The organism is Streptomyces sp. NPDC029041, from assembly GCF_040637515.1.
Taxonomy (GTDB): domain Bacteria; phylum Actinomycetota; class Actinomycetes; order Streptomycetales; family Streptomycetaceae; genus Streptomyces.
Window position 1 is genome coordinate 1 of record NZ_JBEZWO010000022.1, and the last position, 56246, is coordinate 56246.

Consider the following 56246-nt stretch of genomic DNA (forward strand, 5'->3'; position numbering starts at 1 on the left):
ATCATGTGCGCCGGATCCAGCCACGCACCACCATCGGCATCAGCATTCAGAGGATATTCGAAGTAGAACCGCATGACCGGACAGTATCAAGCAACCTGATACAGGGCAACGGTTCGTCGTAGAGAAAAACACCTCTGCTTGTGGCAGCCAGAAAGAGGACCACACGCGCGTCGTGAACACACTGACGCTCCGTCGGCGCAGGTTCATCGGATCGATGGTGGCTGCCATAAAAGCCTCCCCCACTCGAAGGAGACCGGCGCCGTCGCATGCGAATTAGCGCCTCAGTGACGCCCGCGCTCACGCCGCCACCAGTAACTCATCGGCTTACCGGGCCGCTCGCGACCGCGCCGCCCTCAAACGGCCGCCGCAAGGGCCCGGTGCACGGACGGCTACTCTTGCACGCCTTGCCAGGAACCGACGATCTGAAGAGCGGTCCTGGTGGCAGTCGCGTCCGCCTCGGGCGCGAAGTCGGCCGTCAGCACCAGTGCCGTGCGCGCCAGATGCCGGGCCAACTGCTTGGCTGCGGCCGCCGGTTGTCTCGCGATGATCGCCTCGGCGATCATGTCGTGCTCGGCGTTCACGGATGCCCATACCCGAGGTCGCGAGGACAGCACGGAGACGCGCCGGTACCGTTCGGCGCGATCCGCGAGGCTCGCGATCAACTGCACCTGCGACGGGCTCGTGAGCGCAACGATCCGGCGATGAAACTCGGCATGGACGACATCCCAGGCCGGCAGGTCGTCGTTCTCGACGGCCTCGGCGAGCCGGGCCACGTTGTCCGCCAAGGCCTCGTGGTCCGTACTCGTCATGCGTTGGGTCGTCAGAGCGACCGCCACGGATTCCAGCATCACCCGGCTGCTGTAGACGGCGTCCAGGTCCTGGACATCGAGCGGTGGGACGCGCGCACGGCGGTTCCGCTCGGTGATCAGCAGCCCCTCCGCCTCCAACAACCGAATGGCCTCCCGGACGGGCGTGGTACTGACGCCCAGCTGACGGGCGATCGCCACCTGCGACAGTACCGAGCCGGGGGGAAGTGCGCCATTGAGCACCATCATGCGGAGCCGGTCCCCGACGTCCGACGTCGCCGCCCTGTCGGTGGCCCCTTTCGACGCCGGCCCCCCGGACGCCACGTCACGATGCGCGGTCCGCTCGGCCGCGTCACCGACTCCGCCCTCTGCCGCACTCATTCAACCCGTCCCGTCACGTCGTTTCGCCGCCCCGTGGTGGAGGCACCTGTCGGCACCCGCCGCTGCTCACGACGAGGGAGCGAGAGGCAGGCGATCGATGAACACCTGCAGACTGCTGATGACATGCGCATCGTGCCGGATGACCGCCATGGTGGGCATGACCTCGACCCGGCCGTCCGGGAAGGTGAACCGCGCTTCGAACTGGATCATCACGTGGCCGTGGGCGTCCCAGACGTGGCGGAAGGTGTGCTGCATCGCGTACCTGTCGTGCCCGGCGCGCAGGGCCTTGAGCACCGCGGCCTTGCCATGAACAGAGGGAAGCGCGCCGAAGGTCAGTGTCACGTCGTCGGCGAAGTGCTTGCCGTAGCCCTCAAGATCGGCAGCGTCAACCAAGGCGTAGTGGTCGACGAGCCAGCCAGGGACCTCCGGGCGAAGGGTGAGGGACTCGGCGACATCGGGGGTGAAGACCATGGATTCTCCCAGTGTGCAGGGCTCCGACTCGACTGCTCTGCCGCGCTCTTGGCATTTCCGCAGCATCGAAGCTCCCCAACAAGTCTATAGAACCCAGTCTCGCATGACATCAACTTTTTGGCCATGCATGCTTGTTTGTGGTGCTGCGCCTTGTGCGTCCCACCGGACTCTATAGACTCTATGCCTCGAGAGACTGTACGTGTCGACCCCATGGCGGGTGGGTCGACAAGGCGCTCCGCAGAAAGGGGCTCAGACGGTGAACCCGGTGAAGCAGTCATGAAGGCGCTGGTCATCCGATCCTTCGGCGGGCCGGAGGTACTCGAGTACCGCGACTGGCCGGACCCGGAGGTCGGACCGCATGACGTGCTGATCGCCGTACGGGCGGTCAGCGTCGGCCGGACGCTCGACGTCGAGGTTCGCCAGCGGGGTGCCGACTTCGCGGTCACCCTGCCTCGTGTGCTGGGCTCCGACCCGGCCGGCGTGGTGGCGGCAGTCGGCAGCGAGGTCACGGCCTTCTCGGTCGGCGACCGAGTCGCCGCCACCAGCACGCTTTTCTGCGGCAAGTGCGAGATGTGTCTCGCCGGCCAAACCAACGCGTGCGACCATCACCGGGTGCTCGGTGTGCACACCGACGGTGGCGCAGCGCAGTTGTGTGCCGTCCCTGAGACCAGTGTCGTGGGCATCCCGGACCATATCGGTTTCGATCAGGCCGCAGCGATGGCCGTGAACTACCCGATGGCATGGAACCTGCTCACCCAGGCGGGCCGACTGCGCCCCGGCGACACCGTCCTGGTGATGGCTGCCGGAGGCGGACTCGGCATCGCCGGCATCCACATCGCGTCGGCACTGGGCGCCCGCGTCATCGCCGCGGCCGGCTCGCCCCGGAAACTGCAGCTGTGCCGGGAGCTGTTGCCCGTGTCCGAGACCGTCGACTACTCCCGTCCCGGTTGGGCCGACGAGGTCGTCGCGCATACCCGCGACGGCCGCGGCGTCGACATCGTCTTCGAGAACATCTCCTCACCCGAGTTGTTCGGCGACGCCCTGGGCACGCTCCGACCCTACGGCCGACTCGTCACTTGTGGCGCGCACGGGGGCGGCGTGGTCGGACTCGACATCCGGCTGCTGTATCGACGCCACCTCTCGATCCTCGGCGATCGGGGCGCGACCGCGCAGATGACTCGGGACGTGTGGCAGGCGGTCTCCGACCGACGCATCGAACCGGCTGCCGTGCTCCACCGCTACCCGCTCTCCCAGGCCGCGGCGGCTCACGCCGCGGCAGTGAGCAGGGACACTTTCGGTCGGGTGATCCTGGAGGTCGAGCAGTAAGCCGACGTCAGGCCACGGCAGTGTGCAGACGGCGCGGCTCGGATACCGCCGTTTCGGCGCCATCGATCAGATGTCAGTCCCGTCGCGCGAGCCTGACCGCGTCGAGGGGCGAGGCAGGCTGAGAACGACAGATGACGACCTTGTGCAGCGCTGCCAACGAACGACGGGGTAGTGCCAGCCAACCGAGCGACGCCCTTGACAGGAACGTACAGGCGCCCTCTTCTCGGAAGTCCGGCCGACAGTTCTTCCAGGACTCACCCAGCTCGGTGGCCTCGTGTCCGTGGCCGACCGTCACTGCCGGCGTGCAACCGACGATGAATCATCACGCCTGGGCCGCGGTGCTTGAGTCAGCGATGCCCTGGTCGAGCACGTGCCTCGTTGAACTTCACGCCGAACTGCACCCGGTGGCCGGGCAGCTGCTTGTCGTACCGCTTCCGCCGGACGTACGTCTTCGGGCCTTTTACCCCCCGAAGTACGGCCAGGACATTGCCACTTTCCCGGTGACCTCTTCTACGTGGCGGATGACGGCCAGGCGCCGCTTGAACTCACGGTCAAGCGGCGGGGTGGTGGAGGGGCGGCATCCGGATCTCCGCAGCGATCGGAGACCCAGGTGTCAACGGTGTACGTCGGTTTCAGTGGCCGAAACGAAGCCTCCGGACGTGCCGATGGGTGATCAGGCAGACAGCGAGTCCGAGGAAGGCCTCATGAATGTCGTCGCGTCCTTCCCACCGGATCCACAGGCGCCGGAAGCCGTGCCGCCGGCCAGCGACACTGCGAGCGGGATGCCCTGGCCGTCGGTGACGATGTGGTGCTTGCTGCCCGGCCGTGCGCGGTCGACCGGCTGGGCCCGTTCTTGGGCCCCTGCGGGCGGCCCGGACGTGGGAGGAGTCGATCACCGCCCGCGAACAGTCCAGCCGGTTCTTCAACCGCACCTTGTTCAGCAGGAGCTGGTGCAGCTGGTCCCAGACGCCTGCCTCGTTCCAGGCCGCGAGGCGTCGCCAGCAGGTCATTCCTGACCCGAAGCCGAGCTTTTGGGGCAGGTACTCCCACTGGATGCCGGTGTGCAGCACGAACATGATCCCGCACAAGGCCTGTCGGTCGGGCACCCGCGGCCGTCCCTCGACCAGCTTCGGCGGCGGCTCGGGGAGCAACGGCTCGATCGGTGACCACAGTTCGTCCGGCACGATCCAACAGAAGCGGTTTGATCACGTGACTATCGGCTTGATCGCTCGTTAGCCAGTTGGACCGACACCAGCAGATCGCGCATGGTGCCCAGGCCAACGAGTGCGTGCCCCAGGTCCACGGGCGAACTCAACCGACGGCGCTCACATGTTCGCGCTCGATCCGGTTGCGCAAGGTCCCGATGCCCTCGACCTCGGCCGCCATCTCGTCTCCGGGCTGCAGGTAACGGGAGTTCTTGTCACCCGCGCCCACCCCTGCCGGTGTCCCGGTCGCGATGACGTCACCCGGGAGAAGTTCCACGACGCGGCTGAGGAACGCGATCTGCGCCTTGAGATCGAAGATCATCTCGGCCGTGGAGGAGTTCTGCTTGACCACGTCATTGACGCGAAGGGTCATTCTCAGGGCGCCAGGGTCCGCGCAGAACTGCGACGGCACCAGCCACGGTCCCATCGGGCACGTCGTTGCCCACCCCTTCTGGCTGAACCAGTCGAAGGTCATAGGGGGCTCGGGTGCTGGCTCGCGCTTGAACCGGTCGCGTGCGGACACGTCGTTGATCACGGTGTAGCCCGCCACACAGTCCAGCGCGCTCTCCTCGGACATGTTGCGCGCCGGCGTACCGATGATCGCGGCGAGCTCGACCTCCCAGTCCAGCCGATCGATACCGTTGGGCAGTACGACCGCGCTGTCCGGGCCCACGACGGTCGAGGTCGGCTTCAGGAAGAAGAAGGGTCCCTGGACCGGAGGCGTGATCGGGGCGTCACGAGGGAGCCCACGCATCTCGCGGGCATGGTCGGCGTAGTTCGCGCCGGCCATGTAGAGGTTGCGGGGCTCCGGAAGCGGCGCCGCGAACCGCACTTCCGCCACCGGGACACCCCGTCCCAGACGTCCGCTGGAGATCGCACTCTCGATCTGCTCCGTCCAGCCCTGCCAGTCGTCCAGCACGGCCCTCATCGAGGGGCCGCCCGGAAGTTCGTACACGGTGTCGTCGTGGACGATCACCGACACCGGATCGCCTTCCGACTCGATACTGGCCAGCACATAGCGAGGGGTGGTCATGGGGCGCCTCCGTTGAACATGATTGCGGGCTTGGTGCATGGAGTGGGGATCGGGCATGCTGCTCCGGATGCCCGTGAGTCCGACAGTCGCCGAGGAGCACGTGGCGGCGAGACGCGCGTGACGGATCCCGGCGCGGTGACGCGCCCGCAGACCCAGCCGTTCACCCCTCGGCGCTTTCAAGCTCGGCGGAGTCCTCGAGGTACTGGACCAGCACCTCGTCCTTCGCGTCCTCGGCGGTCCCTGTCCACACCACACGACCCTGGCGAAGGATCACAGCCGAGTCCCCCAGCTCCAGGGCGCGGTGCACGAACTGCTCGATGAGAACGACGGTCGTGCCGTCGTTGCGACTCTTGTCCAGGACGTCGAAGACGAGGTCGACCATCTTCGGGCTGAGGCCCAGTGACAACTCGTCGGCTATGAGGAGCTGCGGACGCACGGCCAGCGAGCGACCGAGAGCGAGCATCTGCTGCTCGCCGCCCGACATCGACCCCGCCAGCTGGGTGCGCCGTTCCGCCAACCGCGGAAAGAGGTCGAAGCAGTAAGCGATCGCTTCCTGCCGGTCGGCCTTGGTCGGCAACCAGCGAACCCCCATCCGGAGGTTGTCGATGACGGAGAGGTCCCAGAAGACACCCCGTTCCTCGGGCAGATAGGCCAGACCACGACGCCGTCGCACATGGGCAGGGAGCTTGGTGATGTCCTGTCCGGCGTAGTGAATGGAGCCGGCCGATGCCGGGACTACCCCCGAGATCGCTCGCGCCAGCGAGCTCTTCCCCGCACCGTTGGCACCCAGCAGAGCGACGAAGCCGCCCTGCTCCACCTCGATAGAAATGTCGTCGAGCGCCGTCGCCACACCGTAGCGAACGCCCAGCCCCGCTACCCGCAGCAGGGGCGATTGCGAGACGGTCATCAGAACGCACCCCCCTCAGCCGCTTCGGCGTGCCCGAAGTACGCGGCGTGAACAGCTTCACTGTGGCGAATCTCCTCCGGTGGTCCGGCGGCGATCCCGACTCCGAAGTCCAGGACATGGATCCGTTGGCACAGGTCCAGGACCATGCCGACGTTGTGCTCGACGAGCAGCAGCCCGATGTCGCGCTCCCCGGACAACATCGTGAGCATCCGCGAGAACTGCGCCGTCTCCGTCGGGTCCAGGCCCGAGCTGGGTTCATCCAGCAAGATGGCCTTGGGCGCCATGACGATCGCACGCGCCATCTCGACGCGTCGCGCGTGGCCGAGGGGCAGTCCGGCCGCCCGTGCGTGCTCCACCGACTTCAGGCCGACCAGCGTGATGGCCTCGCTGACCGCCCGCTCCTCCTCAGCGCCGGCTGCTCGGCTACGAGCGGGCAGCAAGAGGTCACGCCACAACCTCGAACGCGCATGGCGCATCCGGTAGGCCAGGGTGATGTTCTCCCGGACCGTCAGCGACACGAACATCTCCGGACGCTGGAACGTGCGGCCGATACCCAGGCGGGCGCGCGTCTGGACCGACGAGTCGGTGATGTCGGCGCCCTCCAGGAGGATCTGACCGGCATCGGGCCGCACGAGCCCGGAAATCACGTTGAACAAGGTGGATTTGCCGGCGCCGTTGGGTCCTACCAGCCCGACGATGCTTCCCCGCGGCACGGAGATGCTGATGTCGGACAGGGCGACCAGGCCACCGAATCGTACGGTGACGTTCTGCGCACTGATCAGATCCTGACGACCCGACCCATTGTCCGGCGTACTGTGAGGGATCGCCGTAACGCTGTCGCCGTCGGATGCGGCGGACTTCTCTCGATCGGTCACGGTCACCTGCTCGCCTCCTTGGCCGGAATGCGTACGTCCGGATCGACGACGCCACTCACCACAGGCTCGTGACGCTCAACCTTCGATGCGATCCGTCGCCCGAGGTCTCGGAGCTGCCTGGCGTTCTGCACTATGACGCCCTCGGGGTTGCGCGCCACGAGGACGGCCGCGACTCCGAAGAGCACCGTCGGGATCTGCACCACGGACGGCGGGAAGTAGATCGCGAAGACCGCGGGCATGATCGCGAATGTGACACCGCCCACCGCGGCGGCGACGAGTGACCTCAGCCCCAGGCTGACGATCACAGCCACCCAGGTCAGTCCGATGGTCGTGACGAACTGCACGGGATTCGCCACGCCCTCGCCCAGGGCGATCATCCCGCCGGAGATGCCGGCGACGAAGGCTCCGGACCCCATCGCCAAGGCCTTCATGGTGACGACGCTGATGCCGAGCGAGAGTGAGCCCACCTCGCTCGAGCGGACGGCTCCGAGCGCCAGTCCGGCCGTGGAGCGGCGGAGGTTGCGCACCAGCAGTGCGAGTCCCACGAACACCAGGAGCGCGAGATAGAGAAACGCCCTGTCGTCGAGCAGGAAGCCCGGCCTCGGCGCGACCACGCCCGCCTGGTAGTTGGAGAACACGTTCTGGGTGAAGACGAGGTTGTCGACGAGGACACCGAACATCAAGGTGACCAACACGATGTACAGGTCACCGAGGCGTGCCGTCACCAGGGCCAGGACGATGCCGATGGGGACAGCGATGATCCCGCCGCACAGGACTGCCAGGAGGATCGGCCAGTGGTAGTTGGTGGCCAGTTGAGCGGTGGTCACGGCGCCGACACCGGCCAGCGTGATCTGTGAGAGCGAGAGGATTCCGCCCTCGCCGGTGACCACGGTGTAGGAGAGGAGTGCGGTGGACAGGGCGAGGCCGGCTGCGATCAGGCCGATCCAGTACGGATCGAGCACGAGGGAACAGACGACGACGAGCGCGACGACGGCCCACAGCCCGCGGGTGTCCAACGGTACGAAGGCCAGAGGCTTGCGCAGGGCCGCGCTCCGGGTGGACGTAGTGGATGACGCCTCCGATCCGCGTGCGTTCTGGGGCTCGCCGTCCCCTGCTACCGGCATCTGTGCGTTGGCGGGCAGTTCCTGGACGGCGATGGCCCGGTCGAACGGCCCGCCCATCGTGCCCGACTCCCGGGCCTGCCCCCGGCTCATGTGGTAGATCAGTGCGACCAGCGCGACCGCGAACGGAATGCTGTCGGCCGTCGCCGTCGCCCACAGACCGTCGGAGGGGAGATACGCCTGCACGACACTGGCGATCACACCCAGCAGGATGCCGACCGCGGCGGCGATGCCGATGGACTGGAGTCGAGCGGCGACGACCGCCGCGAACGCCGCGGCCATCAGCAGGGTGAACCCGGATGCCGCCGGGCCGATGACGGGCGCAACCAGCACTCCGCTGACACCCGCGAGGACGGTGGTGACCACCCACACCCCGATCGACGTCATCCTCGGGTTCGTTCCGGACGCGCTCGTGAGGGCCTCGGAACTGACGATCGCCCGCAGCACCAGGCCCGAGTCGGTGAAGCGGAGCAGGGCCCAACCACCGACCGTGATGACCAGCACGGCGCCGAGCACGATCGCCTGGTTGAGCGTGACGGCCGCGCCGAACACCTTGTAGACCGCGACGGGAGTCGGTGCCAGGCCCGGCGCCAGTCCGACGGGTTCGTCACCGAACAGCACGGCCGCCAGCGCGGTGAGCGCCACCGACAGTCCGATCGTGCAGGCGATCTTGACGATGGTCTGGCACCGCTGGAGGATCCGGAACACGACCGCCCACAGGAACAGTCCCAGCAGCGGGCTGACGACCGCCAGACAGAGCACCGCCGACGGGACGATGCCCCAGCCGTGCACGACGTGGAGGTAGTAGTAGAGCCGGGCGATGAAGTACGCCTCGGCACCGTACGCGAAGTTCAGGATCCCCGACGACCTGTAAGTGATCACGCTGGTCGACGCGGCAATCGCGTAGATTCCGCCGGTCACCAAGCCGGCAATGATGTACTCAATCATTGTTCACACGTCATCCGTTGATCGTTTCCGCCGAGTCTTCAAGTCAGGTGAGAGGACATCGGATCCACGACCCACTGCTGTGCCCACTGCGTGGATCCGATGCCGGGCGCGCTAGTCGCCGGACGATGACACGCACACGGGCTTGTCGGACAGCATCCGGTACTGCCCCTTCTCGACCTTGAGCGCGTATCCGCAGTTTCCGGTCGACACCAGCTCGTAGGTTCCCTGCTTGTCGACGGCCAGGTCGACCGGCCCGGCGTTCAGGCCACCCGCGGTGTAGTCCTTGGTCGCGTGCAGCTTGTCCAGCATGTTGGCGCGCGTCAGGTCCTTGCCGGCGGCGAGCAGGCCCGTGATCGTCGCATCGGCTCCGACCCACCCGGTGTAGGCCGCCAGACCAGGCGTGCCGATCGAGGGCGCGTACTTCTTGATCGCTGCGGCGAAGGTCTTGGTCGCCGGGGTGTTGAGGAGCACCGGAGCCCAGGGGAAGGTGGTGACCTGACCCTCCAGCGCCGCTCGGTTGTTGGCGTCGGAGAGAAACGCCGGGTTGTAACCCGCGGGGCTGAAGTTGACGGTCTTCACGCCCTGAGCCTTGAGCGCAGCGAAGAGCTTGGGATAGTCGGCGAGGGTCGCGGACACACCATCGGCGCCGGAGCGTTGGATGGAGACGGCGACCGAACTGAGCGCGGTAGCGGGCACCGTCTGCGATTCATTGACGTACACCACCTTGATGCCCAGAGCCTTGGCGGCTTTCGCAATGGCCTTCTCGGTCGCGATACCGGGCCCCTGACCCGCGGCGGCAACCGTCGCGAGCTTGGTGACGCCCGCTTCCTTCAGCACCTTGGCGTGGTAGGCGGCCGGCGCGTCGACCTTCTCGGCTCCGTTGGCGGCGATCATGTTGGTCGTCGAGCGCTCGGCCCACTCATAACCGTCACACGGGAACCCGGTGACCACGGGGACCTTCTGCTGGGCCAGGTAAGGGGCCGCGCTGGAGAACACGCAGCTGCCCTGGATGACGCTGAAGACACGGTCGCGGGTGACCAGGGTCTTGACGCCGGTCAGGACGTTGGTCGGTGAGGACTGGGTGTCCTGGACCTTGAGCACGATCTTTCGCCCGTTGATGCCACCCTTGGCGTTCTGGAGGTCGACGCGTGCCTGGGCGGCTTTGACACCGTCTCCGTTCAGGGCAGCGAGCGGACCCGAGTTGTCGCCGATGTATCCCACCGTGATGGTCTTCTCCGCCACCCCCGGGTCACCGCCGGCCGCGCTCGACCCGTTCGGCGCGCAGGCCGCGAGGGTGAACAGCGTGCCTACCGCCGTAACACCGGCGACGGCTCGAAACCGGGGTCTACGTTGTATGGCAACAAGGTTGATAGACATCATTGTCTCTCCAACGGGTAGCGCTTGCTAAGGAAGCCTTGGACGAACCGGCCCGGCGGGCCCCGAGATCCCGGCACTCAAGATCATGTTCGCGCTTGCCGGATACCACTCGTGAATGTCAGGGATCAGAAAACCTGGCGAGGGCATACCAATCAGAATGCACCTCTGGCCCGATCGCCAGGCAGGTGGTCGGATCGACCGCGAAACCGCCATCCCGAGAGGGAACGGCTTCACATCGCAGTCGGCCTCTCGGCACGATCGCCATCACGTGTCCGCCAGGATCGCGGATCGCAACCGATGGCGAAACTCTATGGACTTTGGGTTGGGGGGTCAATAGTGCGTGCGGAACCTTTGGTTATCCAGACCGGACCCGATACCGCGGAAAGGATGACGCCGACAGGGATCATTCTGTGGGAGCACTGAACGCGGCGCGCAGTGCTTCCGCGGTGCACACGATGACGTCCAGGGCGTCGGGAAAGGATCCGGGAAGGTGGAAGAATCCGTGGACTTGGCCGGCGTAATGGCTGACCGCCACCTGCACGCCGTCGCTTTCCAGACGGGCAACATAGTCGAAGCCCTCCTGACGCAGTATGTCGTGCTCCGCGAGAACGACGAGCGCCGGAGCCACTCCTCTTAGCGACCGGGCCCGTAACGGAGAAGCGTACGGCTGGTACCGGTGTCCCACTTCCGGTACGTAGGACTCCCAGATGTGCTGGATCAGTTCCGCGGTCGTTCGACCGAAGTCAACAACGCCGGCGAAGCGTCGATAGCGTTTCGCGAAGGCGGCGTAGCTCGGCGACTCGGGACGATAGTCGAGCACTGGGTAGATCAGAATGTGCAGTGCCAGGGCGACATCATGATCGCGTGCCCTGAGAGCCGTGGCCGCCGCCAGGTTGCCGCCGGCGCTGTCGCCTCCGACCGCCACGTTGTCGAACCTTGCTGTCGCCCAGTTCAGAGCCGTCCAGCAGTCATCCAGGCCCGCCGGGTAGGGATGCTCGGGTGCGAGACGGTAGTTCACGGACAGCACCGAACAACCCGCACGGTTGACGAGTGCACGCATAGCCGTGTCGTAGACGTCGGCGTCGCCGGCCATCCAGCCTCCGCCGTGCATCCACACCAGGACATCACGCGACGTGTCGTCCGCGTGATACAACCGCGCCGTGAAGTGATCGATGTCGATCTCCTCGACCGCGTGGACCGGTTCCGGAGGACCGGCGAGTTCCTTTGCCTCCGCTCGCATCAGGAGCCGCGCGGTTCGAGGATCATCCTGTTCGGGCTCGATGCCGTCACCACGGTACTGACGAGTCCATTCGAAATAACGTGTCGCCTGGCTGTTCGGCAGCGGCTCCCCCGGTGCGGGAATTCCGCGCATGTGAAGCCCCTTCGATCGAAATTCCGTCAGGGGGTGCGTTCGACGCGCGAAAAGGGAATCCGTGCCTGCGCGAGATACACGTAGTTTCCGACAGCCACGTGCTGGGAGGCGGCGTTGATGTCGCGGAAGAGCCGTTCGGCCTCGTTGGGCACGTACAGTGCCTGCGCACCGGAGTACCGGAACAGTGCTGCGCAGATGTCGGCGGCGACTTCGGTGACGAGGCAGGCGCTGGTCTGCGCCGTCGTCGCGACCACCGCCGGGTCCAGCTGGGCGCCGGATTCGAGGTCGCCGAGGATGCCGTCGTGCAGGGTCGCCACCCATGTCCCTGCCGCGGCCAGGCGAGCGCCGAGCCGGCCGATCTCGCCGAGTACGTCGTCGCGGCTCGACAGGTTCGGGTGGCCCGTCTCCGGATGGGTCGCCTTCTGCAACAGGGCCAGCGCGCGACGGCCCAGTCCGTAGGCGATTCCGGCATGCTCGTATGTCACGCCCGACAGCCGCGGCATCGCGAAGAGCGCACCACCTCGCTTGCGGCTCGTGGGGTCGTCCGGGCGGCGCACGAAGGTGCGGCGGTGCGGGACGAAGTAGTCCTCCAGCCTGAAGTCACAGCTGCCGGTACCACGCAGCCCGACCACGTGCCAGGTGTCCTCGATGGTCACGTCGGCGGTGGGAACCGCGAAGCTGACGACTTCGCGTTCCGGGGTGGCGGCGACCGCGTTGACCTGGAGCCAGTCGGAGTGTCGGATTCCGCTGGCGAACCGCCAGCGGCCGCTGATGCGGTGGCCGCCGTCGACCGGAGTCGCCGTTCCGGTCGGGGCGGCGACGCCGGCGGCCTTCGGCACGGTCGAACCGCCGAAAACCTCGGCGCATCCCTCATCGCTCAGGTATGCGCCCAGCAACGCGGCACCGGTATTGCCGACCATGGTGCACCACGCTGCCGACGAGCTGATCTCGGCCAGCGCCGCGAGCACATGGAACTCCACCGAGGGGAGCGCTTCGAAGCCGCCGAGCTCCCGGGGGACCTTCAGGGAAAACAGCTCGGACTTCGCGAGAGCCGCCACCGCCTCCGCCGGCAGCGTCCGCTCCAGCTCTCCGTCCTGGACACAACCTTCGAGGACCAGGCGCACCTGGCTCACCCGCTCGAGGAGCTCGCCGAGCGACACTTCACGGCTCTGCTGCGTCTTCAACTTCCTCATCCCGATCTCACTGTCGTAGCTCACTGGCCGTTGGCACTCTCAGCGGTGTTGACCGCCCGGGGCAGTCCGAGCAACGCGGCCGCAGTGTGATCGAGAACGGCGGACTTCTCCGCCTCGCTCAGGAAGGGCGCCGACCGGACGTAGGACACGGCTCCCTCGGAGGTGATCGTGGGGCGTCCGAAGTCGCTTCCCAGCACGAGGCGCGAGGCCCCGAACCGGTCCGCAGCCGCTTCGAGTACGCCGGGCTCTTCGAGAATGCTGGTGTCGTAGTAAAGCTTTCTGAGGTGCACGCCCACCCCACCGAGAGCCTCGGCGATCTCGGGATTGCTCTGGCGCAGCCCGTGCTCGTACCGCTCCAGCAGCTGCGGCAACGCCCCGCCGGTCATTGCCGCGATGATGCGCACATTCGGGTAACGGGTGGTGTGACCGGCGATGACAAGCCTGGCGAGGGTCACCGCCAGTTCGGCCGGGGCGCCGAAATCCGGCGCGAGATGGTATTCCTGGCTCCCGATGAGCACCTGGTCCTCCGTGCCCGGGTGGAGGAACACCACGGCGTGACGGCGGTCGAGTTCGGCCCAGACCTCGTCGAAATGCGGGTCGTCAATGGGCCGTCCGTCGGCGGAGCAACCGAGGTTGATACCCGTGCAGTGCAGCACGTCGAGGCAGCGCGCGAGCTCTGCGAGGGATTCTTCGACATGCGGCAGAGGAAGACACGCGAACAAACCGAAACGATCGGGGTGCCGCTGCACCAGGGAATTGTGCATGTCGTTGGTCAGGTGCGCGGCTTTGGCAGCGGTGACCGCTTCGGAGAAATACGGCTGATACGCGCCGATGCTCAGCATCTGCATGTCGACGCCCGCCGCGTCCATGTCCGCAAGCCGCGCCACCACGTGCTCATGGTCTGGAATGACACCGACGAGTGGTCGGATCTGGGAACGGAGAATCCGGTAGGCCGTAATCTTCTCGAACGCCCCGAGATCCTCCATCGCTCGGAGGTAGTCGGGAGTCCGATAGTGGGTATGGACGTCGATCCGCACGACTACTGGCTCCTTAGATTGGCCTTGCGTGTCTTATGGACGATGGAACCGGCACAAGAATGGTGGGCTCCGGCACATCAGGATGGTGTGAGTGCGCGCTCAGTACATCGCAAGCCCGGACGGGCGTTCCAGACCGAGGCGGGTCCGCCCCCAGTGCTGGAAGTTCTGCTCGGGACTGAGACTGACGTGGCTCGCCGCCAGGTGCAGGTCCCGCCACACCCGCTGGATCGACTGGTCGACGGCAAAGCCGCTGGAACCGCTCATCCCCATGAGCAGGTCGACGGAGGCCAGAACCAGTTGCGCGGCGCGGGAGTAGTCGCGGGTGCACCGGGCGCGCAGTTCGAGGCTGATCTCCGCGCCGGATCCGGAGAGTTCCAGTGCGCGCCGGATCAGCAGCTCCGCCGCATCGAGATTCGAGGCCGCCTGCGCCAGCTTGAACTGCCCGCCTGCGAAATCCGCCACCCGGCCGCCCTGCGCGGACGCGCGCCGCGCCGTCGAGTTCAGGTACCGGTCCAGCGCGCCCTGGGCGGCCCCGAGTATGGGCGCCGCGAAGGTGGCCGGCGCATAGGTCACCCACGGGGTGCGGTAGTACGACGGCGCATGGAGCTCGCCGCCCGGCGCCTTGCCCTCGCGGATGTCGGACAGCTTCAGCGCACGAGCCGTGGGGACGAAAGTGTCCTCCACGACGATCGTGTCGCTGCCGGTCCCCCGCATGCCGACGGTGTCCCAGGTCTGTTCGACCGTGTAGTCGGAGGCGGGGACCAGGAAGAAGGTGTGCTCCGGCGGGTGCGTGCCGGGGAGCATCCCGGCGACGATGGACCAGTCGGCGTGGTTGACGCCGCTCGCCCAGGCGGTCCGGCCGGACAGCCGGTAACCGCCGTCGGCCTCGGTCACCGCGATCACGGGTGCGATGGCGGTGGCGATGGCCACGTCCGGGCCGTTCGCCCACACTTCCTTCTGTGCCGCCTCGGGAAACTGGGCGACGTAGTGCGGGTGGTGGACGAGCAGGCTCGCGCACCAGCCGTGCGAGGCGTCGACGGCCGAGATCTCCCGCACGAGGTCCAGCCAGGTGGTCAGGGGCAGTTCGTATCCGCCGAACCTGCGGGGGGCCAGCACCCGAGCCAGGCCGGCATCGATCATCGCCCTCGCCGAACTCGCGGGAAGCCTGCGATCGGCTTCCGCCTGGTCGACGTTGCTGCTCAGCGTCGGCAGGATCGCACGGACCTGCTTGAGGACGTCGTCCGCGGCGGCCGCGGTCGGCGGCACTGCTGTGGTTGTCATTGTTGGCTCTTCCGTGAGGGGCTCACCGACAAAAGCAAAGCTGAGATACTAGTATCTGTCAGAACCAGGCGTGCGGCAACCCATGCCAGACCACCGGGGCGTCCGCGTCTGCTCCCAGTTCGCGGTAGCGGCCGCCGTGGAAAATCAGCGGCTCTCCCTGCTGCTCGTCGGCGAACTCCATCACCTCGCCGACGTAGAGCAGATGGTCGCCCGCCGGGTGTATCGCCACGATGCGGGCCGCGATGCGAGTGATCGCGTCGGCCACGACCGGAACACCGGCGAGTTCGACGAAGTCGGCGGGCGGCTCGGCCGCACGGCGACCCGCGAAGTGGTCGGAGGCCAGCCTGTGCTCGCGGGAGAGCACGCTCACTCCATAGGTCCCGCTGCGTTGGAGCAGCGCCCGGATGCGGGCCTCCTCGCGCACGGAGACCAGCACCAGGCGCGGACTGAGCGACACCGACATGAAGCCGTTGGCGGTCATGCCGTGCACCTCACCGTCGACCGCCACCGACACGATCGTGACCCCGGTCGCGAACCGGCCCATCGCGTTGCGGAACTTCCGGTCTGCGTCCACTCCGCTCCCAGGCATCTCGTTCCACCTACCTTCCACTGCGGTATTGTTCTAGTATCTCAGTTGTTCCTACCCTTCACCAAGCAAACCGTCAAGCTGTTCGCCCCACCTCCGACCACAGTGGACACCCCCAATGACTCTCCTGCAGCCCTCCACTCCCCGCGTCTCGAAGGCCGACCTGGTCTTCGAGGAACTGCGTCGACAACTGCTCGCCGGAGAGCGGAAGGCCGGCGAAGTCCTGTCCACCTACACCCTGGCCGAGGAATTCGGGGTCAGCAGGCGCCCCGTGATGGACGCCGTGGCCCGCCTCCAGGGTGCCGGCTTCCTCGAGGTCGTCAGCCAGGTCGGCTGCCGGGTCATCGTCCCCAGCGTCCGAGACGTCCACAACCACATCGACATCATGATCGCCCTCAACGCCTTCGCCGCGAAGGTGGCCGCCGAACGGATCACGCCCGCCGGCCTGGACCGGCTGCAGGACATCTGCGATGAACTTGACACGCACGTCGCCAACGCCGACCTTCAAGCGTTCGACCGCGTGAACGTCACCTTCCACCGTGCCGTCGTCGCGGCGGCCGAGAACCCGCGTCTTGAGGTGCTGACGGAACAGGCCTGGGACCTCGCCGTCTTCTTCCGCTACCCGCGGCCGCTGGACATGCTTCCCCAGCTGCAGCAAGAGCACCGGGACATCCTGGCCGCCATCCGGACCGGTGACGGGGAGGCGGCCTATCGATTCGCCGAGTGCCACCAGACGCACTCCAAGGAATGGGCCGGCGACCCGGACAAGGAACGCTGATGCGCCGATGGTGTCGGTTGTACGCATCCGGGCGTCTCAGCTCGTTACGCCGTGTCTGCCTTCCCCGGCTCGCCGCCGGGCTCCGCGCCGACGCATGCACTGCACACGACTGAAGCGGGCCGGGTGACTCGCGCGGGGTCGGATTCACCAATCCGAATCCCGCGAGTCACCCCCACTGCCGGAGCGTTCGAGAGCCGGGCAGGCCACTCCTCGGAGCCCTGAAGGCAAGACCTCGTAAGCCACCCGGCCCTCCGGGGCCATCCATCAACTCACGGAGAGTCCCATGTCCGACTCCGAGGCTGAGGCCGCAGCGCTGACGGCACGTTTCGTCGGCCTGCGGTTGTGGGCCTGCCACAGCAGCCCCGCACCAGGCTCCGATCCCGGCGACACCGGCCCGTACATGGTCGAGCACCTGCGCCACATCATCGGCTGGGAGCGCCGCGGCCTGCTGTTCGCCGGGGGCCCCTATCTCGATGACGACGGCCGGCCGGGCGACAGCGCCCTCTACCTCCTGCGAGCCGACTCCGAGGCGGCGGCCCACGCGCTGGCCGCCGAGGAACCGCTCCACAGACATGGACTACGCGTGTTCACCGTCCGTCCGTGGCAGCTCAATCAGGGTCGGTTCGCGGTGCACATCGACATCTCGCAGCAGACCGGCGGACTGGACGGGCCGCCCGCACCGCTGGACCTCGTAAGGAGCACCCCATGACCGAGAACCTGCTGACCCATCTGCGCCATGTCGACCTGGCCGTCCCGGATTACGACCGCCAGCTGGCGTTCTTCTCCGGCGACTGGGGCCTCACGCCGGTCGAGAAGGACTCCGGTATGTCGTTCCTGGCCGCCGAGGGCAGCCCGGAGCAGTACGTCATCCGGCTTCGCCGCGCCTCGGAAAAACGGCTCGACCTGGTGTCCTTCGGAGCCGCCTCCCCGGTGGCCGTCGACCAGTTGGCCCAGCGGCTCGCCTCCATGGGCGTCAAGCTGGTGTCAGAACCCGGCAAGCTGCAGACCCCGGGCGACGGCTACGGCTTCCGCTTCTTCGACTGCGACGGACGCACCGTCGAGGTCTCGGCCGACGTCGCCGCGCGCCGCCACCGCCGCATCGAGGAGCGCGAGTCGATCCCGGTCAGGCTCTCCCACGTCGTGCTCAACTCCGAGGAACCGGGCCGCACCCGGCTCTGGTACGAGAAGCACCTCGGATTCCGGCTCAGCGACAGCCTGTGTGTGCCCGGCGGCCCCGACATCATGCACTTCATGCGGATCAACCCGCAGCACCACAGTCTTGGGTTCGCCCGTGGACCTCACGTCTCACTCCATCACGTGTCCTTCGAGCTGCGCGGACTGGACGAGTTCATGCGCGGCACCGGTCGGCTGCTCCAGGCCGGACACCAGATGCTGTGGGGCCCCGGCCGGCACGTCGCCGGGGACAACGCCTACTCCTACTGGCGCGATCCGCACGGCAACGTCGTCGAGTACACGACCGAACTGGAGATCGTCGACGAGGACACCTGGCACCCCACCGTCTACGACTCCACCAACGGCGAGTCCGACGACCAATGGGGCACCGCGAACCCCATGGAGGAGCTGATGCAGGGCCAGGCCGTCAACGACCCCGACCGCGGACTGTTCGTGGCACCCCCGGTCTGACCGACTCCCACACCCTCACTCCGGCCACGCAGAACGACTTCGTCGTACGCCCGGACATGCCGCCCTCCGGCCCGACCCCCGCGGCCGTACTGCCGTATGCCATACCGCGTTCCGCGCGACTCCCGCCGACGTCCACACTGCGCTGGGCGAAGGGGAAAACATGACGCGCGCGGCACCCTCCTCCGCTACGACGTCGACACCTGAGCCAGAGCAACCGCGTGCCCCACGGCCCGGATCAGACAGTGGCGCAGGGCTCCGCCGGACACATCAAAGGGGACGGAGAGAGGCCCGCTCATGGGCTCCGGTGAACACCGCCCGCTTCGCCTCTCTCCACAGCCATGCCGACGACAGGAGAAACACCGCATGACCGCCACTCCTCCCGCAGTGTCGGACCAGCAACGTGAGGTCGAAGACCAACTGGTCCGCAAGGTACTGGCGTCCTTCGACGGGACACCTGATGCCCGGTTGAAGGAAGTGATGCAGACGCTGGTGCGGCATCTGCACGACTTCATCCGTGAGGTCCGACTGACCGAGGCGGAGTGGCAGTACGCCATCGACTTCCTCACCGCGGCCGGTCACATCACCACCGACCGTCGCCAGGAGTTCGTGCTGCTGTCCGACGTCCTGGGCACCTCCATGCAGACCATCAACGTCAACCAGCAGGCCACCGGGGACGCGACCGAGGCCACCGTGCTCGGCCCGTTTTTCGTCGACGGCTCTCCGGAGATACCACTGGGCGGCGACATGGCGTTCGGCGCCCCCGGGGAACCGTGCTGGGTCGAGGGAACTGTCTTCGACACCGACGGCGATCCGGTACCCGGAGCGCGCCTGGAGGTGTGGGAGGCCGACGAGGACGGCCTGTACGACGTGCAATACGAGGACGACCGCCTCACAGGTCGCGCCCATCTGTACACCGACGACCGGGGCCGCTACTCCTTCTGGGGCCTGACCCCGACGCCGTACCCCATCCCCCACGACGGACCGGTGGGACACCTTCTCGGGAAAACCGGGCGCTCGCCCATGCGCGCCTCCCACCTGCACTTCAAGGCCACCTCGCCCGGCCTGCGCACGCTCGTCACCCACATCTTCGTCGAGGGCGACGACCTGCTGGAGTCCGACGCGGTGTTCGGCGTCAAGCACTCGCTCGTCAAGCGCTTCGAACGGCAGGCAACCGACACGCCGGTGCCGGGCGGACGAGACCTGGCCGGGCGGAGCTGGTCACGCGTCCGGTTCGACATCGTGCTGCCGAAGGACCCGGCGGCGGAAAAGGGGGGCTCCCGTGCGATTCGAGCATGAGACGCTGGCCCAACGCGTCCGCTTCGCAACCGGTCAAGCACCGGCCACGATCTGTGCCGAGGTACAACGGCTGGGTGGTTCGCGAGTCATGGTGATCGCGTCGGCCGACGAGGCCGACCTCGCCAACGAGGTGACCGCGGACGTGCCCGTCGTACTCCACCACCGCGAAGTGGTCATGCACGTCCCGGTCGCCTGCGCCGAACGGGCACGCGCCGCCGCGGTCGAGCACGAGGTCGACGTCCTGGTCAGCGTGGGCGGGGGGTCCACGACCGGCCTCGCGAAGGCGGTCGCGCTGACCAGCGGGATCCCGATCGTCGCCGTACCCACCACGTACGCGGGTTCGGAGGCGACCAGCGTCTGGGGCCTGACCGAAGCTGCCCGCAAGACGACCGGGGTGGACGCACGGGTCCTGCCCCGCTCGATCGTGTACGACGCCACGCTGACGCTGTCCTTGCCGCTTGCGCTGACTGTCGCCTCGGGCCTGAACGCCCTGGCCCACTGCGTCGACGCCATGTGGGGGCCACGAACCGACCCCATCGACCAGGCCCTCGCGGTGGAAGGCGTGCGCGCGTTGGCAGCCGGCCTGCCGGCGGTCGCCGCCGACCCGACCGGGCTGCGGGGGCGTGAACAAATGCTGTACGCCACCTACCTGGCCGCGGTGGCCTTCTCCTCAGCGGGCTCGGGCCTGCACCACAAAATCTGCCACGTCCTGGGCGGCGCCTTCAACCTCCCTCACGCCCAGACTCACGCGGTCGTACTGCCCTACGTACTGGCCTTCAACGCATCCGCCGCTCCCGATACCGAGCGACGGATCGCCGAAGCGTTCGGCGCCACGACGGCTCTCGACGGCCTGCAAGCGCTGCGGCGCACGGTGGACGCACCGCGAGCCCTCCGCGACTTCGGGTTCGACGAGGCGGACATCGACCACGCCGTGACCGCGATCCAGGAGGTGGTACCGGCAAGCAACCCGCGCAAGGTCACCGACGACGGCCTGCGGCAGTTGCTGCGCGCAGCATGGCACGGCGCGGACCCGTCGCAACTGACCCGTCGTGACAACTGAACGCTCACCCAGAAGACGGTGAGTTCCCGGGGACGCGGGGCGCGGGCTTTCCTCGTGTCACGTCCCTGCTCCTGGCGTGCACCGGATGCACGTCGCCGCATGAGCGGACGGGAGCACGACCGCCGGGCCGGCCCCCACAACGCGTTTCGGCGACGAATCAATGCACCGATTACATGGAGATCTCGATGAACACGGATCAGACCAAGATCAGGCAGCTGGTGGAGAACTGGGCGCTGTGGCGGGACGCAGGCGACTGGGATCGGTTCGCCACCGTCTGGCATCCGGACGGCTGGATGAGCGCCACCTGGCTCCAGGGTCCCGCCGCCGAGTTCATAGCCGCGAGCAAGCACGGCTTCGACAACGGAGTCAGCATCCTGCATTTCCTGGGCGGCCACACCTCCGACGTGGCGGGGGAACGGGCCGTCGCCCAAACCAAGATGACCATCAGCCAGCGAGCCGAGGTCGACGGCGTCACGGTCGACGTGGTGTGCACCGGCAGGTTCTACGACTTCCTGTCGCGGGACGGCAACGGCGAGTGGACGATCGTGCGCAGGCAGCCCATCTATGAGAAGGACCGCCTCGACGTCGTCGACCCCGCCGCCACTGTCAAACTCGACCCGGAACTGCTCTCCCGCTTCCCAGTCGGCTACCGCCATCTCGGCTATCTCCAGACGAAGGCCGGCTTCACGGTCAAGCCCGGTCTGCCCGGCCTGGTGGGGGATTCTGTCGAGCGGCTCTACGCCGAGGGCGCCGCCTGGCTCAGGGGTTCCGAGCAACCCGGTACGCCTGCGTAACGGGGAACGTGCAGGGAATACCTGCCCTAGCTGCCTGCTCCGGGCGGCCGAGGCAATTGAACTGGCCAAGGCGTTCGAGGTGCCCGTCGTCGGTGAAGGCGGCGTTGGCCAGTGCGCCGCGCTGGATCCGAGTCCACCGCGCGGGAAGGCAGTTGAATGACGAGGGCTGGAGGTGCGCGGCCGTGCAGTCGCGCACCTCCAGCCCTCGCACGCCCAGGAAGGCTCACACGAGGAACCGTCGAGGGGGCGTAGAGGAGTCACCGGTGGTCGCATGCACTCTGTCATCGAGAGAACCGGCCTGCGTCGCTCCCGGTCGGCCTCGGTGACGACCACCATGACCTCGTCACCGGCCTTGACGACATGCTCCCCAGCTCCCGACGGGGCGGAACACCCGCGAACCTGCAAGGCATCTGGAACCACGAGATACGGCCGCCGCACCACGACCGAATAGGCCGGGACGGTCTGGGTGGTCGCGCTGCCCTTCGTGGCCGACGTGATCGAGGTGGCGTTCTTCAGGTACGCGTAGACGGTCGGGGTGGCTGACGACGGGGTGAAACCGCTGTGGGAGAGGGTGACGTTCGTGGCGTTGTCGGGGTCGTTGAGGGGCGTGGTGTTCGACGAGCCGGGCCGCAGGAGGCTCCAATCTCATGGCTGATTCTCGCGCGGTCCGGTGTTCTGGAAACCGTCTGGGCCGCATCCCTCGGCAAGTCCGAGGGCTTGCCCAGATTCGGGCCGTCCCTCGTTTTCGACGTGGCCTTGATCGCGAGCGTGGACGGGCTCACAGGAGAGGAAACGGTCAGTGCGTGGAAGGTGATGTGTTCCTGACCCTGGTCATCGCAAGCGTGATCGGGCTCAAGGCATCGCCGTGATCGTGGCGCTGCTTGCCGTCGATCTGGTACTGGGCACGGTGCGCCCACTGGCGGGGTGGACGTACGGCGCGCAGTACTTTGCGGGCTACGTCGTGGAGAAGAGCCTGTCCGTCGACAATTTTTTCGTGCACCGCCGGCTGGCCAAGTGAAATGACGCCCAAAGCGGCAGCATCCGCCTCAGCCGCAGCCAGGCTCTGCGCTCGACGACCTACGGTCAGCGCCCGGCTCAGGGCAAACTCATCGCCCACGAGACAGGACGTGGGCGGCGCATGGCCCCGCCCACGGGTTCCCAGCTGTCTCTCCGGCCGGGCTCTCACCTCGTCCCGGCCTCGAGTGGTCCAGAAGCTCCTCACGGTGTGGACTTCCCGACGCAGAGGGAGTCATGGACCGTCACTCGCCGCGGAGAGTTGGTGAGGCGCCCTGACTTTAGAAGAAGTGCTTGCGTCCACCGACCGCGCGACCGGTCGCACCCAGGATCCACAGGATGGCGCCAACCAGGATGAGGATGCTACCGATCGTCGTCAGCAGACCCATGCCGACAAGCAGGCCGATGATCAGCAGAATCAGGCCAAGAATGATCATTTTAAACCCCATCGTCAATTCCGGCTCAGGCGCGTGTGCGGATGAGCTTCGCAAGGGCCTGAGTTCGTCCCTCGGTGGGAAGATCCCGACCAGCTCCGAATTTCAGGACCTCGGTGCGATAGCCCTTGTGCCCGGCGACACGATGTTCACGCCTTCCTTCGAAACTTTGTTCAGTACGCCATCTCCTCGACCGTCCTCTGCTCCGGGAGCCCCTCCACCCCGGACGGTTCGGTTCGGTGGCTCGCTTCGAGCCTTCCTCTGCTCGTGACAACGCCAGCCCATATGCGCAGGAAATCGTCTTCATCGGCACCCAGATGGACGCGGAGCCGCTGCGGGCCGACCAGAACGGCTGCCTCATGCAGGAAGGCGTAGCTCTGCCCGCTTCCGTCCCCTTCCCTGCCTGGGACACCTGCGGCTCCGGCGAGAGCTGCGCGCATGAGCACGGCCCCCTCACCACGGTGATGGGGCACTGAAACTCCGGGTCGGTCCGTGGTCGCAGCCACGGCGGAGCTTCAATGGTCCCTGACACGAGACTTTTCTGGCGCCAGCCCCGCTCTGCCTCCCCGCGGGATTTCGTCGTCTCACGGCTGCAATGTCGACAGCGGATGCGATCGCAAATCCGTCGTCCCACAAGCAGCGTAGGAACCTGACTGAGTGAGGAGCCGAACCGCATCGTGTGCGCCGCCGCGTTCGGCCTCACGGATCCGCGCAGAGATCCCGTCCGGACGGACCTCGGTGGGGTCTCGCCGTATCAGGCTGTGGCTGTTCGGCCAGGTGGAAGACCTCCCGGGCCGCATGGCGTTTGAGGCAACGAACGTTTGCACCGGGTCTTGCCCTCCCTGATCCGGCGCTCGTGGCAGTCCTGAGTGCGCGGGTCGACCCGCAGACGGGTGAACCCGACGCGATGGGGCGCGGCGTTGGCCTGCCGGTCGCCGCCGCGGTCGAGGCGACGGAACTGCCGGCGCCCAGAGGAGCACTCGACAGGGCTGACACCGCACAGCGCAGCGAAGGACGCCTCCCTGTCGAGCCGTTCCGGGTTGTCCCCGACCGTGATCAGCAACGTGACCGCCGCATCCGGCTCGATCCCCACCAAGTCGAGCAGTTGCGGGGCATGGCATTCCACGAGCCGGGCAAGACGAGCCTCGCCTGCGGGCCGACGCCGATCTCGCCATCCGCACCGGCGTCGACCCCGGCCAACCGCATCTGGGCCATTCCCTCAGGCAAGTCCGCCGGCTACCCCCGCCGGCGACGCGCGCACAGGCATGCGCACGTCGCGGGCCACTGCACCGGACACGCGAGTGGATGACGCGAGCGCCGGTGAAGGGGTCAGATCGCGGGACTCATCGACTCAGCCGCCGCTCTTGCGCCTGAACGACCGCCGGCTCGCAGCCGGGCCGTGCGTCGAACGTACCTTCGCCGCACCGGACTTGGCGGCAATATCAGTGGCGTCCGCCTGCGCACCGCGCTTGCGTGCCAAGGCTTCACGGAACTTTCGCTTGAGGTCGTAGTTGCCATCGCTGTCCGGCGCCAAAGGGGGCGTCTCCGGGGCAGCCGGCTCCGAACCTTCCGTGGGTACGGGCTCTGCGGTCATGGTGACCTCCTGGGTTCGGGGATGGGCAAGCACAGCTTGTCATGCCGAGCGAAGTGCGAGGCCCTGACAACGTCATCCTGTTCCGTTTCGGCGGGTATCTCCACTAGCAGCCAGAGGCGTTGACTTCGCAGGTGAGGCGCACAGACGGCTTCGGGCCGGACCGAGGGTTGTCGATCCCGTGACCAGGCTGGTCGTCGTGCCGTGCCCGGGACGGGCGGGGACATCTCGGCGGTAAACCTGTACCTGGGTACCGGTTACGAATCGCTCCGGGTTCGCTCAGCAGCAGTCGCAGCCGGGCCGGCAGCCGCAGGCATCGGCCTCGGCGCTGGGCTTCGGCGCCACCGCGGCTGCGGACGGTGCGCAGCAGCCCTTTCCCTGCCAGGCGTCGCGGCCTTCCTTGACGGCGATGGCGGCGATCACGAGGGCGGCGATCGGGTCGGCCCAGGTCCAGCCGAGGGTGGCGTTGAGGATCAGGCCGACCAGGAGCACGGCGGACAGGTACGTGCACAAGAGGGTCTGCTTGGAGTCGGCGACCGCGGATGCTGAGCCGAGTTCGCGGCCGGCCTTGCGCTGGGCAGCGGACAGGAAGGGCATGACCGCCAGCGACAGGGCGGCGAGCACGATGCCGGGGATGGACCGTTCGGCTTCGCCGGTGCCCGTCAGGGTGCGGACGGCGTCGACGGTGACGTAGGCGGCGAGGGCGAAGAACGAGATCGCGATGATCCGCAGGGTGCGCTGCTCGCGCGCTTCCCGTACGGCGTGGTCGGCTGCGGAGAACTGCCAGGCGACCGCGGCGGCGGAGGAAACCTCGACGACGGAGTCCAGGCCGAATCCGATCAGAGCGGTGGAGGAGGCGAGGGTGCCGGCGGTGATGGCGACGACCGCCTCGATGACGTTGTAGGAAATCGTGGCCGCCACCAGCAGCCGTATGCGTCTGGCGAGGACGTCGCGGCGGGCGGGTGAGGGCCCGACGGATATCGTCACGGCCATCAGCAGCACCCCTGGTCGTCGGCGTCGACGCACGTGCGGTCGCCCTCCACGGCCACCACGGCGGTGCGCAGGTCATCCAAGGCGTGACCGAGGCGTTCGTCTGCGAGTTCGTAGCGGGTGCGGCGGCCGTCGGGCACGGTGACGACCAGTCCGCAGTCCCGCAGACAAGCCAGGTGGTTCGACAGGCGGGTACGGGAGATACCGAGCGCGTCGGCGAGGTCTGCCGGATAGGCGGGGGCCTGGCGCAGGAAGAGCAGGATCCGGCAGCGGATCGGGTCGGCGAGCGCGCGGCCGAAGCGGGCCAGCACGTCGACGTCGGAGGCAACGGTCAGCACACCCACAAGAGTACACGGATTCCTGAATTCAGGATCCCGTGGACTATGGTCGGGTGGCTTTCGGCCCACGCTTCACTTCAGCGGCACGAGCGGATGATGCCTGTCACGGACGACGGGCATGACCTGGGTGATGCCCGGCGGGAGCACTTAGAGGACACCTACACGGCCCGCCCCGGCGCGTACGGGACCGAGCCGTCTGCGTCGGCGGTCCATGCCGCCGCGATCTTCCGTGCCGTCGCCGCCCGGGACGCGCTGCGCTCGCCCCCGAGGGCTTCACCGTCCAGGCCACCGATTTTCTCCGTGACGAGCCTGGAGCAGCTGCGTGATCTGCTCGGCGGCTGGGGGTGGCGGAACGGGTGACCGCCGTCGTGCACGACGTGCGGTACGCCGCGTGCTGCGGCCCGGCGGCGCCTTCGCCTGCACCGTCCGGCACACCGGCGACGCCCTCCCCCATCGGCGCGGGCACCGGCCGCGGGGACGACATCTTCGAACACGGCGGCTTCACCGTGCACTTCTTCGACCGCGCCCTGGTCGACGCCCTCGCCGACGGCTGGACGCTCGAGGAGGACGACCTGCCGCGCGCGTCCGGCAGTCGGCGCCGGGTCAGCTCTGGCAGCCGCACCCGGAGGCGCTCTTGGCCTCGGGGACGGTCAGGGCGGGGTCGGCGGACGTCTCGGCCGAAGTGCAGCAGGCGTTCACGCCACAGCAGGCGTCAGCCGACTCCGCTTCCTCGGAATGGGTGTCAACGGTCACCGGCTTGACGGCGCGGACGATGGCGGAGTGCATGCCGTCGGCGACGGCGTGCGTCGGGGTGATCTCAACATCGGCGAACCCCGCGGCCTGCAGGTCCTCCCGGTACTCGGCGAAGGACAGCGCGCCCGCGATGCAGCCGACATAGTCGCCGCGCTCGCCCCGCTGGGCGGGCGTGAGGGTGTCGTCGGCGACGACGTCGGAGATGCCGATCCGGCCGCCGGGCTTCAGCACCCGGAACGTCTCGGCGAACACGGCGGGCTTGTCCGTGGACAGGTTGATCACGCAGTTGGAGATCACGACGTCAATGGTGTTCCCGGGCAGCGGGATGGCCTCGATGGCGCCCTTGAGGAACTCGACGTTCGTCGCGCCCGCCTTCTCCGCGTTGGCGAGGGCCAGGGCGAGCATCTCGTCGGTCATGTCGAGCCCGTACACCTTCCCCGTCGGACCAACGCGGCGGGCGGACAACAGGACGTCGATGCCTCCCCCGGAACCAAGGTCCAGAACATGCTCGCCCGAGCGCAGTTCGGCAACGGCGGTGGGGTTGCCGCAGCCGAGGGAGGCGGCGACGGCCTCGGCCGGCAGGGCGTCCCGCTCGTCGGCGGCGTACAGGGTGGAGCCGAAGTTTTCGTCGACCTCGACCGGCTCGGGTCCGCAACAGGCGGCGTTGCCCTCGGTGACCTTCACGGCCGCCGCCGCGTACCGGCGACGGACGGTTTCCCGCAGGTCGGTGGTGGTCTGCTCGCTCATCACTCACTCCCAGGCGACGGGCCGTAGCACGGCCCCGGAACGGCTTGTATTGACGTTCATTGATGCAACCTTGCGCCTTGGATCGAGAAACGTCAACATAGAGGAATGTCGAAACAAGAGCTTGAGGTGATCGGCCAGGACGCCGACTGCTGCCCGGGCCTGTCCGCTGCGCCGCTGGACGAGGACCAGGCCGCTGACCTTGCGAAGGTATTCAAGGCCCTGGGCGACCCGGTCCGGCTGCGCCTGATGTCGATGATCGCCTCACGCGGTCAGGGCGGCGAGGTCTGCGTGTGCGAGCTGACCCCGGCCTTCGACCTGTCCCAGCCCACGATCTCCCACCACCTCAAGCTCCTGCGCCAAGCCGGCCTCATCGACTGCGAGCGCCGCGGGACCTGGGTCTACTACTGGGTGCTGCCCGGCGTCCTGGACAAGCTCGCCGCATTCCTGACCACCGCGCAGCCCGCCGGAGCCGGTGCATGAGCACCTCTCTCGCCCGCCAGGCCGCCGCCGAAGCGATCGGCACCGGACTGCTGGTGGCCGTGGTGGTCGGCTCCGGCATCCAGGCCACCGAGTTGTCCCGTGACGTCGGCGTGCAACTGCTCGCCAACTCCCTCGCCACCGCCTTCGGCCTGGGCGTCCTCATCGTGCTGCTCGGGGCGGTCTCCGGCGCGCACTTCAACCCGGCCGTCACACTCGCCGCCTGGTTCACCGGCCGCCGTGATCCGGATGGCCTGACCCTCGGGGATGTCGCGGCGTACGTGCCCGCCCAGATCGCGGGCGCGATCGGCGGGGCGGTCCTGGCCGATGCGATGTTCGCCAAGCCGCTGGTCGCGTTCTCCGCCCACGACCGGTCCGCCGGTCACCTGCTGCTGGGCGAGGTCGTCGCGACGGCCGGGCTGATCCTGCTGATCTTCGGCCTCAGCCGGATCGGCCGCGCCGCACTCGCCCCCGCGGCGGTGGCCTCCTACATCGGGGCCGCGTACTGGTTCACCTCCTCCACATCCTTCGCGAACCCGGCGGTGACCATCGGCCGGACGTTCACCGACACCTTCGCCGGCATCGCCCCTGCCTCCGTCGCCCCGTTCGTCGCGGCCCAGTTGCTCGGAGCCGTGCTCGGGCTGGGTGCCGTCGCTGTGGTCTACGGCCGCCCTGCTCCCGTCCCCGGTGAGGCCGCCGTCCCGCACGGCGAGCCGGAAGCCGCCGTCTCCTGACCGGTCCGTTCTCCCAAGAAAGCCCCTGTTCATGAGCTCCTCCGCCACGCCACGCCCGTCGGTGCTGTTCGTCTGCGTCCACAACGCCGGCCGCTCCCAGATGGCCGCCGCCTTCCTCGCTCACCTCGCGGGCGACCGCGTCGAGGTCCGCTCCGCCGGCTCGGCTCCCGCGGACACCGTCAACCCGGCCGTGGTCGAAGCGATGAGCGAGGTCGGCATCGACATCTCCGCCGAGACCCCGAAAATCCTCACAGTGGAGGCCGTCCAGGCATCCGACGTGGTCATCACCATGGGGTGCGGCGACACCTGCCCCGTCTTCCCTGGCAAGCGGTACCTCGACTGGCAACTCCACGACCCGGCCGGGCAGGGTGTCGAGGCCGTACGTCCCATCCGCGACGCGATCGAGTCCCGCGTCCGGATGCTGATCTCGGAAGTGACGCCCAGCTGACGGCCCGGTCACTCGCGCTGGTTCACAGTCCGCTGCGGTGCACGGGTCCTAGCGCACACCCAGGGCGGCGCGGGGACCCAAACAGACAGCGGATCAGAACCACCGCGTCGAACCAGCCGCGGTCGCGAACTCGAAGCCCCCTGCACACATCTGAACGCACGCACTCCCTGCCGGCCTTCACCAGGTCGCCGAGCACAGCCCCGACAGGCGTAACCGCCCCGACTATGGCGGTGCACGAACGGTGCGACCGTTTTCGACCCGATGTCACTTTGATTGTTGCAGCGGAAGACAAAGAACCCGAATCATGGGCACACCCCGCAGTCGGCTCATGGCCTGCCTGCTCCTCGCCCCCCTCCTCACCGGCTGCTTCGCCGCTTGAGCCGACAACTCACCGACCTCCGGCTCCGAGGAAGGAGCCCGGCTGCGGGTGGCGCTGGCCTTCGGACCCACCGAGCACTACTCCCCTGGCTGCCGGAGACCCAGGAGTGGACCGCGTCTTCGTGCGGCAGCCCGTCCATCCAACGCACGAGCACCGGCAACGGGCCGTCGTTGAGGCCACAGCCAAGTGCTGACCTCCGTCACACAGGCCCTCGTCTCCCTGATGCTGATGGCCGGGGCCCTCACGTCGCCCTGTGCACGGCCGCCGCGGTGTGCGCGCGCACCCTGTGGCTGGGCCCCCGGCGCCGGCTCGGTACGAGGCGTCCGGGCGGCACCGGAGCGGCGGTGCCGGCCGCGCTGCCGGAGTGCCTCGTCGCCTCCGTACTCGCCTCGGTCATCGGCGTACAGCTCGGATGGCCGCCCGCCCTGGGCTGGGACGGCCCCGGGTGGATGGTCCTGCCCTCCTTCGCACTCGGTCTGCCCACCGGGGCGGTCCTCGGGCGGCTCCTGGACGACCTGTTGCCCGGCGCGTCGACCGAGCCGTGGGCGCCGGCAGCTGCCGCCCGCGGCCTCCCACCCCGGTCCGTGGCCCGGCCCCGCACGCCTCCGGCCTCTTTCGTCACCGGCGGGAACGCGCAGGGCGCCGTTGTGCCGATGCAGGGGGGCGCGCATTCCTTGCGACCTGCCTCATCACTCACCGACACAGTCCCCGTGATCAGCCGCCGAGCAGGGTCCCCGTGGCCAGTGCTGCGGTCACGGGGTGGGACGGTGCGGTGAACAGTCGTGCGGTGGGGCCCGACTCGACGACATGTCCCCCGGACATCACGAGCAGGGTGTCGGTGCGGTCGGCGACGAGGCGCAGGTCGTGGCTGACCAGGACGAGGGACAGGCCGCGCCGGTCACGCAGATCGGCCAGTAGGTCCATGACTGCGACGGTGGTGCCGGCGTCGAGGGCTGAGGTGACCTCGTCGCAGATCAGGACGTCGGGGTCGGCCGCCAACGCGCGGGCTATGGCGACGCGTTGGCGCTGGCCGCCGGAGAGTTGATGGGGGTGGCGGTCGGCGAAGGCGGCGGGCAGGCCGACTTGGTCGAGGAGTTCCAGGACGCGGTCGGGGACCTCGGCTCGCCCAGCCCGGCGGTGCAACAGCAGCGGGCGGCGCAGGGTGGCGCCGATGGTGCGGCTGGGGTTGAGGGTGCCCAGGGGGTCCTGCGGTATGAGTTGGAGGCGGCGGCGTTGGTCGCGGGAGCGGCGCTGGGCGGCGGGGGCGAGTCGGGTGCCGCCGAGGCTTACGGTGCCGGCGGTGGCGCGGTGCAGGCCGACGAGGGTGCGCAGCAGGGTCGTCTTGCCGGAGCCGGAGGCTCCGACGATGCCGAGGCTGGTTCCGGCGGCGAGGGTGAGGTCGATGCCGTGCAGCACGGGGACGCGGCGGCCGCGGTGGAGGTGGGCGGCGTGCAGGCCGGACGCGGTGAGCGTGGCAGGGCCGTCGTCGGGTGTGGCTGCGGGCTCGCGTGAGGCGGGTGCGGGGCGCGCGGGTTGCTGGAGACGTGGGCCGGTCAGGTCTACGACATCGTCGGCGAGGCGGGTGACCAGGTCGGGGTCGTGGCAGGACAGGCCGATGGCTATGCGGTGGCTTTCCGCGAGGTGGCGCAGGAGGTCGGCGATCTCGTCGCGCAGTGCGGGGTCGAGTCCGGCGGTGGGTTCGTCGAGGAGAAGGACGGCGGGGCGGCGGGCCAGGGCGCGGGCGAGCGCCACCCGGCGTTGCTGACCGCCCGACAGGGCGCCGATGCGGCGGTCGGGCAGGCCGTCGTCGGTGGGCAGCCGTACCTCGGCGAGCTGTGCCCGGATCGCCTCGGGGCTTTTGTCCACGGCGACTTCGGCGAGCAGGCGGCGCACCTTCATGCGCGGGTTGAGGGCGGAGCCGGGGTCCTGGCCGACGTAGGCGAGGCGGTGGCGGCGCAGCGTGCGCAGGGCCGGTGCCGTGAGGGCGAGGGGGTCTTGGCCGAGGACGGTGATGCTGCCCGTGGTGCGCTCGGTGCCCGGGGGCAGGCTGCCTGTCGCGGCGCGCAGCAGTGTGGTCTTGCCGCAGCCGGAGGGGCCGACGACGGCGGTGATGCGGCCGGGGGCCAGTTCGAGGTCGGCCCGGTCGAGCAGGAGGCGGCCGTTCGGGGCGGTGACTGTCAGGTCGCGGACACGGACCGCGCTCTCCCCGTCGGTCGCCTGGCTGTCGGAGTACCAGTCGGGCATGTGGTTCACAGTGCGGGTACCGCCTTCCGGCCGGTTGCGGGGACGAGGGCGGCGGCCGCCAGGTTGACGCTCAGGGCGAGCAGGCCGATGGCGACGCTGGGGGCGAGAACGGCCCAGGGGTTGAGGACGATGCCGGCGGAGTTCTCCCGGATCATCAACGCCCAGTCGGCGGCGGGCGGTTGTGGGCCGACCTGGAGGAAGCCTGCGGTGGCGACGAGGTAGACGGCGGCGACGAAGCGCAGCCCGAACAGAGCCAGCAGGGTGGCCCGCAGGTTGGGCAGCACTTCCCGGAGCACGAGGTACCCCAGCCGCTCGCCGCCGACGGCCGCCGCCTCCACGTACCCGGATGCCGCCACGGGCGCGGCGGCCCCGGCGACCAGGCGCACCGCGTAGGGGACGCCGAGGACGACGGACGCGGTGACGACGGCGAGCCGTCCGCCGTCCGGCCAGGACAGGGTGACCAGCAGGATGCCGAGCACGGCGGGCAGCAGCATCAGCACGTCGGCGGTGCGCTCGACGACCCGTCCGAGGGCCGGGCGCAGGGCGCTGACCGCGCCGAGCACGGCGGCCACCGCGGTGACCAGGACGGCCACGAGGAGGGAGGTGACGACGAGTTCGCGTCCTCCGGCGAGTACGCGGCTGAGGACGTCGCGGCCCAACTGGTCGCCGCCGAGCGGGGCGTCGCCGCCGGATTCCGCGTAGGGCGCGGTGACCGGGGCGTCGACGGCGTGCGGGGCGAGCCAGGGTCCGGCCAGGGCGAGGGCGGTGAGCAGCAGGGCCGGGAGCACCCGGAGGACGACCCGGAGCCGGGCACGGCGCACAGGCCGGGTCGTCTTCGCGGCGGCGGTGGTCGCGGTCATGTGCGGCCTCCCGAGGCCCAGGCGCGTACGAGGTCGGCGAGCAGCAGCACACCGGTGATGACGGCTCCGGTGAGGGCGACGACCCCGGCGATGACGGGGCTGTCCCGGTCGGCGACCGCTCCGGCGAGGACGGAACCGATGCCGGGGTAGTTGAAGATGGTCTCCACCACGACCGCGCCGCCCAGCAGCATGCCGGTGGAGGTGGCGATGCCGGCCGCGATGGTGGGCAGTGCGCCGGGCAGCAGGTGGTGGGTGAGGATCCGGTGGCGGGGCAGGCCGTCGAGTACGGCGGTGTCGATGTGCGGCGCCTTGGCCTCGTCGGCGAGCGCAGCCCGCACGATCCGCACGTTCCAGCCGATCTGCGGGATGGCCAGGGCGAGGACGGGCAGGACGAGCATCCGCCAGGAGGCGGGTGAGCCGTCGGCGTCGGTGAGGGTGACGGCGGGCAGCCAGTCGGTCCACAGCGCGAAGACGAGGACGAGGGCGACCGCGACGACGAACTCGGGCAGCGCGAGGATGCCGGTGGCGCTCGCGGACACCGCCCGGTCGACCGTCCCGCCGGGCCGGGCAGCCGCCCAGCAGCCGAACGCGACCGAGGCGAGGAGGGTCACCAGCAGCGCGAGCCCGCCGAGCAGCAGGGTATTGGGGAACGGATGGGCGAGCAGGTCCGCGACCACCTCGCCGCGTGCGGATGTTCCCAGGTCGCCGGTGGGCAAGCCGGTCATCCAGTCCCGGAACCGTTCCGCCACCGGCCGGTCCAGGCCCAGCAGATGACGCCGCGCGGCCAGATCGGCCGCGCTCTCTCCGCGTTCGGAGGTGGCGTCGGCGGCGTCGCCTGGAAGCAGTTCGACGGCGGCGAAGACGGCGGCGAGCAGCACGGCCAGCAGCAGGATACGGCGCGCGAGCACACCGGCCACGTACAGGGCCGTACGCATGACAGCCGGAACCGGCCGCAGCCCGGAGGCCGCGGCCGGTTCGTGCCGGGTCAGCGAGTCAGCCATGCCTGCTCGAGCTGGACTCGCCCGTAGCCGGGCAGGGTGGGCAGGTTGCGCACGGCCGAGCCCGCGAGGTCGATGCCGTCGGCCATGCCCCACAGCAGGTAGCCGGACTCGTCGTACTCGATCTGCTGGAGCTCGTGCAGCACCTTGGCGCGGGCCGCCGCGTCCTTGGTCGCCATCGCCTTCTCGTAGGCGGCGTCGAACTCCTTGTTCTTCCAACCGGCCTCGTTCTGGCCGGAGTCGGACACCATGGTCTTGCTGGCGAAGAACACCACGGAGTCGTTGGTGCCCCAGTAGGTGGTGTACAGGTCGCCCTTGAGCCAGGTCTTGTCCCAGAACGTGGCCGACTCCTGCTTGACGACCTCGACCTTGACCCCGGCCTCGCGGACCTGGGAGGCGAACAGCGTGGCGGACTCGGCGAGGCCGGCGATGTCCTCGGTGGTGAGCAGCTTGTACGTCTTCGACGTGTCGAAGCCGGCCTCCTTCAGCAGCTGCTTGGCCTTGGCCAGGTCGCGCTTGCGCTGCGGAATGTCCTTGGCGAGGGCGGGGTCGCCGGTGCCGAGGATGTCGTTGGCGACGGTGCCGTAGCCGGACAGCACCTGCTTGACCATCGCCTCACGGTCGACGGCCAGCCGCAGCGCCTCCCGGACCTTCGTGTCCGCGAACGGTCCGTCGGCGGTGCGCATGACGATCGGCATCGCCATGTCGTCGGGGCGGCGCACGATCTGGACGTCGTCGCGCTTCTCGGCCGTACGGGCCGCGACCGCGCCGACGTTGGAGGCGACGTCGATCTGCCCGGCCAGCAGCGCGTTGGCCATCGCCTGCGGGCTTTCGAAGATCTTGACCTCGATGGCGTCGAGGTAGACGTCGCCGCCGTACCAGTCGTCGTTGCGCACGAGTCGGGCGTTGCCGGAGCGGAACCAGTCCAGCTTGAACGGGCCGGTGCCGGGCGCCTTGCCGAGGTCCTTGTCCCCGGTGTCCTTCTTCAGCACGAAGGTGGTCAGTCGGGTCAGCAGAGGCAGTTCGGCGTTGGCGTAGTCGGACACCAGGACGACTGTGTTCTCGCCCTCGGCCTTGATGTTCTCCGGCTTGATGCCCGGCAGCCGGGAGGCACCCGAGGGGGTGTTGCGCAGCCGCTTCAGCGACCAGACGACGTCTTCTGCGGTGACCGGCGTGCCGTCGTGGAACTTCGCACCCTTGGCGAGAGTGAAGCGCCAGGTCTTCAGGTCGTCCGACGCCTGCCAGTTCGCGGCGAGGCGGGGAGCGGTGTTCGGCTTGGTCCCGGGGACGGTGAGGGTGTCGTAGACCAGCGAGATGATCAGGTAGTCGCTCTCGTTGGCCTGGGTGCCGTGCGGGTCACGGGTGATGGCCGACGCACGGCCCAGCGCGCCCACCCGGAGGGTGCCCCCGCGCCGGGGCTTCTCGCTCGCCTTCGCGGGTGACTTGGACGAGGTTTCGTCACTGCTCCCGCAGGCGGCGAGGAGCGCGGCCGCGCCTATCCCGCCACCGGCCCACAGCACCTGGCGTCTGTTCAGGTTCACGTCGTACGACCTCGTTCCGCTCACATGGGGCACATTGCTTAGGTGTGCCTACCCTAAGAAGATCGTGTGCGCAAGGCTTGCCGTGGACTTTCCCGATCTCTGTCGGGGCGTCAGATCGGCGCACGGGAGCACGCAATGGCGTACGTGAGGCGGGCGGTCACCGTAGGAGCACAGCCGTCCAGTAAGGCTTGCCTTACCTAACTGTGGCTGATACGTTTCGCAGCGATCGCCGAGCCGGCCCACAGCGAACTCACAGGTCGGCGCTCTGAGCTTCACCGCACCGCACCCCGCACCTGCGCCCGAAAGGGATGTCTGCGCCATGCTCACGGGAGCCGCACCCGTACGGCAGCTCGCCCCACACGACGTCGACGAGCTGACCGAGACCGCCCACAAGATCCTCGCCGACTTCGGCAGTTCGGCCGCACGGCCGGAACTGCTCCGCCGGGTCGCGACGTCCGCCACCCGCCTTGGGGAAACGATTCGTCAGGCGTGTCGCCCGGTCGACACCGACGACGGCCTGTACGTCCTGCGAGGCCTGCCCGTCGACGACGACGGAATCGGCCCCACGCCCAGCGGTTGGGCGACCGCCGGTGACCGTGCCGCCGCCTGGGACGTGATCCTGTTGCTGCTCGCTACGGCCATGGGCCACCCGATCGCCTGGGAAGGGCAGCAGGAGGGCCGCTTCGTGCACAACATCGTGCCCGCGCCCGGCCACGAGCAGGAGCAGACCGGCGCGAGTAGCACCGTGCTGCTCAGCCCGCACACCGAGGACGCCTTCCACCCCGGCCGCGCCCACCTGCTGCTGCTCGCCTGCATGCGCAACCACGACGCCGTCGCCACCACCGCCGCCAGCATCCGCAGGGTCCGCCTCGCCCCCGACGATGCCGCGCTGCTGTCGCGCCCGGTACTGCCGATCCTCCCCGACGACGCCTACGACGAGGCCCAGGGCTTCGCGGGCGAGCCGCCGAAGGTCCCCGTCCTGTGGCAGACCGAGGCCGGCCCGACCCTGCGCTACGACCCCGCCTACACCCCGCTCGACGACGCACCCGCCGACTACCGCGCCGCCTACGACCGGCTGAGCGCCGAACTGGAACGCGTCTCGGTCGCCGTCGCCCTGGAGCCCGGCGACGTCCTCGTCGTCGACAACGACCTCGTCGTGCACGGCCGGGTGCCGTTCAAGGCCCGCTACGACGGCACCGACCGCTGGCTCAAGCGCGCCTCGGTGCGCGTCCCCGGCCGCCGCAGCCGCCCCCTCGCCGAGGCGGACGAGCACGGCTACGGGCAGGCCGCGATCGTGGCCCTCGTCTGACCTCCCGTCAACCTCCCCTGCTCCGAACTTTCTGGTCCGAATCCCCTGGCATGAAGGGAACAGCCGTGACCGGCACCTCCGCACGCACGGACGCCACCCCGGCCGACATATCCGCGGACAACAAGGCTTTGCGCATCCTGAGCACCAGCGACCTCGCGGGCATCGACATCTCGCTGGCCGACGTGGTCGACGTGGTCGAGCAGGCGTACCGCACCCTCGCCGACGGCAAGTCCGCCAACCCGCGCAAGCTCACCGTCAAGCCCGAGGACGGCCACTCCGTCTCGTACGCCATGCTCGGCCGCGACGGTGTCCGCGAGGTCGTCGCGATCAAGACGTCCTACAAGCACGGCCTGGACCGCTCGCGCGATGAGCAGCACTACTACACGACTCTGACGATCTACGACGACGTCACCGGACTGCCGGTCGCGATGATGGACTGCGGCCGCATCGGCTCGCTGCGCACCCCGGCCGTCTCGGCGCTACTGGCCCGCGAGTGCGCGCCGCCCGGCAGCCGCAGCGCCCTCGTCATCGGCACCGGGACGCAGGGCCGCCTCGCCCTGCCGTTCCTGCTCACCACCCTGCCGGGCCTGGACCGGCTCATGGTCTACGGCACTCACCCCGACGGCCTGACCGCGGTCCGCGAGCGGCTCCAGCACTACTTCCCCGAGCGGGAGTTGGAGGTCGTGGACGACGTACGGGCCGCCGCGGCCGACGCCGACATCGTGGTCGCCACTGCGGGCCAGCACACCCCGGCGGCCGTCGAGTCCGATGACCTGAAGCCGGGCGCCCTGTCGATCCTGGTGGGCCATGGCATCGCGCCCTCGACGCTGCAGCGGGCGGAGCGGGTCATCGCCACCAGCGAGGCGCAGATGAAGGTCACCGGCACCGACATGGCCGACGCCGACGGCAACTTCCCCACCGTGGATGCCGAGTTCCCCGAGGTCATCGCAGGCCGGGCCAAGGGCCGGCGCTCGGCCGACGAGCGGATCTTCGCCTACAACAGCGGCCTGGTCGTCACCGACATCGCGCTCGGGCACCGCTTCGCGCAGCTCGCCATCGAACAGGACCTGGGAACACGGGTGCGGCTGTGGCAGTGACAACCCACACCACGGGTGCTCCGCCGCTGCCCGCCCACCCGGATCCGCAGCTCGACGCGATCCTCGGCAGCGGACTGCCGCACGAGCTGTCGTACGCGCTCGACGGCCCGTTCCACCTGCTGATGCCCGACCGCTTCGACGCCAACGCAGCTGCCTTCAAGCAAGCGTTGACCGAAGCCGGTGTCGAAGGCCGGGTGTACTACGCGAAGAAGGCCAACAAGGCCTCCGCCTGGATGGACCGCTGCGCACTGTCCGGCACGGGCGTGGACGTCGCCAGCGCCGGCGAGCTGCGTGACGCGCTCGGGCACGGTGTGCGCGGCGAGAACGTCGTGATCACCGGGCCCGCCAAAGCCGAGGGCCTCCTGCGGGTCGCCGTCCTGCAGGGCTGCCTGATCGCCGTCGACGCGCTCGACGAACTGGAACGCGTCATCGCGCAGGCACAGGCCACCACACGCCCGGCGCGTGTGCTGCTGCGGCGTCTGCCACCGGCCCAGCCGCACAGCCGCTTCGGGCTGGACGACCAGGAGCTGACCTCCGCCCTCGCCCGGTGCGCCGAGGCCGGCGAGAGGATCGTGATGGAGGGCTTCTCCTTCCATCTGTCCGGCTACGACACACGTGCACGCGCCGATCTGGCGGGCGAGCTGGTCGACCTCTGCCTCAAGGCACGGGTCCTCGGGCTACACGCGGACCGGATCAGCATCGGCGGCGGCTTCGCCGTCGACTACACCGCCGCAGAGCACTGGGAACACTTCCTCAGTGAGCAGCGGCCCGATGACTACCACGCGGGCAAATCCTTCGCGGTGTCCGACTTCTACCCGTACCACTCGCCGGTGGCGGGCCCCGACGCCTTGCGCGCGATCCTCACCACCAACGATCTGGCCGGGCGACTGCGCGAGGCTGGCGTGATGCTGCTCCTCGAACCCGGCCGGGCGCTCCTCGACCGGGCCGGCTGCACCGTGTTCCGCGTGCAGGGCGTCAAGGACCGGCCCGGGTACGGCATCGTCACCGTGGACGGAAGCAGCCTCAGCCTGTCCGAGCAGTGGTTCAACAGCGAGTACCTGCCGGATCCGGTACTGCTACCCGCCCACGAGCCGCAAGGTGAGCCGTACGCCGCCTGCGTCGGCGGGGCCACCTGCCTGGAGTCCGACATGGTCACCTGGCGCAAGGTGCGGTTCCCCGCTCGCCCCGCCGTCGGCGACCTGATCGTCTACCCCAACACTGCCGGCTATCAGATGGACTCCAACGAGTCCCCCTTCCACGAGCTGCCGCTCCCCCCGAAGGTCGTCCTCGACACCGCCGGCGGCACGACCCGCTGGCGGTTCGACCGCCATCCACTCGCCTGACTCTCTCCCTGAAACCTGGAGCCATCCGATGGACAAGGCGCTCTCGCGTCCCGCCGTGGTCAGCCGCGTTTCCGACCTCATAGGCCACACCCCGCTCTTCGAAGTGTGCCGCACCGACACCGGCAGCCGACTGCTGCTCAAACTCGAGCAGTTCAACCCGACCGGCACCGCGAAGATCCGCATGGCCCGGCAGATGGTCCTCGACGCCGAGGACCGCGGACTGCTGCGCCCCGGCGGCCGGATCGTCGAGTCCACCTCCGGCAACACCGGCCTCGGCCTCGCCGTCATCGCCGCCGAGCGCGGCTACACCTTCACCGCCGTCGTCGACCATCACGCCGCCGCCGACAAACTGCGCGGCATGAAGGCACTCGGCGCCGAACTCATCTACGTCGCCGACGAGGGCGACGAGGAACTGGCCACGGCCGCCCGCGAGGAGTTCGCAGCGAAGCTCGCGGCCGACAGCGACAACGCCTACTTCACCGAACAGCACAACAACTCCGCCAACGGCGACGGCTACCGGCCGGTGGCCCATGAGCTCGACGCCGCACTGGACGGCCGTATCGACATCCTGATAGGCGCCGTGGGAACCGGCGGCGGACTCTTCGGAACCGGAGGCGAGCTGCGCAAGACCGTCCCCGGGGTGCGGATCGTCGGGGTCGAACCCAAGGGGTCGATCGCCTTCGGGCCGCCCGCCCACGACTACTACCAGTCCGGCACCGGCACCCCCGAGGGCGCCACCATCGGCGCCATGGTCAACTACGACCTGCTCGACGAGGGCGCCAAGGTCGGCGACATCGAAGCGTTCGCCACCGCACGCGTGCTGGCCCGCCGGATCGGCCTCCTCATCGGCGGCTCCGCGGGCGGGGTGGTGTACGAGGCACTGACCCGCATGTCCTCCCTCGCGTCGGGCACGACTATGGTCGCGCTGGTCAACGACGGAGGCGAGAAGTACATGGACACCGTCTTCAACGACGACTGGATGAACGCCCGCAACCTCATCGACCCGGCCGTCGAGCGCGAAGTCGACGAGCTGCTGACCGAACTCCGCGAGAACTGACACCGATGCCGACACCGCTCACCACCCTGCTCCGGGACAGCCGCGCCCTGGCGACCCTGGCCGTACCGCTCGCCCTGACCCAGCTCGCCCAGGTCGCCCTCACCACCACCGACACGGTGATGATGGGCCTGATGGGCGCCGAGGCGCTGGCCGGTGGCGGCCTGGCGATGGTCATCTTCAACCAGCTGCGCACCATGGGCGTCGGCCTGGTCACCGCCGTCGGCAACCAGGTGTCCGCCGCCTCCGCCCGCGCCGACGAGGATGAAGAGCTCACCGAGGCTGCCCAGGAGGAGGTCCGGGACGTGGTCCGCGCCGCACTGGCGCTGGCCACCCTGGCCGGCATCGTCGGCGCCCTCGTCATCCTGCTCATCGGCCGGGCCGTGACATACCTCGGCCAGGACCCCGAGGTCGTGGACACCGCCTGGCCGGTGCTGCTCGCCCTCGCCCCCGGCCTGATCCCCTGCCTGTGGTTCCAGGCGATCCGCCAGTTCACCGTCGGCATGCGCCGCCCCCAGGCCCTGCTCCAGATCACCATCGCCTCCGTCGCCGTCAACGCGGCCCTCAACTGGGTGCTCATTCATGGCACTTGGGTGTTCCCCGAGTGGGGCCTGCCCGGCATCGGCATCTCCACCTCGGTGGTCTACCTGCTGACCTGCTTCGCCCTGTATGCCTCCGCCCGCCGCGACCCCCGGCTCGCCCCGCTGCTGGACATCCGGATCTGGAAGGCCCGCCCCGCCACCCTGCGCCGCCTGACCGGCCTGGGCGTGCCCATCGCCGCCACCTACGGCTCCGAAGCGGGCTTCTTCTCCGTCGTCGCCCTGCTGATCGGCACCTTCGGCAGCGCCGCGCTGGCCGCACACACCGCCGTCAACCAGCTGATCTACATCGTCTTCCAGATCGCGGTCGGCCTGTCCCACGCCGCGTCCCTCAACGTCAGCCGCGAACTCGCCCTGAACCGGATCGACGCGGCCCGACGCATCAAGAACACGGCGCTGGCGTGCGCGGCGGCCGTGATGGCCGTGGTCGGCGTCGTCTACCTCACCGTCCCCGGCCTGGTGCTGCGCCCCTTCCTCGACCCGTCGTCCGCCGACGGGCACAGCGCGACCGACATCGCCACCAACCTGCTGCTCATCGCAGCCGTACTGCAGTTCTTCGACTGCGCCCAGAACATCGGCGTCGGCCTGCTGCGCGGCCTGGACGACACCAAGAGCGGCTTCCGCATCACCCTGGTCGGCTACTGGCTGATCGGCCTGCCCGCCGCCTGGCTCTTCGGCCGCCTCGCCGGCCTGGAGACCGAAGGCGTCTGGCTCGGCCTGCTCACCGGCCTCGCCGCCACGGCCCTGCTCCTGCTGCGCCGCTACCACAAGGCCCTGTCCCTGCGGGCGGCCGAACAGCCGGCCGTCACCTGAAGCTCACTATCGCCCACAGCGGAAAGACCGCCCAGCAGGGTGGCGATCGGCAGGACCCGGGCGTTCTCGGAGGTGCGCAGCAGCCAGCAGGAGGGTGAACAGCGGCATCTTCAGGCCGGCGAAGCCGATGGCACCGCTGACCGCCACCAGCGCCCCGATCAGCAGGGAGGTGGAAACGAACAATTCTGTGCGCGGCCGGGACGGGCGCAGGCCGAGGCTGGCTGCGGTCTTCTCGCCGAGCAGCAACGCGTCCAGCGCGCGGGCCCGCATCAGGGACAGTGGCGGCGCGAGGGCGGTGGTCACGGCCACGACCGTCAGGTTGGCCCAGCGGGCCCCGCCCAGGTCGCCCATCAGCCGGAACAGCACCGCCCGCGCGGCCTGCCCGCCGCCGTCGTCACCGACATGACCAGCACGTAGGTGACGGCCTGCCCGAAGGACACCGCGACCCCGGCCGGCAGCAGCCGGGCCGCCCCGGTGCCCCGGTGGGCCCGAGCGACTGCGAAGACCATGGCGGTCGCGGCCACTGCCTCCGGCGAACGCGCCCGCGGACAGGGTGTAGACGCCGGCCAGTGTCGAGGCGTCGAGGCGCCGAGGCTGAGGGTCACCGCACCGACGCCGGCGACGTAGCTGGTGCCCAGCACGAACGGGTCGGCGAACGGATTGCGCAGCATGGTCTGCAGGACCGTGCCGACCATCGCCGGCCCCGCCCCGACCCAGCACGATGCCCGCGGCAGCACTGGCCACCAGCAGAACCGACGTCGCGCCTGTGCGGACAGCTCGCCGATTACCCAGACGAGCAAACCTGTACCAAACAGGTAAGTCGGATTATATTTCTGCTTATCTCTGCCGGGACGATGCGGTGCGTGCAGCACCGCTTTGATGGGCTGCCCGAAAGCGGTACCTGCCGTGGCATGCGGAGGTTGTGCTGATGTCTTCTCTCTCCCCATCGCTTTCTTCTCGGATTCCTGTGTCGTCGTCCGGGCAGGGAGGCCGCGCATGAACTGGCGGGACTTGGCAGCGTGCCGCTTCGAAGACCCCGAGCTCTTCTTCCCGATCGGCGAGGACGGCCTGTCACTGCGGCAGATCGAACAGGCCCGCGCTGTCTGTAACCGGTGCCCTGTCGTGACTGCCTGCGGTAGCTGGGCTCTGCGCACCGGTGAGTACGAGGGCGTGTGGGGCGCGATGACGGCGGGTGAGCGCCGGGCCTTGCGGCTCTGCCGCGAGACCTGAGCCGACGCTCAGCGACATGATCTCGTAGGACAGCCGCCGCAGTTCCGGGCCGGCCGGTTCCGCCCGCACCGCATCGCCGGCAGCCAACGACCGGGCAGGACCCGAAGGACGTGATCCATCTTCGTCGACGCCCCGACTCGCTCACTCCGGGCGGGCCCGGCAGCCGCTGCATCAGGCTCGGGGCGGTTCCGCTGCTTGGTTCGCCGTGGAGGGTGATGCGGCTCGATCACCTCGGTCGGGATGAGCGAAGTCACCAGGCCCGGCGCGGCGGGCGGAACGCGTCGCACGGCTCAGGGAAGGCAGTAGGTCTGCCGTGGGAACGCGGTCGTGTCCCGCAGGGCCTGGGTGTAGCCCGCCTTGTGGCGCGCGTCCGGGTCGGTGCGCCGGTTTTCGGCCTCCGCCCACTGGTCGAGGTGCAGGGCGATGCCGAGGTGGCCAGCATGGTCCTGCCACCGGTCACCCGCCGGGTGTCCGATGGCAGACAGGAGCAATGGCCCAGTCCATGCTCACCGCGTGCAGCACGGACGCTGGCGTCGGCGGACTCCTCGCTGTGGCCAGGCGTCGGCCGGGGCCCTCACATGTCGCCGGGCAGACCGAGGCCGGTGAGGGCGCCGACCGGGTCAAGGTCGGGGGTGCCTCTCGGCCACCAGTCGTCGCGGCCCGGTTCGGACTCGTAGGCGTACCAGAGGCCGTCGCGGCCGAGACGGAGCTGGGTGTGGCCCTGGGGGTGGGTGAGGCGGTTGCGCCAGGGCCGGAATGCGGGCAGGTCCGCGGCGAGCAGCAGGGGCCTGGCCCGGTCGAATCGCCCGGCCGGCGGGTCCCACGGCTCCTCCAGTACGGCGAGGCCCTCCAACCCTCCCTGGCGCCATGCGGCGACCGCCCGGGCCAGTTCGGGCGGGGTGCGGCCCGCCGCCGAGGCGAGGGAGGAGTACAGCGACCGCGTGGCGGCGGTGAGTCCCGCTCCGGGGCGGGCGGCGGCCAGACGGACCGCGTCCTGCCAGAAGGTCAGCTGCCCGACCGGGTCCCGGCCGGTGCCGAGCAGGGCGTGGGCGCGGGCGGCGGCGTCCGTGGCCAGCTGGTCCAGCGCGAAGGGGTCCGGGCCGCCGGGGGCCGCCGGGTAGGCCGGGGGCTGCTCGGGATGCGCGAGGGGAGGCAGCGGGGCGGGGAGGGGCGGGAGGGCGCGCGGGGCGAGGACCTCGGCGGCGCGCACGCCGGGCAGGGGCGTCGGGCCCCTGTCCTGCGCGGCGCGCGCGGCGCGGGTGGCACTCAGCCGGGACAGCGCGTCGAGCAGCTCCCGCTCGCCCCGGCCGCGCAGCAGGAGCAGGACGAAGGGGTCGGCGTCGAGCAGCCGGGCGGTCTGGTAGCAGAGGGCGGCCGCGTGCTTGCAGGGGTGACCCCGGTCGGGGCAGCTGCACCGGGGCTCCAGGTCGCCGGGGCCGGGCAGCAGCGGCACACCGCACTCCGCGAGCGACTGGGGCATCTCCTTGTCGAGCAGCGCCGCGATGTGCCCGGGGCGGTCGGCGGCGGCGTCCAGGAAACGGTCCCAGTCGGTGTCGTCGAGCGTGCGCAGGTGTACCTGGACGCGGTACGGGCGGGGGCGGCTGCCCTGGACGTAGGCCAGCACCAGTCCGGGCGTCACCGTGATGGCGTCGACATGCCCCTGTCCCGCGTAACCCCGCCCGCGCTCCAGCCGCTTCACGTCCAGCGCGCCCTGCTCCAGCGCCTCGACCCAGGCGTTTCCCCACCAGCTCTCGGCGAAGCGGTCGCCGTCCCGGGGCGGGAGGGGCGGGAAGGTGCGACGGAGCTCGTGGTCACGCGCCGGAGCCGCCATGGAGCCGGGGGTTCGGGAGGGCCGGGGCGTGCGGGCCGCGGCGGGAGTGGGCGGGGCCGGGGGCGGCTCGGGGGCGAGTGGTGCGGAGCTCGCGGGAGAGGGGTCGCCGGAGTGCGGGGCCGAGTCCGAGTCGCGGGATACCCGGTCGTCCATGGGCGGTTGCCCGCTCGCATCACGGGATGCCGAGTCACCGGACTCGGGCGGAGAGGGCTCGGTCCGGGGTCTGGGGCTTGGGGCGCTGTCGGGCGTCTCGCGGGTCGGCGCGGTCGGGGCGTGCCCGCTCTGCGGCCTCCCCGCGGCTCGGTCGTCGCCGTGCAGCAGGTCGGCCGTGCGGCCGGTCCGGTCGGCCCGTCCGGCCGTCGGCTCATGGTCGTCGTCGGAGGGCGTGTCCCGCAGGTCCGGCATCAGGAAGGCGCCGGACAGCAGCTGCCCCACGTCGCGCGCACCCCGGCCGGGGGCGTCCGCGCCCGCCCGTCGCGCAGCCGCCGCTCGGTCGTCCACGGCTTTCTGCCGGGCCCGGCGCCTGCGGCGGGCGCCTTCCCGCTCCGTCTCCTCCCGGGCCCGCCGCGCGTCGTCCCGTACCGCGCGCAGCGCCTCGCGCGCAACGTCTGCGCCCCTGTGTCCGGCCGCTGCCGGACCGGAGGACGGTGCAGGGGCCGCACGGAGCGGCGTGGCCTCCGGGGAGCTCGTCCGCGGGTCGCCGGATGCCTGCGGTTCCGGCGTCACGGCCGCCGGGAGGCTCTCAGGCGCACGGCCGGCACTGGGGGCGCCGGCGGCCTCCGGCCGACCATCACGGTCCGCGTCAGGGGCAGCGCTCCCCTCCTGCCCGCCGGTGGCCGGGTCGGTGACGAGGGTGCCCTCGGGCGCAGCGCCACCGGTCCGCTCACCGGCGGCCGCCCCGGAACCACCGGCACCCGCGGACGCGCTGTCGTCCGCCTCTCCACCGAGGACGCCCCCGGAAGCAGCGCCCCCACCAGGCACGCCACCGTCCGCCCGCCCACCGGCGGCCACCCCGAACCCGTCGGCGTTCCCGGACGCCTCGGCATCCTCGGAGGCAGCGGGCTCGGCGGCATCGGCATCCGCCCGTCCGCTCCCCCGCTGCTCGGACACCGCCCTTCGCAGGGCGTCGCGTGCCACATCCGCGGGCCTGGGCGCCCCGCGGTCTGCCGCTCCCCCGGCCGGGAACGGGGGCTCCGGGCGGGCGGCCGGGGCGGGAGCGGGGTCCTGGGCCGCTCGCTCGCGGGCCTCGCGCAGGGCACGGCGGGCTTCGTCGGACGGGCGGGCGTTCATGACGTACTCCGCGGGGACGACGGGGTGGGCGGTTGGCAGCCCGGGCGGGGTGTCATGACGACCTCCGCAGGGACACCAGGTCGGACAGCTCCCGGTCCGTCAGTTCCGTGAGGGAGGACTCGCCGGAGCCCAGGATCGCGTCGGCCAGGGCCCGCTTGGACTGGAGCATCTCGGCGATGCGGTCCTCGACGGTGCCTTCGGTGATGAGGCGGTGGACCTGCACCGGCTGGGTCTGGCCGATGCGGTAGGCGCGGTCGGTCGCCTGCTCCTCGACCGCGGGGTTCCACCAGCGGTCGAAGTGCACGACGTGGCCCGCCCGGGTGAGGTTCAGGCCGGTGCCGGCCGCTTTGAGCGACAGCACCAGGACCGGCGTCGAACCGGCCTGGAAGCGGTCCACCATGCGCTCCCGCTCGGGGACCGGCGTACCGCCGTGGAGGAGGTCGACCGGGACGGCGCGGGTGGCCAGGTGGGAGGTGATCAGGCGGGCCATGCCGACGTACTGGGTGAAGACGAGGGCGGACCCGTCCTCGGCGAGCAGTGTGTCCAGCAGTTCGTCCAGCAGGGCGAGCTTCCCGGAGCGGGCGGCGAGCCGGTCGCCGGCGGTCGCGGTGTGCTCCTCCTTGAGGAACAGCGCGGGGTGGTCGCAGATCTGCTTCAGCGACGTGAGGAGCTTCAGTACCAGGCCCCGGCGGGGCATGCCCTCGGCCGTCTCGATGGCGAGCATCGACTCGCGGACCACCGCCTCGTACAGCGCGGCCTGTTCGCGGGTGAGCGGCACCGGGTGGTCGGTCTCCGTCTTGGGCGGCAGCTCGGGCACGATGCCCGGGTCGGACTTCTTGCGGCGCAGCAGGAACGGCCGCACCAGGCGGGCCAGGCGCTCCACCGCCTCCTCGTCCTCGCCGTTCTCCACGGCGCGCGCGTGCCGGGCGCGGAAGGACTTCAGCGGGCCGAGCAGGCCCGGGGTGGTCCAGTCGAGCAGGGCCCACAGCTCCGAGAGGTTGTTCTCCACGGGCGTGCCGGTCAGGGCCACGCGCGCGGGGGCCGGGATGGTGCGCAGCGCTTTGGCGGTGGCGGAGTAGGGGTTCTTGACGTGCTGTGCCTCGTCGGCCACGACCATCCCCCAGGCTTGCTCGGCCAGGGCCGGGGCCGCCGAGCGCATGGTGCCGTACGTGGTGAGGACGAAGCCGCCCTCCAGGCCGTCGAGACTGCGGTCCGGGCCGTGGAAGCGGCGGACGGGCACGCCGGGGGCGAAGCGGGTGATCTCCCGCTGCCAGTTGCCCAGCAGGGAGGCCGGGCAGACGACCAGGGTCGGTTCGCGGCGGGCCCGCTTCAGGTGCAGGGCGATGAGGGTGACGGTCTTGCCGAGCCCCATGTCGTCGGCGAGACAGCCGCCGAGGCCGAGCGTGGTCATCAGGTCGAGCCAGGCCAGGCCCCGCAGCTGGTAGTCCCGGAGGGTGGCTCGCAGCTCCGGGGGCGGTGCGGCCGGGCGGATGCCCGCGGTCAGGCGGTCCCGCAGGGCGGCCAGGGCGCCGACCGGGACGGCCTGGACCGTCTCGCCGTCCACGTCGGCCGTGCCGGTGAGGGCGACGGACAGCGCGTCGACCGGGTCGAGCAGGCCCAGGTCGCGTTTGCGGGCCTTGCGCACCAGCGCCGGGTCGACCAGCACCCATTGGTCGCGCAGCCGGACGACAGGGCGGTGGGCCTCGGCGAGGGCGTCCATCTCGGTGTCGGTGAGCGGGTCGCCGCCGAGGGCGAGCTGCCAGCGGAACTGGAGGAGCTCCTCGCTCTCGAAGAAGCCGGTGCCGTCGGTCGCCGAGCCGGGGGCGGGACGGACCACCGCCGCCGCGGACAGGTCCTGTGCGAGGTCCCGCGGCCAGTGCACCGCGACCCCCGCCGCGGCGAGCCGGGTCGCCGCGATGCCCAGCAGGTCGGTGACCTCGTCCTCGGTCAGGGCCAGCACGTCGGGCACGTCCTGGTCGGCGAGCCGGTCCAGCGGGGGCCAGACGCGGGCCGCGCGGCGGACGGCGAGAGCCGCGTCCACGCGCGCGCGGGGGCCGAAGGCGTCGTCGGCCGCACCCGCCCACAGGGCCGCCGCGTCGGCCACGAGGGTGGGGTCGGCCAGGCTGTGCACCTGGACGATCGCGGCGCCGGCGCTGCGGGCACCGCCGTCGGAGGCGTCGTCGAACAGGTCGTAGGCCGACAGGTCCAGGCGGAGAGAGATCCGCACGCCGGCGTCCATGCCCGCGGCGACTTCGGCGGCCCAGTCGTGGGCGGTGGGCAGATGCTGGGCCTCGCGGGCCGCGAAGGGCCGGCCGGAGGTGTGGGGTGCGGCCGGCGTGCGGGGCAGGGTGTCGGCGACGGCGTCGAGGAACGCCCGCACCAGCGCCTCCGGTTCGGGGAGGCGGATCGGGCCGGGGCCGTCCAGGGGCACGGCGTGCCCCTCGTAGGGCAGGGCGGCGGCCACCGCGCGCAGGTGTGCGATGTCGTCCGGGTCGAGGGGTCCGGCGCGCCAGGCGTCGTGGCCCGTGGCGGTCAGGCCGGGCAGCAGCCGGCCGCGGGCGGTCAGCCGCAGGGCGTGCAGGGCGGCGGCGCCCCAGCAGGCCGTGGCCGGGTGGGCCGCGGGGTCGTGCCGGGCGCGCACGAGGAGCGGCAGGGCGGCGTCGAGCGGGAGGGTCAGCGCGGGGGTGGGGCGCCGCCGGACGCCGGTCGCGCCGTGCCGTCGGACGACCGTGAGCTCGCTCTCCACGGCATGGCCGGTGTCCTCGGCGTCGGCGGAATCCCGGAGGGGCAGCGGTTCTCCCTCGGGGTCCCAGAAGGCGATGCGCCCCTCGCGCGGAAGAGGCGCGGGCAGGAAGACGGCCGGGAGCCGGACCGGGACCGTCGCCACCCCGTCCCGCGCGGCCATCGGAGCCGTGTCTCCCATACGTCCTGCCACCTCCCGCCCCGCGTGTCGGATCATTCGTCTCCGACTCTACGGGCGGGGTCCGACAATCGGCCCCGGCGGCCGGGTCAGGGCACGGTCCGGGAGACGACGTACACCCAGGGGTACGCCGGGTTGGACAGGTCCACGACCACGTCGTGGGTGGGCGCCGGGTTCTTCTGCCGGTGGACGAAGCCGTACCAGGAGTCGGTCGTGGCGAACTTCCAGCCGGTGATCTTCCGGTCGCGGGCACCGATGGTGACGTCGCCCTGCTTGAGGTCCTCGCGGGTCACGCCCAGGCCGGTCAGGTAGGCGTCCAGGCCGGCCGCGTTGGTCTCGAACTGGGTGTAGAGGCGGCTGGTCTTCCAGTTGTTGGTCTCGTAGTACGCCACGTGCCAGGCGGGGTGCGGGACGGGCACCTGGTAGATGCGGCGCTGGAGCTTGGAGGGCCAGCCCGCGGTCAGGCCGGTCGCCGAGTACTTCGCCTCCTTGTCCTTGCCGCTGTCGCGGCTCTGGTTCGCGGAGATCACGAGGTAGCCGGCCGGGATGCCGATGAGGAGCACGATGATCAGCAGGGTGAGGGACCTGCGGCGGATCATGTGGCGGCGGTCCTCGACCGGACGGTCCGGGTCGTCGGGCCAGGGGCCCTGGTGGGGCAGGGAGGCGGTCACGGCGTCTCCTGGGTACTGCGGAGCGACTGCGTGTACCGCTCGAGGCGCTCGTAGCGCTCCACGCGGCGGCGCTTGGCGCGGCGGAAGCGGCGGGCGACCAGCCGGGCGAGGTCGGCGGCGCCGACCATGCCGGCCTCGGGGCCGAGCTGGGCCCGGACGATGCGGGCCTCGGGGCGGTAGCCGCGGCCGGTGAGGTGCCGCTTGAAGGCGTCCCGGGCCGGGCCGATCAGCAGGTCGTCGGCGGCCGAGACCCCGCCGCCGATGACGAAGCAGGAGGGGTCGAGGGCGGCGGCGAGGTTGGCGATGCCGACGCCGAGCCACTGGCCGATGTCCTGGAGGAGCTCGATGCACATGGCGTCGCCCTCGCGGGCCAGCTCGGTGATCATCGGGCCGGTGATGTCGCCGATGCTGCCCTTGACGTGCTCGATGATCCCGTAGGCCACCGGCGAGTCGGCCGCCGCCAGCTCGCGGGCCTCGCGGACCAGGGCGTTCCCGGAGCTGTACTGCTCCCAGCAGCCGCGGTTGCCGCACGGGCAGCGGTGGCCGCCCGGGACGACCTGCATGTGGCCGAACTCGCCGGCGACGCCGTACTTGCCGCGCTTGACCTGGCCGTCCTCGAGGATCGCGCCGCCGATGCCGGTGCCGAGGGTGATCATGACGAGGTGGTCCTCGCCGCGGCCGGCGCCGAAGCGCCACTCGGCCCAGGCGGCGGTGTTGGCGTCGTTGTCGACCAGCACGGGGACGGAGAGCCGGCCCGAGAGGCGGTCGCGGAGGGGCTCGTTGCGCCAGGACAGGTGGGGGGCGAACAGCACGCGGTTGCGGTCGGCGTCCACCCAGCCGGCCGCACCGATGCCGACGGCGTGCACGTCGTGCCGGTCGGAGAGGTCCAGAACCAGCTCGGCGATGGTGTCCTCGACGACCTGGGGGCTCTTGGACTTGTCCGGGGTCTCCGTGCGGAGCATCTCCAGGATGTTGCCGTCGGCGTCGACGACACCCGCCATCACCTTCGTACCGCCGATGTCGATGCCGACCGTGGGCACGCGGGGGGCCGTCAGGTGCGAGCGGCGCTCCCGGGTGCCGGCGGTGCGGAGCGCCGTGGCACGGCGGGAGCCGATGGGGGCGGTGAGGTCGCGGTAGGTGCTCATCGCCGCCGATTCTGCCTCACGGGGAGGCAGGGTGCGGATCAGAGGGGTGGTGCGGATCGGCGCCGCGTGCGGGCCGGTGGGGGCTCGTCGCGCAGTTCCCCGCGCCCCTTAAGTACGCACGAGCAACTGGAATTCGAAGGAATAGCGCGTCGGGCGGTAGGTGTGTGTGCCGTACTCGACGGCGCGGCCCGTGTCGTCGAACGTGACGCGTTGCATGGTCAGCAGTGGCGCGCCCGCCTCCTCCGCCAGCCGGTCCGCCTCCTCCGTCGTCGCCGCCCGGGCACCGATCGACTGGCGGGCGCTGTGCAGGGTGATGCCCGCCGATCGCATCATCCGGTAGAGCCCGGTGGTCTCCAGCTGGCCGGTGTCGAGGTCGATGAGGCCGGGAGGCAGGAAGTTGCAGAGGTGGGCCATGGGCTCGCCGTGGGCGAGCCTGAGGCGCTCGACGCGGTGGACGTCGCTGTCCTCGGCGACGCCGAGTGCCGCGGCGACCTCGGCGGAGGCGGGGACCAGGTCGTTGACGAGCACCCGGGTGGCCGGGCGCTGGCCCGCCGCCTCCAGGTCGTCGTACAGGCTGCTGAGCTCCAGCGGGCGCTTGACCTGGCTGTGCACGACCTGGGTGCCCACGCCGCGGCGGCGTACGAGGAGGCCCTTGTCGACGAGCGACTGGATCGCCTGGCGGACGGTCGGCCGGGACAGGCCGAGCCGGGCGGCGAGCTCGATCTCGTTGCCCAGCAGGCTGCCGGGAGTCAGCGTGCCGTGCTCGATGGCGGCCTCCAGCTGCTGGGACAGCTGGAAGTACAACGGCACGGGGGAGCTGCGGTCCACGCTCAGCTCTAGCTGCACGGTCGGGTCCACTTCTGGTTTCGGCACGGGGCGAGCGTAGCTCCGCGCGTTGTTGACGGGAAGTCGTGTAGTCAGATTGTCCGGACATGCAGATTGACAGCGGCCGGTTGTGCACGCACTTTGTTTTCATGCGCATCGGCGTCATCGGTACGGGCCGGATCGGCACCATCCACGCGAACACGCTCAGCCGGCATCGCGACGTCGGCTCCCTGATCCTCACGGACGCGGACCCGGCCAGGGCCCAGGAACTGGCGCACCGGCTGGGCGAGACGGCGGCGCCCGGGGTGGAGGAGATCTTCCGCTGGGGCGTGGACGCCGTGGTGATCACGACGGCCACGTCGGCCCACGCCGAACTGATCGGTCGGGCAGCACGCTCGGGTCTGCCGGTGTTCTGCGAGAAGCCCATCGCGCTGGATCTGCCGGGGTCCCTGGCCGCGATCGCCGAGGTCGAGGCGGCCGGGACGGTCCTGCAGATGGGCTTCCAGCGCCGTTTCGACGCGGGTTACACAGGGGCGCGCGAGGCCGTGCGGGCCGGCAGGCTGGGGCGGCTGCACACCGTGCGGGCCCTGACCAGCGACCAGGCACCGCCGGACGCCGCGTGGCTGCCGCTGTCCGGCGGGCTGTACCGGGACACGCTGATCCACGACTTCGACGTGCTGCGCTGGGTGACCGGCCGGGAGGTCACGGACGTCTACGCGGCCGGTTCCGACGCCGGGCCCCGGATGTTCCGCGAGGCGGGCGACGTAGGCACCGCGGCGGCTCTCCTGACCCTGGACGACGGCACGCTCGCCACGCTCACCGCGACCCGGATGAACGGGGCCGGTTACGACGTGCGCATGGAGCTCGCCGGGGAGCGGGACCAGATCGTGGTCGGCCTGGACGACCGTACGCCGATCGCGTCCACCGAGCCGACCGGGCCACCGGCCGCGGACAAGCCCTGGTCGGGCTTTCTGGAGCGGTTCGGCCCCGCCTACGAGGCGGAGCTGAACGCGTTCGTCGAGGTCGTCCGGGGCGAGCGGGCCAACCCCTGCGACGGGCGCGAGGCGCTGCAGGCACTGCGGGTCGCCGAGGCGTGCGAACTGTCGCGACGCGAGCGCAGACCGGTACACCTGGCGGAGATCCCCGGCGGCACCTCCCCCGGTCTCGCCTGACGGCGGGTTCCGCACCCCCGTGGCGCCACTCGTGCACGGGCCTGACGGCGAGAGGGCAGAGACCACAGGGTGGGGCCACCCGGACAGCCGCCCGGCAACGAGTCGGCCGAAACCCCCAGCACTCGGACTGCCGAACGACAACAAGTCGGCCGAAACCCCCAGCGGGACCACCCCGGGATTCAGCTGACGAAGGGCGGACGACAACCCCGGCGGAGCGGCTCAGACCGCCCGGATCACCCCGCCCCTCGCTCGACGAAGAGCGGGCCTCCCCCGGTGCCGGCTTTCCGACGGGCGGCCGGGGTCCCGTGGCGGCACCCAGGGATTCGTCTGCCGACGGGCCGACAGCGATCCCCGCACGGCGCCTCCCCGCGGGGCGGGCCGACACCCCCTGGCGTCTCCCGCCGCTCGGCGTGACTCCGGGCCCGTTCGGTCAGTGCTCTTCCTGTTCCTCCTCCAGGAGCCCGGCGTCATAGGCGAGCAGCGCGATCTGCACCCGGTTGTTGAGGTCCAGCTTGGCCAGGATGCGCGAGACGTGTGTCTTCACCGTGGCGACGCTCATGAACAGGCCGGCGGCGATCTCGGCGTTGGCCAGGCCCCGGCCGACCGCGACGGCAACCTCGCGCTCACGGTCGTTGAGGACGGTCAGACGGTCCCGCGCGCGGGTGCGGCGCGTGTCGGCGGCGGTGCCCACGGCGTGCCGCATCAGTTGGCGGGTGACCGTGGGCGACAGGACCGGGTCGCCGGCGGCGACCCGGCGAACGGCCGCCAGGATCTCGGCCGGCGGGGTGTCCTTGAGGACGAACCCGGCGGCACCGGCACGCAGCGCGCGCAGCACCTGCTCGTCGGCGTGGAAGGTGGTGAGCACCACCACCTGCGGGGCGTCCTTGCGGGCGCGCAGCCGCTCCGTCGCCGTGAGGCCGTCCACCACCGGCATTCGGATGTCCATGAGCACGACGTCCGGACGGGTGCGGTCGACGAGAACCTCCGCCTCGGCGCCGTCGGCGGCCTCGCCGACGATCTCGATGTCGTCCGCGCCGCCCATCATGAAGGACAAACCGGCCCGCACCAGCGGATCGTCGTCGACGAGGAGCAGTCTGATCGCAGTCATGAGCCCCACGTAATCACGGCGGGCCCGGGCGGCGGGGCCGAAGACGTCACCCCCACGGCAGCCACGCCCGCACCTCGAACCCGCCCTGCGCCGTGTGCCCGTGCTCCAGCCGGCCTCCGGCCAGGGTCGCCCGTTCCGTGAGGCCGATCAGGCCCTGCCCGGAACCGGGTACGGGCGGCACTTCACCCTCCGGCGGCGGGTTGTGCACACGGACGGTGAGACCCGTGCCGGGTGCGCCGGTGACGGTCACCCCCACCTCCGTGCCGGGGGCGTGCTTGCGCGCGTTCGTCAGTCCCTCCTGGACGATCCGGTAGGCGGTGCGGCCGACGGAGGACGGGACGCCGGCCGGGTCCTCGACGCGGTGGTCCAGGGAGACCTTCATGCCGGCCTCGCGGGACTCCGCGACCAGGGTGTCCAGCGCGCCGAGCGTCGGCTGCGGCCGGCCGGTGTCGTCCGGCTCGGCGGCCCGCAGCACCCCGATGATCTCCCGCAGGTCCTGGAGCGCGTCGTGCGCGCTCTCCCGGATCACGCCCGCGGCCCGCGCGGTCTGTGCCGGGGGCGCGTCGGGCCGGAACTCCAGGGCGCCCGCGTGCACGCTGAGCAGCGTCAGCCGGTGGGCGAGCACATCGTGCATCTCCCGTGCGATGGCCTCGCGGGCGAGCCGCTGCGCCTGCTCGGCCCGCAGCCGCGCCTCGGTCTCGGCACGCCGGGCTCGGTCCCTCAGGCTCACCATCAGCTGCCGCTTGGCCCGGACGAACATGCCCCAGCCGACGGCCGCCACGGTGAGCACCACGGCGAAGGGAACGCTCACCAGGTAGGGGAGGTCCACGTCGGGGCGCACCCAGTAGTAGAGCGGCACCAGCGCCACGTTGACGCCGCCCACCCACCCCACGTACCGGAAGGGCCGGTGCACGGCCAGGGAGAACAGGGCGATGAGACCCGCGCCGCCCGAGGTTTCCGAGAGGAAGCCGAGGGGGGTCATCGCCACGGCCAGCCCCAGCGGCCAGCGGCGGCGGAGCCAGAGGGCCGCGCAGGCCAGCGCACCGATCACCTGGTCGACCACGGCCAGGCCGTGCGGCACACGGGGGTTGTCGGCGAGGGCGTCGCGGGCCAGCGCGCCCACCAGGACGGCCAGCAGGAAGCAGGTGAAGTCGACGACCCAGTCGCGGGCGGTGCGCCGGGGGCGCCGCCCGGCCCGTGCGGCGTCGGGGTCGAGGTCGTGCAGGAGGGCCGACGGGAAGAACCATCTGCGCCCGGTGAACAGCGCGGGCGTCTGCCCCGCCGGCAGCGGGGAGGCGCGCCTCACGTCGTCATCACTCACGAGCGCCCAATCTATGCAGCGCGGGCCCGGCGCACCCGCCCTGGCGCGGGATCGTCGACGAAAGTCGCCGCATCGCAGACTTTCGGTGCCGTCGTGGCACCGGAGCGGGGACTTCCGTCCCAGGGGTCCCGTCCCGCGGCCGATGCCCGTGGGGGTCCGCGGGACGAGGCTGGTGGCATGAAGCAGGTACTGGAGGTTCTCGGCTTCCTCGCCCTCGTCCAGGGCGTGGCGGGCCTGGTGCACGAGTTCACCGACTGGAACTGGGGCCTGGTGCAGCGCCTCGGGTTCCTCGACGGCTACGAGGTCTACGCGAGCGTCACGCTGCTCGTGCTGGGGGTCGCCCTGTTCGCGGCGGCCGGGAGCCGGACGTCCGTCTGACGTGCCGACGGACGTCCGGCCCGCGGTTTTCCGTCAGGACTCAGCAGCCGCGATCGACCAGGTCGAACGACTCGTAGTGGTCGGCCGTGTAGTAGTCCTCCTGGTTCCGCTCACCGGTGACGATGCGTCGCGCGCCGCGGGTGGAGGAGCCCGGGGTGATGACCGTGTACTCGTGGTAGTAGCCGGACGACTTGCTCGGCAGTACGCCTTCCCGGTTCTGGAAGACGGTGCCGTCCTGGTCGAACGGGTAGGGGCCGCCCTGCTCGATCAGGTCGAGCGTGTCGTGGGCCTGGGACGGCAGGTCGCTGTAGCAGATGTCGCCGACGGCGGTGGGGGCCGCGTCGGCCGTGGTCGCGGAGACGGTTCCGCCGACGAGGAGGGCGGACAGGAGGGCGGCTGCTGCGCCGAGCCGCGAGGCGCGTGGGGGGACAGTCATGGCGCTCATGATGACGCGCGTAGACGCTGGCATGTCAATGACAAGCTCGGAGAATTTCCTGTGAAGCCCCGTGCGTTCGGGAGGAGTTCACCTTCGCGCCGGGGCCCTCAACCCGCCTCGGGCACCCTCACGCCCCCTCCGGCAGTCCGAACTCGCCGTACTCGGGGCGGCCCTTCAGGTCGTACGTCTGGACCGAGACGCCCGCACCGGTGACGCTCCCGCCGGCGTGTTCGAACGCGGTCGGTACGGCGCCCTCCGTGAACAGCCGGAACCCGGCGCCGAGGACGACGGGGAAGGTCAGCAGGTGCAGGGTGTCGACGAGATCGAGCGCCAGCAGGGACCGGACGAGGGCGCCGCTGCCGTGCACCTGGACCTCGCCTTCGGTGCGCTCCTTCACGGCGGCGACCTCCTCGGCGAGGTCGCCGGTCAGCACCGTGGTACCGGTCCAGCCGGGGTCCGTCAGGGTCGAGGAGGGCACGTACTTCGGCAGCGCGTTCAGCCGGGAGGCGACCGGGTCTGCGGGGTCGGTCACCCTGGGCCAGTAGGTCGCGAAGATGTCGTACGTCCGGCGGCCCAGCAGGAAGGCGCCCGGACGGGTGAAGACCTCGCCGATGAACCGGCCGAAGTCCTCGTCGGCGTACGGGAAGCTCCAGCCGCCGTGGGTG

Annotated in this window: 54 protein-coding genes and 2 pseudogenes (1 of these 56 running past the window's edge); 21 read left to right on the plus strand and 35 right to left on the minus strand. The window is 70.2% G+C overall.

From position 1 onward, the window contains the following. Positions 1–389 precede the first annotated feature (389 nt). A complete protein-coding gene (locus tag AB0F04_RS35600; protein ID WP_362049832.1) occupies positions 390–1187 on the minus strand; it encodes a GntR family transcriptional regulator in 798 nt (265 codons plus the stop codon). 66 nt (positions 1188–1253) lie between these two features. After that, the gene (locus AB0F04_RS35605) at positions 1254–1658 is read right to left on the minus strand and encodes a nuclear transport factor 2 family protein (RefSeq protein WP_362049835.1); all 405 of its coding nucleotides are present in this window, start codon (positions 1656–1658) and stop codon (positions 1254–1256) included. Between the two features lie 276 nt (positions 1659–1934). Here AB0F04_RS35605 and AB0F04_RS35610 point away from each other — a divergent pair, with 276 nt between their 5' ends. Further along, positions 1935–2984: an alcohol dehydrogenase catalytic domain-containing protein gene (locus AB0F04_RS35610; RefSeq protein WP_362049838.1), complete on the plus strand. Its 1050-nt coding sequence runs from the start codon at positions 1935–1937 to the stop codon at positions 2982–2984. Between the two features lie 772 nt (positions 2985–3756). Here the strand turns inward: AB0F04_RS35610 and AB0F04_RS35615 are convergent. The 11 genes and pseudogenes from AB0F04_RS35615 to AB0F04_RS35665 form a co-directional block, all read right to left on the minus strand. Further along, a pseudogene (locus AB0F04_RS35615) lies at positions 3757–4171 on the minus strand (IS5 family transposase); the annotation flags it as partial. Positions 4172–4295: 124 nt separating this feature from the next. Continuing rightward, positions 4296–5222 (minus strand): fumarylacetoacetate hydrolase family protein, encoded by a 927-nt coding sequence (locus tag AB0F04_RS35620; protein ID WP_362049841.1) that lies wholly within the window; start codon positions 5220–5222, stop codon positions 4296–4298. A gap of 160 nt (positions 5223–5382) precedes the next feature. Beyond that, complete coding sequence (locus tag AB0F04_RS35625; RefSeq protein ID WP_362049844.1) at positions 5383–6129, minus strand: ABC transporter ATP-binding protein; 747 nt, start codon at positions 6127–6129, stop codon at positions 5383–5385. Next, positions 6129–7010, minus strand: coding sequence for an ABC transporter ATP-binding protein (locus AB0F04_RS35630; protein WP_362049847.1), 882 nt, complete (start codon positions 7008–7010; stop codon positions 6129–6131). Before AB0F04_RS35630 ends, AB0F04_RS35625 begins: the two co-directional genes overlap by 1 nt. Then, complete coding sequence (locus AB0F04_RS35635) at positions 7007–9049, minus strand: ABC transporter permease (protein WP_362049850.1); 2043 nt, start codon at positions 9047–9049, stop codon at positions 7007–7009. The genes AB0F04_RS35630 and AB0F04_RS35635 overlap by 4 nt, the downstream gene beginning before the upstream one ends. Before the next feature lie 135 nt (positions 9050–9184). After that, on the minus strand, positions 9185–10315 hold the full coding sequence (locus AB0F04_RS35640; RefSeq protein ID WP_362049853.1) for an ABC transporter substrate-binding protein: 1131 nt from the start codon (positions 10313–10315) through the stop codon (positions 9185–9187). A 538-nt stretch (positions 10316–10853) separates the two neighbouring features. Beyond that, entirely contained in the window at positions 10854–11822 is a 969-nt protein-coding gene (locus AB0F04_RS35645; RefSeq protein ID WP_362049855.1) for an alpha/beta hydrolase, read from the minus strand. 26 nt (positions 11823–11848) lie between these two features. Beyond that, entirely contained in the window at positions 11849–13015 is a 1167-nt protein-coding gene (locus tag AB0F04_RS35650) for a hypothetical protein (protein WP_362049858.1), read from the minus strand. A 20-nt stretch (positions 13016–13035) separates the two neighbouring features. Continuing rightward, positions 13036–14052 carry an amidohydrolase family protein gene (locus AB0F04_RS35655; RefSeq protein ID WP_362049861.1) on the minus strand — a complete coding sequence of 339 codons (1017 nt, stop codon included), beginning with the start codon at positions 14050–14052 and terminating at the stop codon, positions 13036–13038. A gap of 99 nt (positions 14053–14151) precedes the next feature. Continuing rightward, positions 14152–15333, minus strand: coding sequence for an acyl-CoA dehydrogenase family protein (locus AB0F04_RS35660; RefSeq protein WP_362049864.1), 1182 nt, complete (start codon positions 15331–15333; stop codon positions 14152–14154). Positions 15334–15391: 58 nt separating this feature from the next. Beyond that, positions 15392–15907: a flavin reductase family protein gene (locus AB0F04_RS35665; RefSeq protein WP_362049867.1), complete on the minus strand. Its 516-nt coding sequence runs from the start codon at positions 15905–15907 to the stop codon at positions 15392–15394. A gap of 130 nt (positions 15908–16037) precedes the next feature. On the opposite strand from AB0F04_RS35665, the gene AB0F04_RS35670 reads away from it, so the two are divergent. The 7 genes from AB0F04_RS35670 (at position 16038) to AB0F04_RS35700 (ending at position 22509) form a co-directional block, all read left to right on the plus strand. Then, complete coding sequence (locus AB0F04_RS35670; protein WP_362049870.1) at positions 16038–16697, plus strand: GntR family transcriptional regulator; 660 nt, start codon at positions 16038–16040, stop codon at positions 16695–16697. A gap of 283 nt (positions 16698–16980) precedes the next feature. Next, positions 16981–17406, plus strand: coding sequence for a YciI family protein (locus AB0F04_RS35675; protein WP_362049873.1), 426 nt, complete (start codon positions 16981–16983; stop codon positions 17404–17406). Then, a complete protein-coding gene (locus tag AB0F04_RS35680) occupies positions 17403–18341 on the plus strand; it encodes a VOC family protein (RefSeq protein WP_362049876.1) in 939 nt (312 codons plus the stop codon). Before AB0F04_RS35675 ends, AB0F04_RS35680 begins: the two co-directional genes overlap by 4 nt. A 363-nt stretch (positions 18342–18704) precedes the next feature. Next, positions 18705–19637, plus strand: coding sequence for a dioxygenase (locus AB0F04_RS35685; RefSeq protein ID WP_362049879.1), 933 nt, complete (start codon positions 18705–18707; stop codon positions 19635–19637). Further along, positions 19621–20697, plus strand: coding sequence for a maleylacetate reductase (locus tag AB0F04_RS35690; RefSeq protein WP_362049882.1), 1077 nt, complete (start codon positions 19621–19623; stop codon positions 20695–20697). Before AB0F04_RS35685 ends, AB0F04_RS35690 begins: the two co-directional genes overlap by 17 nt. A gap of 185 nt (positions 20698–20882) precedes the next feature. Continuing rightward, the gene (locus AB0F04_RS35695) at positions 20883–21491 is read left to right on the plus strand and encodes a nuclear transport factor 2 family protein (RefSeq protein ID WP_362049885.1); all 609 of its coding nucleotides are present in this window, start codon (positions 20883–20885) and stop codon (positions 21489–21491) included. Between the two features lie 865 nt (positions 21492–22356). After that, positions 22357–22509: a hypothetical protein gene (locus AB0F04_RS35700; protein ID WP_362049888.1), complete on the plus strand. Its 153-nt coding sequence runs from the start codon at positions 22357–22359 to the stop codon at positions 22507–22509. Positions 22510–22786: 277 nt separating this feature from the next. Here AB0F04_RS35700 and AB0F04_RS35705 read toward each other — a convergent pair whose 3' ends face one another. Beyond that, complete coding sequence (locus AB0F04_RS35705; RefSeq protein WP_358587022.1) at positions 22787–22942, minus strand: hypothetical protein; 156 nt, start codon at positions 22940–22942, stop codon at positions 22787–22789. A 236-nt stretch (positions 22943–23178) separates the two neighbouring features. Between AB0F04_RS35705 and AB0F04_RS35710 the strand changes: the two genes are divergently transcribed. Continuing rightward, complete coding sequence (locus AB0F04_RS35710) at positions 23179–23415, plus strand: hypothetical protein (RefSeq protein ID WP_362049891.1); 237 nt, start codon at positions 23179–23181, stop codon at positions 23413–23415. 278 nt (positions 23416–23693) lie between these two features. On the opposite strand, the gene AB0F04_RS35715 is transcribed toward AB0F04_RS35710, so the two are convergent. From AB0F04_RS35715 to arsM, 5 genes are all read right to left on the minus strand, one after another. Beyond that, positions 23694–24065: a transposase gene (locus tag AB0F04_RS35715; RefSeq protein WP_362049894.1), complete on the minus strand. Its 372-nt coding sequence runs from the start codon at positions 24063–24065 to the stop codon at positions 23694–23696. 225 nt (positions 24066–24290) lie between these two features. Beyond that, entirely contained in the window at positions 24291–24533 is a 243-nt protein-coding gene (locus tag AB0F04_RS35720; protein WP_362049897.1) for a DUF5302 domain-containing protein, read from the minus strand. 276 nt (positions 24534–24809) lie between these two features. Continuing rightward, a complete protein-coding gene (locus tag AB0F04_RS35725; protein WP_362049900.1) occupies positions 24810–25523 on the minus strand; it encodes a cation transporter in 714 nt (237 codons plus the stop codon). Next, positions 25523–25858 (minus strand): metalloregulator ArsR/SmtB family transcription factor, encoded by a 336-nt coding sequence (locus AB0F04_RS35730; RefSeq protein ID WP_362049903.1) that lies wholly within the window; start codon positions 25856–25858, stop codon positions 25523–25525. The genes AB0F04_RS35725 and AB0F04_RS35730 overlap by 1 nt, the downstream gene beginning before the upstream one ends. 603 nt (positions 25859–26461) lie before the next feature. Then, positions 26462–27358: an arsenite methyltransferase gene (gene arsM / locus AB0F04_RS35735; RefSeq protein WP_362049906.1), complete on the minus strand. Its 897-nt coding sequence runs from the start codon at positions 27356–27358 to the stop codon at positions 26462–26464. A gap of 105 nt (positions 27359–27463) precedes the next feature. Between arsM and AB0F04_RS35740 the strand changes: the two genes are divergently transcribed. The 4 genes and pseudogenes from AB0F04_RS35740 to AB0F04_RS35755 form a co-directional block, all read left to right on the plus strand. Beyond that, positions 27464–27838 carry a metalloregulator ArsR/SmtB family transcription factor gene (locus AB0F04_RS35740; protein WP_362049909.1) on the plus strand — a complete coding sequence of 125 codons (375 nt, stop codon included), beginning with the start codon at positions 27464–27466 and terminating at the stop codon, positions 27836–27838. Next, positions 27835–28569 (plus strand): MIP/aquaporin family protein, encoded by a 735-nt coding sequence (locus AB0F04_RS35745; RefSeq protein WP_362049912.1) that lies wholly within the window; start codon positions 27835–27837, stop codon positions 28567–28569. Before AB0F04_RS35740 ends, AB0F04_RS35745 begins: the two co-directional genes overlap by 4 nt. 31 nt (positions 28570–28600) lie before the next feature. Continuing rightward, complete coding sequence (locus AB0F04_RS35750; protein ID WP_362049915.1) at positions 28601–29017, plus strand: arsenate reductase ArsC; 417 nt, start codon at positions 28601–28603, stop codon at positions 29015–29017. Between the two features lie 601 nt (positions 29018–29618). Then, positions 29619–29989 (plus strand): annotated as a pseudogene (locus AB0F04_RS35755) (ABC transporter permease); the annotation flags it as partial. 121 nt (positions 29990–30110) lie between these two features. On the opposite strand, the gene AB0F04_RS35760 reads toward AB0F04_RS35755, so the two are convergent. Genes AB0F04_RS35760 through AB0F04_RS35775 form a run of 4 tightly spaced genes read right to left on the minus strand, consistent with a single transcriptional unit; the run spans position 30111 to position 35039 of the window. Continuing rightward, positions 30111–31640: an ATP-binding cassette domain-containing protein gene (locus tag AB0F04_RS35760; RefSeq protein WP_362049918.1), complete on the minus strand. Its 1530-nt coding sequence runs from the start codon at positions 31638–31640 to the stop codon at positions 30111–30113. Positions 31641–31645: 5 nt separating this feature from the next. Then, positions 31646–32500, minus strand: coding sequence for an ABC transporter permease subunit (locus tag AB0F04_RS35765; RefSeq protein ID WP_362049921.1), 855 nt, complete (start codon positions 32498–32500; stop codon positions 31646–31648). Then, complete coding sequence (locus tag AB0F04_RS35770; protein WP_362049924.1) at positions 32497–33501, minus strand: ABC transporter permease; 1005 nt, start codon at positions 33499–33501, stop codon at positions 32497–32499. The genes AB0F04_RS35765 and AB0F04_RS35770 overlap by 4 nt, the downstream gene beginning before the upstream one ends. Continuing rightward, positions 33486–35039, minus strand: a complete 1554-nt coding sequence (locus AB0F04_RS35775; RefSeq protein ID WP_362050105.1) for an ABC transporter substrate-binding protein — start codon at positions 35037–35039, stop codon at positions 33486–33488. Before AB0F04_RS35775 ends, AB0F04_RS35770 begins: the two co-directional genes overlap by 16 nt. 319 nt (positions 35040–35358) lie before the next feature. Here AB0F04_RS35775 and AB0F04_RS35780 point away from each other — a divergent pair, with 319 nt between their 5' ends. The 5 genes from AB0F04_RS35780 to AB0F04_RS35800 all read left to right on the plus strand — a co-directional run bounded on the left by AB0F04_RS35780 (position 35359) and on the right by AB0F04_RS35800 (position 41254). Then, positions 35359–36348 carry a TauD/TfdA family dioxygenase gene (locus AB0F04_RS35780; RefSeq protein WP_362049927.1) on the plus strand — a complete coding sequence of 330 codons (990 nt, stop codon included), beginning with the start codon at positions 35359–35361 and terminating at the stop codon, positions 36346–36348. Between the two features lie 65 nt (positions 36349–36413). Beyond that, a complete protein-coding gene (locus tag AB0F04_RS35785; protein ID WP_362049930.1) occupies positions 36414–37445 on the plus strand; it encodes an ornithine cyclodeaminase family protein in 1032 nt (343 codons plus the stop codon). After that, on the plus strand, positions 37436–38788 hold the full coding sequence (locus AB0F04_RS35790; protein ID WP_362049933.1) for a Y4yA family PLP-dependent enzyme: 1353 nt from the start codon (positions 37436–37438) through the stop codon (positions 38786–38788). The genes AB0F04_RS35785 and AB0F04_RS35790 overlap by 10 nt, the downstream gene beginning before the upstream one ends. 28 nt (positions 38789–38816) lie before the next feature. Beyond that, on the plus strand, positions 38817–39845 hold the full coding sequence (locus AB0F04_RS35795) for a cysteine synthase family protein (RefSeq protein WP_362049936.1): 1029 nt from the start codon (positions 38817–38819) through the stop codon (positions 39843–39845). Between the two features lie 5 nt (positions 39846–39850). Continuing rightward, positions 39851–41254 (plus strand): MATE family efflux transporter, encoded by a 1404-nt coding sequence (locus AB0F04_RS35800; RefSeq protein ID WP_362049939.1) that lies wholly within the window; start codon positions 39851–39853, stop codon positions 41252–41254. A gap of 6 nt (positions 41255–41260) precedes the next feature. Here the strand turns inward: AB0F04_RS35800 and AB0F04_RS35805 are convergent, their stop codons facing one another. After that, a complete protein-coding gene (locus AB0F04_RS35805) occupies positions 41261–41620 on the minus strand; it encodes an iron chelate uptake ABC transporter family permease subunit (RefSeq protein WP_362049942.1) in 360 nt (119 codons plus the stop codon). Beyond that, positions 41605–42252 (minus strand): iron chelate uptake ABC transporter family permease subunit, encoded by a 648-nt coding sequence (locus tag AB0F04_RS35810; protein ID WP_362049945.1) that lies wholly within the window; start codon positions 42250–42252, stop codon positions 41605–41607. The genes AB0F04_RS35805 and AB0F04_RS35810 overlap by 16 nt, the downstream gene beginning before the upstream one ends. Between AB0F04_RS35810 and AB0F04_RS35815 the strand changes: the two genes are divergently transcribed. After that, a complete protein-coding gene (locus AB0F04_RS35815; RefSeq protein ID WP_362049948.1) occupies positions 42251–42484 on the plus strand; it encodes a WhiB family transcriptional regulator in 234 nt (77 codons plus the stop codon). The two genes, AB0F04_RS35810 and AB0F04_RS35815, sit on opposite strands and share 2 nt — an antisense overlap. Before the next feature lie 290 nt (positions 42485–42774). Here the strand turns inward: AB0F04_RS35815 and AB0F04_RS35820 are convergent, their stop codons facing one another. The 6 genes from AB0F04_RS35820 to AB0F04_RS35845 form a co-directional block, all read right to left on the minus strand. Continuing rightward, positions 42775–42975: a hypothetical protein gene (locus tag AB0F04_RS35820; protein ID WP_362049951.1), complete on the minus strand. Its 201-nt coding sequence runs from the start codon at positions 42973–42975 to the stop codon at positions 42775–42777. Between the two features lie 83 nt (positions 42976–43058). Beyond that, the gene (locus AB0F04_RS35825; protein ID WP_362049954.1) at positions 43059–45605 is read right to left on the minus strand and encodes an SWIM zinc finger family protein; all 2547 of its coding nucleotides are present in this window, start codon (positions 45603–45605) and stop codon (positions 43059–43061) included. A gap of 52 nt (positions 45606–45657) precedes the next feature. Then, positions 45658–48528 (minus strand): DEAD/DEAH box helicase, encoded by a 2871-nt coding sequence (locus AB0F04_RS35830; RefSeq protein WP_362049957.1) that lies wholly within the window; start codon positions 48526–48528, stop codon positions 45658–45660. Between the two features lie 86 nt (positions 48529–48614). Continuing rightward, entirely contained in the window at positions 48615–49196 is a 582-nt protein-coding gene (locus tag AB0F04_RS35835) for a sugar kinase (RefSeq protein WP_362049959.1), read from the minus strand. Further along, complete coding sequence (locus tag AB0F04_RS35840) at positions 49193–50341, minus strand: ROK family glucokinase (protein WP_362049961.1); 1149 nt, start codon at positions 50339–50341, stop codon at positions 49193–49195. The genes AB0F04_RS35835 and AB0F04_RS35840 overlap by 4 nt, the downstream gene beginning before the upstream one ends. 108 nt (positions 50342–50449) lie before the next feature. Then, positions 50450–51187 carry a GntR family transcriptional regulator gene (locus tag AB0F04_RS35845; RefSeq protein ID WP_362050107.1) on the minus strand — a complete coding sequence of 246 codons (738 nt, stop codon included), beginning with the start codon at positions 51185–51187 and terminating at the stop codon, positions 50450–50452. A 128-nt stretch (positions 51188–51315) separates the two neighbouring features. Between AB0F04_RS35845 and AB0F04_RS35850 the strand changes: the two genes are divergently transcribed. Next, positions 51316–52338 carry a Gfo/Idh/MocA family oxidoreductase gene (locus tag AB0F04_RS35850; RefSeq protein ID WP_362049964.1) on the plus strand — a complete coding sequence of 341 codons (1023 nt, stop codon included), beginning with the start codon at positions 51316–51318 and terminating at the stop codon, positions 52336–52338. Between the two features lie 430 nt (positions 52339–52768). Here AB0F04_RS35850 and AB0F04_RS35855 read toward each other — a convergent pair whose 3' ends face one another. Then, on the minus strand, positions 52769–53446 hold the full coding sequence (locus tag AB0F04_RS35855; protein WP_362049967.1) for a response regulator transcription factor: 678 nt from the start codon (positions 53444–53446) through the stop codon (positions 52769–52771). A 46-nt stretch (positions 53447–53492) separates the two neighbouring features. Then, entirely contained in the window at positions 53493–54710 is a 1218-nt protein-coding gene (locus AB0F04_RS35860) for a histidine kinase (protein ID WP_362050110.1), read from the minus strand. A 234-nt stretch (positions 54711–54944) separates the two neighbouring features. On the opposite strand from AB0F04_RS35860, the gene AB0F04_RS35865 reads away from it, so the two are divergent. Continuing rightward, on the plus strand, positions 54945–55145 hold the full coding sequence (locus AB0F04_RS35865) for a hypothetical protein (RefSeq protein ID WP_362049970.1): 201 nt from the start codon (positions 54945–54947) through the stop codon (positions 55143–55145). Between the two features lie 40 nt (positions 55146–55185). Here AB0F04_RS35865 and AB0F04_RS35870 read toward each other — a convergent pair whose 3' ends face one another. Further along, the gene (locus tag AB0F04_RS35870; protein ID WP_362049973.1) at positions 55186–55581 is read right to left on the minus strand and encodes a ribonuclease domain-containing protein; all 396 of its coding nucleotides are present in this window, start codon (positions 55579–55581) and stop codon (positions 55186–55188) included. Positions 55582–55708: 127 nt separating this feature from the next. Next, positions 55709–56246, minus strand: the 3' portion of a protein-coding gene (locus tag AB0F04_RS35875) for a dihydrofolate reductase family protein (RefSeq protein ID WP_362049976.1). It continues 89 nt past the right edge of the window; the window shows 538 of its 627 coding nt (coding positions 90–627); the start codon falls outside the window, past its right edge; the stop codon is at positions 55709–55711.

Coding starts and splice junctions, on each gene's coding strand:
- AB0F04_RS35600 (WP_362049832.1), bottom strand. CDS start 1,187: ATGAGTGCGGCAGAGGGCGGAGTCGGTGACGCGGCCGAGCGGACCGCG.
- AB0F04_RS35605 (WP_362049835.1), bottom strand. CDS start 1,658: ATGGTCTTCACCCCCGATGTCGCCGAGTCCCTCACCCTTCGCCCGGAG.
- AB0F04_RS35610 (WP_362049838.1), top strand. CDS start 1,935: ATGAAGGCGCTGGTCATCCGATCCTTCGGCGGGCCGGAGGTACTCGAG.
- AB0F04_RS35620 (WP_362049841.1), bottom strand. CDS start 5,222: ATGACCACCCCTCGCTATGTGCTGGCCAGTATCGAGTCGGAAGGCGAT.
- AB0F04_RS35625 (WP_362049844.1), bottom strand. CDS start 6,129: ATGACCGTCTCGCAATCGCCCCTGCTGCGGGTAGCGGGGCTGGGCGTT.
- AB0F04_RS35645 (WP_362049855.1), bottom strand. CDS start 11,822: ATGCGCGGAATTCCCGCACCGGGGGAGCCGCTGCCGAACAGCCAGGCG.
- AB0F04_RS35650 (WP_362049858.1), bottom strand. CDS start 13,015: ATGAGGAAGTTGAAGACGCAGCAGAGCCGTGAAGTGTCGCTCGGCGAG.
- AB0F04_RS35660 (WP_362049864.1), bottom strand. CDS start 15,333: ATGACAACCACAGCAGTGCCGCCGACCGCGGCCGCCGCGGACGACGTC.
- AB0F04_RS35670 (WP_362049870.1), top strand. CDS start 16,038: ATGACTCTCCTGCAGCCCTCCACTCCCCGCGTCTCGAAGGCCGACCTG.
- AB0F04_RS35675 (WP_362049873.1), top strand. CDS start 16,981: ATGTCCGACTCCGAGGCTGAGGCCGCAGCGCTGACGGCACGTTTCGTC.
- AB0F04_RS35680 (WP_362049876.1), top strand. CDS start 17,403: ATGACCGAGAACCTGCTGACCCATCTGCGCCATGTCGACCTGGCCGTC.
- AB0F04_RS35685 (WP_362049879.1), top strand. CDS start 18,705: ATGACCGCCACTCCTCCCGCAGTGTCGGACCAGCAACGTGAGGTCGAA.
- AB0F04_RS35695 (WP_362049885.1), top strand. CDS start 20,883: ATGAACACGGATCAGACCAAGATCAGGCAGCTGGTGGAGAACTGGGCG.
- AB0F04_RS35705 (WP_358587022.1), bottom strand. CDS start 22,942: ATGATCATTCTTGGCCTGATTCTGCTGATCATCGGCCTGCTTGTCGGC.
- AB0F04_RS35720 (WP_362049897.1), bottom strand. CDS start 24,533: ATGACCGCAGAGCCCGTACCCACGGAAGGTTCGGAGCCGGCTGCCCCG.
- AB0F04_RS35725 (WP_362049900.1), bottom strand. CDS start 25,523: ATGGCCGTGACGATATCCGTCGGGCCCTCACCCGCCCGCCGCGACGTC.
- arsM (WP_362049906.1), bottom strand. CDS start 27,358: ATGAGCGAGCAGACCACCACCGACCTGCGGGAAACCGTCCGTCGCCGG.
- AB0F04_RS35740 (WP_362049909.1), top strand. CDS start 27,464: ATGTCGAAACAAGAGCTTGAGGTGATCGGCCAGGACGCCGACTGCTGC.
- AB0F04_RS35745 (WP_362049912.1), top strand. CDS start 27,835: ATGAGCACCTCTCTCGCCCGCCAGGCCGCCGCCGAAGCGATCGGCACC.
- AB0F04_RS35750 (WP_362049915.1), top strand. CDS start 28,601: ATGAGCTCCTCCGCCACGCCACGCCCGTCGGTGCTGTTCGTCTGCGTC.
- AB0F04_RS35760 (WP_362049918.1), bottom strand. CDS start 31,640: ATGCCCGACTGGTACTCCGACAGCCAGGCGACCGACGGGGAGAGCGCG.
- AB0F04_RS35765 (WP_362049921.1), bottom strand. CDS start 32,500: ATGACCGCGACCACCGCCGCCGCGAAGACGACCCGGCCTGTGCGCCGT.
- AB0F04_RS35770 (WP_362049924.1), bottom strand. CDS start 33,501: ATGGCTGACTCGCTGACCCGGCACGAACCGGCCGCGGCCTCCGGGCTG.
- AB0F04_RS35780 (WP_362049927.1), top strand. CDS start 35,359: ATGCTCACGGGAGCCGCACCCGTACGGCAGCTCGCCCCACACGACGTC.
- AB0F04_RS35795 (WP_362049936.1), top strand. CDS start 38,817: ATGGACAAGGCGCTCTCGCGTCCCGCCGTGGTCAGCCGCGTTTCCGAC.
- AB0F04_RS35800 (WP_362049939.1), top strand. CDS start 39,851: ATGCCGACACCGCTCACCACCCTGCTCCGGGACAGCCGCGCCCTGGCG.
- AB0F04_RS35815 (WP_362049948.1), top strand. CDS start 42,251: ATGAACTGGCGGGACTTGGCAGCGTGCCGCTTCGAAGACCCCGAGCTC.
- AB0F04_RS35810 (WP_362049945.1), bottom strand. CDS start 42,252: ATGCGCGGCCTCCCTGCCCGGACGACGACACAGGAATCCGAGAAGAAA.
- AB0F04_RS35825 (WP_362049954.1), bottom strand. CDS start 45,605: ATGAACGCCCGCCCGTCCGACGAAGCCCGCCGTGCCCTGCGCGAGGCC.
- AB0F04_RS35830 (WP_362049957.1), bottom strand. CDS start 48,528: ATGGGAGACACGGCTCCGATGGCCGCGCGGGACGGGGTGGCGACGGTC.
- AB0F04_RS35840 (WP_362049961.1), bottom strand. CDS start 50,341: ATGAGCACCTACCGCGACCTCACCGCCCCCATCGGCTCCCGCCGTGCC.
- AB0F04_RS35850 (WP_362049964.1), top strand. CDS start 51,316: ATGCGCATCGGCGTCATCGGTACGGGCCGGATCGGCACCATCCACGCG.
- AB0F04_RS35855 (WP_362049967.1), bottom strand. CDS start 53,446: ATGACTGCGATCAGACTGCTCCTCGTCGACGACGATCCGCTGGTGCGG.
- AB0F04_RS35865 (WP_362049970.1), top strand. CDS start 54,945: ATGAAGCAGGTACTGGAGGTTCTCGGCTTCCTCGCCCTCGTCCAGGGC.
- AB0F04_RS35870 (WP_362049973.1), bottom strand. CDS start 55,581: ATGACTGTCCCCCCACGCGCCTCGCGGCTCGGCGCAGCAGCCGCCCTC.